This is a genomic window from Variovorax sp. 05N34, assembly GCF_056397405.1.
The window spans coordinates 113,983-167,962 of record NZ_JBFTNI010000002.1; the positions used below are offsets into that span (position 1 = coordinate 113,983).

Annotated in this window: 62 protein-coding genes and 1 pseudogene (1 of these 63 cut by a window edge); 33 read left to right on the top strand and 30 right to left on the bottom strand. The window is 62.7% G+C overall.

All coding sequences use genetic code 11. The annotated features are described in order from the left end of the window. Nucleotides 1-579, bottom strand: partial view of a LysR family transcriptional regulator gene (locus tag AC1DMA_RS04845; RefSeq protein WP_478143960.1) — the 5' portion only. Its footprint begins 336 nt before the window's first position; the window shows 579 of its 915 coding nt (coding positions 1-579); it begins with the start codon at nt 577-579; the stop codon falls past the left edge of the window. Nucleotides 580-706: 127 nt separating this feature from the next. On the opposite strand from AC1DMA_RS04845, the gene AC1DMA_RS04850 reads away from it, so the two are divergent. The 6 genes from AC1DMA_RS04850 to AC1DMA_RS04875 are packed head-to-tail and all read left to right on the top strand — an operon-like array spanning nt 707 to nt 5,391. Then, on the top strand, nt 707-1,972 hold the full coding sequence (locus AC1DMA_RS04850; RefSeq protein WP_478143439.1) for an aromatic ring-hydroxylating dioxygenase subunit alpha: 1,266 nt from the start codon (nt 707-709) through the stop codon (nt 1,970-1,972). A gap of 1 nt (nt 1,973) precedes the next feature. Next, nucleotides 1,974-2,444, top strand: coding sequence for an aromatic-ring-hydroxylating dioxygenase subunit beta (locus tag AC1DMA_RS04855; protein ID WP_478143440.1), 471 nt, complete (start codon nt 1,974-1,976; stop codon nt 2,442-2,444). A gap of 19 nt (nt 2,445-2,463) precedes the next feature. Continuing rightward, nucleotides 2,464-2,781 (top strand): non-heme iron oxygenase ferredoxin subunit, encoded by a 318-nt coding sequence (locus AC1DMA_RS04860; protein WP_478143441.1) that lies wholly within the window; start codon nt 2,464-2,466, stop codon nt 2,779-2,781. Further along, entirely contained in the window at nt 2,778-4,028 is a 1,251-nt protein-coding gene (locus AC1DMA_RS04865; RefSeq protein ID WP_478143442.1) for an NAD(P)/FAD-dependent oxidoreductase, read from the top strand. The genes AC1DMA_RS04860 and AC1DMA_RS04865 overlap by 4 nt, the downstream gene beginning before the upstream one ends. Before the next feature lie 57 nt (nt 4,029-4,085). Next, nucleotides 4,086-4,793, top strand: a complete 708-nt coding sequence (locus AC1DMA_RS04870; protein WP_478127745.1) for a DUF899 family protein — start codon at nt 4,086-4,088, stop codon at nt 4,791-4,793. Between the two features lie 43 nt (nt 4,794-4,836). Then, nucleotides 4,837-5,391: a hypothetical protein gene (locus AC1DMA_RS04875; RefSeq protein WP_478143443.1), complete on the top strand. Its 555-nt coding sequence runs from the start codon at nt 4,837-4,839 to the stop codon at nt 5,389-5,391. 239 nt (nt 5,392-5,630) lie between these two features. On the opposite strand, the gene AC1DMA_RS04880 is transcribed toward AC1DMA_RS04875, so the two are convergent. Next, entirely contained in the window at nt 5,631-6,002 is a 372-nt protein-coding gene (locus AC1DMA_RS04880; protein WP_478143979.1) for a hypothetical protein, read from the bottom strand. Between the two features lie 484 nt (nt 6,003-6,486). Here AC1DMA_RS04880 and AC1DMA_RS04885 point away from each other — a divergent pair, with 484 nt between their 5' ends. The 9 genes from AC1DMA_RS04885 (at nt 6,487) to AC1DMA_RS04925 (ending at nt 14,780) form a co-directional block, all read left to right on the top strand. Beyond that, the gene (locus AC1DMA_RS04885) at nt 6,487-6,780 is read left to right on the top strand and encodes a DUF1330 domain-containing protein (RefSeq protein WP_478143444.1); all 294 of its coding nucleotides are present in this window, start codon (nt 6,487-6,489) and stop codon (nt 6,778-6,780) included. 57 nt (nt 6,781-6,837) lie between these two features. Continuing rightward, nucleotides 6,838-8,484, top strand: a complete 1,647-nt coding sequence (locus AC1DMA_RS04890) for an acyl-CoA synthetase (RefSeq protein WP_478143445.1) — start codon at nt 6,838-6,840, stop codon at nt 8,482-8,484. Nucleotides 8,485-8,629: 145 nt separating this feature from the next. Beyond that, nucleotides 8,630-9,601, top strand: coding sequence for a LysR family transcriptional regulator (locus AC1DMA_RS04895; RefSeq protein WP_478143446.1), 972 nt, complete (start codon nt 8,630-8,632; stop codon nt 9,599-9,601). A gap of 104 nt (nt 9,602-9,705) precedes the next feature. Beyond that, complete coding sequence (locus AC1DMA_RS04900; RefSeq protein ID WP_478143447.1) at nt 9,706-10,674, top strand: Bug family tripartite tricarboxylate transporter substrate binding protein; 969 nt, start codon at nt 9,706-9,708, stop codon at nt 10,672-10,674. Between the two features lie 43 nt (nt 10,675-10,717). Continuing rightward, entirely contained in the window at nt 10,718-12,466 is a 1,749-nt protein-coding gene (locus tag AC1DMA_RS04905; RefSeq protein WP_478143448.1) for a CocE/NonD family hydrolase, read from the top strand. 25 nt (nt 12,467-12,491) lie between these two features. Further along, nucleotides 12,492-13,421: a 3,5-dioxohexanoate:acetyl-CoA acetone transferase gene (gene kce / locus AC1DMA_RS04910; protein ID WP_478143449.1), complete on the top strand. Its 930-nt coding sequence runs from the start codon at nt 12,492-12,494 to the stop codon at nt 13,419-13,421. A 10-nt stretch (nt 13,422-13,431) separates the two neighbouring features. Further along, entirely contained in the window at nt 13,432-14,178 is a 747-nt protein-coding gene (locus tag AC1DMA_RS04915) for an SDR family oxidoreductase (protein ID WP_478143450.1), read from the top strand. 1 nt (nt 14,179) lies between these two features. Next, entirely contained in the window at nt 14,180-14,491 is a 312-nt protein-coding gene (locus AC1DMA_RS04920; protein WP_478127753.1) for an NIPSNAP family protein, read from the top strand. 79 nt (nt 14,492-14,570) lie between these two features. Then, nucleotides 14,571-14,780, top strand: coding sequence for a hypothetical protein (locus AC1DMA_RS04925; protein ID WP_478143451.1), 210 nt, complete (start codon nt 14,571-14,573; stop codon nt 14,778-14,780). A gap of 147 nt (nt 14,781-14,927) precedes the next feature. On the opposite strand, the gene AC1DMA_RS04930 is transcribed toward AC1DMA_RS04925, so the two are convergent. The 5 genes from AC1DMA_RS04930 to AC1DMA_RS04950 all read right to left on the bottom strand — a co-directional run bounded on the left by AC1DMA_RS04930 (nt 14,928) and on the right by AC1DMA_RS04950 (nt 17,703). Further along, nucleotides 14,928-15,524, bottom strand: a complete 597-nt coding sequence (locus tag AC1DMA_RS04930; RefSeq protein WP_478143980.1) for a hypothetical protein — start codon at nt 15,522-15,524, stop codon at nt 14,928-14,930. Continuing rightward, nucleotides 15,448-15,753: a DUF7661 family protein gene (locus AC1DMA_RS04935; protein ID WP_478143452.1), complete on the bottom strand. Its 306-nt coding sequence runs from the start codon at nt 15,751-15,753 to the stop codon at nt 15,448-15,450. The genes AC1DMA_RS04930 and AC1DMA_RS04935 overlap by 77 nt, the downstream gene beginning before the upstream one ends. 126 nt (nt 15,754-15,879) lie before the next feature. Beyond that, a complete protein-coding gene (locus tag AC1DMA_RS04940) occupies nt 15,880-16,371 on the bottom strand; it encodes a GNAT family N-acetyltransferase (RefSeq protein WP_478143453.1) in 492 nt (163 codons plus the stop codon). A gap of 44 nt (nt 16,372-16,415) precedes the next feature. Beyond that, nucleotides 16,416-17,450, bottom strand: a complete 1,035-nt coding sequence (locus tag AC1DMA_RS04945) for a LysR family transcriptional regulator (RefSeq protein ID WP_478124682.1) — start codon at nt 17,448-17,450, stop codon at nt 16,416-16,418. Nucleotides 17,451-17,505: 55 nt separating this feature from the next. Further along, nucleotides 17,506-17,703, bottom strand: a complete 198-nt coding sequence (locus AC1DMA_RS04950) for a hypothetical protein (RefSeq protein WP_478143454.1) — start codon at nt 17,701-17,703, stop codon at nt 17,506-17,508. On the opposite strand from AC1DMA_RS04950, the gene AC1DMA_RS04955 reads away from it, so the two are divergent. Further along, nucleotides 17,702-20,380, top strand: coding sequence for an endo-1,4-beta-xylanase (locus tag AC1DMA_RS04955; protein WP_478143455.1), 2,679 nt, complete (start codon nt 17,702-17,704; stop codon nt 20,378-20,380). The two genes, AC1DMA_RS04950 and AC1DMA_RS04955, sit on opposite strands and share 2 nt — an antisense overlap. A gap of 75 nt (nt 20,381-20,455) precedes the next feature. Here the strand turns inward: AC1DMA_RS04955 and AC1DMA_RS04960 are convergent, their stop codons facing one another. From AC1DMA_RS04960 to AC1DMA_RS04970, 3 genes are all read right to left on the bottom strand, one after another. Then, nucleotides 20,456-22,366 (bottom strand): IPT/TIG domain-containing protein, encoded by a 1,911-nt coding sequence (locus AC1DMA_RS04960; protein ID WP_478143456.1) that lies wholly within the window; start codon nt 22,364-22,366, stop codon nt 20,456-20,458. A gap of 38 nt (nt 22,367-22,404) precedes the next feature. Further along, nucleotides 22,405-22,794: a hypothetical protein gene (locus AC1DMA_RS04965; RefSeq protein WP_478143457.1), complete on the bottom strand. Its 390-nt coding sequence runs from the start codon at nt 22,792-22,794 to the stop codon at nt 22,405-22,407. Between the two features lie 132 nt (nt 22,795-22,926). Next, nucleotides 22,927-23,058 carry a hypothetical protein gene (locus tag AC1DMA_RS04970; protein ID WP_478143458.1) on the bottom strand — a complete coding sequence of 44 codons (132 nt, stop codon included), beginning with the start codon at nt 23,056-23,058 and terminating at the stop codon, nt 22,927-22,929. Between the two features lie 231 nt (nt 23,059-23,289). Here AC1DMA_RS04970 and AC1DMA_RS04975 point away from each other — a divergent pair, with 231 nt between their 5' ends. The 5 genes from AC1DMA_RS04975 to AC1DMA_RS04995 all read left to right on the top strand — a co-directional run bounded on the left by AC1DMA_RS04975 (nt 23,290) and on the right by AC1DMA_RS04995 (nt 26,630). Continuing rightward, nucleotides 23,290-23,643: a YciI family protein gene (locus tag AC1DMA_RS04975; RefSeq protein WP_478124010.1), complete on the top strand. Its 354-nt coding sequence runs from the start codon at nt 23,290-23,292 to the stop codon at nt 23,641-23,643. 174 nt (nt 23,644-23,817) lie between these two features. Continuing rightward, entirely contained in the window at nt 23,818-24,246 is a 429-nt protein-coding gene (locus AC1DMA_RS04980) for a YciI family protein (protein ID WP_478143459.1), read from the top strand. 23 nt (nt 24,247-24,269) lie between these two features. After that, complete coding sequence (locus AC1DMA_RS04985; protein ID WP_478143460.1) at nt 24,270-25,535, top strand: RNA polymerase sigma factor; 1,266 nt, start codon at nt 24,270-24,272, stop codon at nt 25,533-25,535. A 114-nt stretch (nt 25,536-25,649) separates the two neighbouring features. Then, nucleotides 25,650-26,189 (top strand): SRPBCC family protein, encoded by a 540-nt coding sequence (locus AC1DMA_RS04990; RefSeq protein WP_478143461.1) that lies wholly within the window; start codon nt 25,650-25,652, stop codon nt 26,187-26,189. A gap of 33 nt (nt 26,190-26,222) precedes the next feature. Further along, on the top strand, nt 26,223-26,630 hold the full coding sequence (locus tag AC1DMA_RS04995; RefSeq protein WP_478124014.1) for a VOC family protein: 408 nt from the start codon (nt 26,223-26,225) through the stop codon (nt 26,628-26,630). An 86-nt stretch (nt 26,631-26,716) separates the two neighbouring features. Here AC1DMA_RS04995 and AC1DMA_RS05000 read toward each other — a convergent pair whose 3' ends face one another. From AC1DMA_RS05000 to AC1DMA_RS05015, 4 genes are all read right to left on the bottom strand, one after another. Then, entirely contained in the window at nt 26,717-26,953 is a 237-nt protein-coding gene (locus AC1DMA_RS05000) for a hypothetical protein (RefSeq protein WP_478124015.1), read from the bottom strand. Between the two features lie 102 nt (nt 26,954-27,055). Further along, nucleotides 27,056-27,379, bottom strand: a complete 324-nt coding sequence (locus tag AC1DMA_RS05005; RefSeq protein WP_478143462.1) for a hypothetical protein — start codon at nt 27,377-27,379, stop codon at nt 27,056-27,058. A gap of 258 nt (nt 27,380-27,637) precedes the next feature. Beyond that, nucleotides 27,638-28,135, bottom strand: a complete 498-nt coding sequence (locus AC1DMA_RS05010) for an N-acetyltransferase family protein (RefSeq protein ID WP_478143463.1) — start codon at nt 28,133-28,135, stop codon at nt 27,638-27,640. Between the two features lie 594 nt (nt 28,136-28,729). Next, the gene (locus AC1DMA_RS05015) at nt 28,730-29,515 is read right to left on the bottom strand and encodes a hypothetical protein (protein WP_478143981.1); all 786 of its coding nucleotides are present in this window, start codon (nt 29,513-29,515) and stop codon (nt 28,730-28,732) included. A 41-nt stretch (nt 29,516-29,556) separates the two neighbouring features. Here AC1DMA_RS05015 and AC1DMA_RS05020 point away from each other — a divergent pair. Next, a pseudogene (locus AC1DMA_RS05020) lies at nt 29,557-30,519 on the top strand (autotransporter domain-containing protein); the annotation flags it as partial. A gap of 230 nt (nt 30,520-30,749) precedes the next feature. On the opposite strand, the gene AC1DMA_RS05025 reads toward AC1DMA_RS05020, so the two are convergent. Continuing rightward, nucleotides 30,750-31,259: a dienelactone hydrolase family protein gene (locus tag AC1DMA_RS05025; RefSeq protein WP_478143464.1), complete on the bottom strand. Its 510-nt coding sequence runs from the start codon at nt 31,257-31,259 to the stop codon at nt 30,750-30,752. Nucleotides 31,260-31,546: 287 nt separating this feature from the next. Here AC1DMA_RS05025 and AC1DMA_RS05030 point away from each other — a divergent pair, with 287 nt between their 5' ends. Continuing rightward, a complete protein-coding gene (locus AC1DMA_RS05030) occupies nt 31,547-32,041 on the top strand; it encodes a BON domain-containing protein (protein WP_478124019.1) in 495 nt (164 codons plus the stop codon). A gap of 13 nt (nt 32,042-32,054) precedes the next feature. Beyond that, on the top strand, nt 32,055-32,261 hold the full coding sequence (locus tag AC1DMA_RS05035; protein ID WP_478124020.1) for a hypothetical protein: 207 nt from the start codon (nt 32,055-32,057) through the stop codon (nt 32,259-32,261). A 62-nt stretch (nt 32,262-32,323) separates the two neighbouring features. On the opposite strand, the gene AC1DMA_RS05040 is transcribed toward AC1DMA_RS05035, so the two are convergent. Further along, complete coding sequence (locus AC1DMA_RS05040; protein ID WP_478143465.1) at nt 32,324-33,130, bottom strand: IclR family transcriptional regulator domain-containing protein; 807 nt, start codon at nt 33,128-33,130, stop codon at nt 32,324-32,326. Nucleotides 33,131-33,308: 178 nt separating this feature from the next. Between AC1DMA_RS05040 and AC1DMA_RS05045 the strand changes: the two genes are divergently transcribed. Together AC1DMA_RS05045 and AC1DMA_RS05050 are read left to right on the top strand one after the other, a co-directional pair. Then, entirely contained in the window at nt 33,309-34,265 is a 957-nt protein-coding gene (locus tag AC1DMA_RS05045) for a Bug family tripartite tricarboxylate transporter substrate binding protein (protein WP_478143466.1), read from the top strand. Between the two features lie 41 nt (nt 34,266-34,306). Further along, complete coding sequence (locus tag AC1DMA_RS05050) at nt 34,307-35,482, top strand: FAD-dependent monooxygenase (RefSeq protein ID WP_478143467.1); 1,176 nt, start codon at nt 34,307-34,309, stop codon at nt 35,480-35,482. 14 nt (nt 35,483-35,496) lie between these two features. Here AC1DMA_RS05050 and AC1DMA_RS05055 read toward each other — a convergent pair whose 3' ends face one another. Together AC1DMA_RS05055 and AC1DMA_RS05060 are read right to left on the bottom strand one after the other, a co-directional pair. After that, entirely contained in the window at nt 35,497-36,924 is a 1,428-nt protein-coding gene (locus AC1DMA_RS05055) for a sensor histidine kinase (protein WP_478143468.1), read from the bottom strand. A gap of 1 nt (nt 36,925) precedes the next feature. After that, complete coding sequence (locus AC1DMA_RS05060) at nt 36,926-37,600, bottom strand: response regulator (protein ID WP_478124025.1); 675 nt, start codon at nt 37,598-37,600, stop codon at nt 36,926-36,928. A 181-nt stretch (nt 37,601-37,781) separates the two neighbouring features. On the opposite strand from AC1DMA_RS05060, the gene AC1DMA_RS05065 reads away from it, so the two are divergent. The 3 genes from AC1DMA_RS05065 to AC1DMA_RS05075 are packed head-to-tail and all read left to right on the top strand — an operon-like array spanning nt 37,782 to nt 40,480. Continuing rightward, complete coding sequence (locus AC1DMA_RS05065) at nt 37,782-38,792, top strand: ABC transporter substrate-binding protein (RefSeq protein WP_478124026.1); 1,011 nt, start codon at nt 37,782-37,784, stop codon at nt 38,790-38,792. After that, the gene (locus AC1DMA_RS05070; RefSeq protein ID WP_478143469.1) at nt 38,789-39,586 is read left to right on the top strand and encodes an ABC transporter ATP-binding protein; all 798 of its coding nucleotides are present in this window, start codon (nt 38,789-38,791) and stop codon (nt 39,584-39,586) included. The genes AC1DMA_RS05065 and AC1DMA_RS05070 overlap by 4 nt, the downstream gene beginning before the upstream one ends. 39 nt (nt 39,587-39,625) lie before the next feature. After that, nucleotides 39,626-40,480, top strand: coding sequence for an ABC transporter permease (locus tag AC1DMA_RS05075; protein ID WP_478124028.1), 855 nt, complete (start codon nt 39,626-39,628; stop codon nt 40,478-40,480). On the opposite strand, the gene AC1DMA_RS05080 is transcribed toward AC1DMA_RS05075, so the two are convergent. The 12 genes from AC1DMA_RS05080 to AC1DMA_RS05135 all read right to left on the bottom strand — a co-directional run bounded on the left by AC1DMA_RS05080 (nt 40,455) and on the right by AC1DMA_RS05135 (nt 50,627). Continuing rightward, the gene (locus AC1DMA_RS05080) at nt 40,455-41,060 is read right to left on the bottom strand and encodes a hemerythrin domain-containing protein (RefSeq protein WP_478124029.1); all 606 of its coding nucleotides are present in this window, start codon (nt 41,058-41,060) and stop codon (nt 40,455-40,457) included. The genes AC1DMA_RS05075 and AC1DMA_RS05080 overlap by 26 nt on opposite strands. A gap of 87 nt (nt 41,061-41,147) precedes the next feature. After that, nucleotides 41,148-41,594, bottom strand: a complete 447-nt coding sequence (gene azu / locus AC1DMA_RS05085; protein ID WP_478143961.1) for an azurin — start codon at nt 41,592-41,594, stop codon at nt 41,148-41,150. Nucleotides 41,595-41,655: 61 nt separating this feature from the next. Beyond that, nucleotides 41,656-42,378 (bottom strand): Crp/Fnr family transcriptional regulator, encoded by a 723-nt coding sequence (locus AC1DMA_RS05090; protein ID WP_478124030.1) that lies wholly within the window; start codon nt 42,376-42,378, stop codon nt 41,656-41,658. 132 nt (nt 42,379-42,510) lie between these two features. Further along, nucleotides 42,511-43,233, bottom strand: coding sequence for a sulfite exporter TauE/SafE family protein (locus AC1DMA_RS05095; protein WP_478143470.1), 723 nt, complete (start codon nt 43,231-43,233; stop codon nt 42,511-42,513). After that, nucleotides 43,233-43,511, bottom strand: coding sequence for a FixH family protein (locus AC1DMA_RS05100; protein ID WP_478124032.1), 279 nt, complete (start codon nt 43,509-43,511; stop codon nt 43,233-43,235). The genes AC1DMA_RS05095 and AC1DMA_RS05100 overlap by 1 nt, the downstream gene beginning before the upstream one ends. A 17-nt stretch (nt 43,512-43,528) precedes the next feature. Then, nucleotides 43,529-44,968, bottom strand: coding sequence for a cytochrome c oxidase accessory protein CcoG (gene ccoG / locus AC1DMA_RS05105; RefSeq protein ID WP_478143471.1), 1,440 nt, complete (start codon nt 44,966-44,968; stop codon nt 43,529-43,531). 9 nt (nt 44,969-44,977) lie between these two features. After that, the gene (ccoP, locus tag AC1DMA_RS05110; protein WP_478143472.1) at nt 44,978-45,916 is read right to left on the bottom strand and encodes a cytochrome-c oxidase, cbb3-type subunit III; all 939 of its coding nucleotides are present in this window, start codon (nt 45,914-45,916) and stop codon (nt 44,978-44,980) included. A gap of 4 nt (nt 45,917-45,920) precedes the next feature. Further along, on the bottom strand, nt 45,921-46,058 hold the full coding sequence (locus AC1DMA_RS05115) for a cbb3-type cytochrome oxidase subunit 3 (RefSeq protein ID WP_478124035.1): 138 nt from the start codon (nt 46,056-46,058) through the stop codon (nt 45,921-45,923). Between the two features lie 10 nt (nt 46,059-46,068). Beyond that, nucleotides 46,069-46,695 carry a cytochrome-c oxidase, cbb3-type subunit II gene (ccoO, locus tag AC1DMA_RS05120; protein WP_478143473.1) on the bottom strand — a complete coding sequence of 209 codons (627 nt, stop codon included), beginning with the start codon at nt 46,693-46,695 and terminating at the stop codon, nt 46,069-46,071. A gap of 9 nt (nt 46,696-46,704) precedes the next feature. Continuing rightward, on the bottom strand, nt 46,705-48,144 hold the full coding sequence (gene ccoN / locus AC1DMA_RS05125) for a cytochrome-c oxidase, cbb3-type subunit I (RefSeq protein WP_478143474.1): 1,440 nt from the start codon (nt 48,142-48,144) through the stop codon (nt 46,705-46,707). Between the two features lie 65 nt (nt 48,145-48,209). Then, nucleotides 48,210-48,347, bottom strand: a complete 138-nt coding sequence (ccoS, locus tag AC1DMA_RS05130; RefSeq protein ID WP_478143475.1) for a cbb3-type cytochrome oxidase assembly protein CcoS — start codon at nt 48,345-48,347, stop codon at nt 48,210-48,212. Nucleotides 48,348-48,353: 6 nt separating this feature from the next. Then, complete coding sequence (locus AC1DMA_RS05135; protein WP_478143476.1) at nt 48,354-50,627, bottom strand: heavy metal translocating P-type ATPase; 2,274 nt, start codon at nt 50,625-50,627, stop codon at nt 48,354-48,356. A gap of 382 nt (nt 50,628-51,009) precedes the next feature. Here AC1DMA_RS05135 and AC1DMA_RS05140 point away from each other — a divergent pair, with 382 nt between their 5' ends. From AC1DMA_RS05140 to AC1DMA_RS05155, 4 genes are all read left to right on the top strand, one after another. Further along, nucleotides 51,010-51,534, top strand: a complete 525-nt coding sequence (locus AC1DMA_RS05140) for a universal stress protein (protein ID WP_478143477.1) — start codon at nt 51,010-51,012, stop codon at nt 51,532-51,534. Nucleotides 51,535-51,872: 338 nt separating this feature from the next. Next, nucleotides 51,873-52,049: a hypothetical protein gene (locus AC1DMA_RS05145; protein ID WP_478143478.1), complete on the top strand. Its 177-nt coding sequence runs from the start codon at nt 51,873-51,875 to the stop codon at nt 52,047-52,049. A 27-nt stretch (nt 52,050-52,076) separates the two neighbouring features. Continuing rightward, the gene (locus AC1DMA_RS05150; RefSeq protein WP_478143479.1) at nt 52,077-52,646 is read left to right on the top strand and encodes a universal stress protein; all 570 of its coding nucleotides are present in this window, start codon (nt 52,077-52,079) and stop codon (nt 52,644-52,646) included. A gap of 46 nt (nt 52,647-52,692) precedes the next feature. Then, nucleotides 52,693-53,931, top strand: coding sequence for a potassium channel family protein (locus AC1DMA_RS05155; protein WP_478143480.1), 1,239 nt, complete (start codon nt 52,693-52,695; stop codon nt 53,929-53,931). Nucleotides 53,932-53,980 lie beyond the last annotated feature (49 nt).

The following is a 53,980-nucleotide window of genomic DNA, read 5'->3' on the forward strand; positions in this document are numbered from 1 at the left end:
CGCTGAAAATTCGCCGAGGGAAATGGAGCGCTTGTCGAGCGCGTGACCCCGCCGGAACATGCAGACATAGTGCTGCTTGAACAGCCGACGCTGGAAGTAGCCGGCCTTGAGTTGCGGCAGCAATCCGATCGCGAGGCTGACGTGCCCTGCTTCCATCTCGTCCTGCAAGTTCACTGCCGTGTTGCGCACGGTGCTCAGCGAGACGCCCGGCGCCACGCGGGACAGCTCCTTCATCAGCTTGGGGAGAAAGTAGATCTCTCCGATGTCGGTCATGCCGACCGTGAAAGCGCGCGTCGAAGTGGCGGGGTCGAAGTTCGCGCGCTGATTGATGGCCGCGTGAATCACCTGCAGCGCACGCGCCGTGGGCTCCGCGAGCTGTTGGGCAAAAGGCGTGGGCTCCATGCCCTTGGGCGTGCGCAGAAAAAGCGGGTCGTCGGTGAGCTTGCGCAGCCGCGCCAGCGCATTGCTCACTCCGGGCTGCGAAAGCCCGAGGCTGGTCGCAACCTTGGAGACGCGGCGGTCAATGAGCAATTGATTGAAAACCACCAGGAGGTTGAGATCGATGTCCTTGAGCTCCATGATCATTCACATCCACATTCACATTCGCCAAATCAATAAAGACTATTCGCCGTATTCTATTGAACGATGACGATGGCTTGACGATCATTGAACCGGGCGACAAGCCGCACGACACAAGGAGACACGCATGGACGACACATCGGCCGTCTTCCCCCAGAAGATCCACTGGGAAGACCAAGGCACGAGCCGCATCCCCTTCATGGCCTACACCGAGTCCGACCAGCATCGGCGCGAACTCGAACGGTTCTTCTATCGGGGCCACTGGTGCTACGTGGGCCTGGAAGCGGAGATCCCGAACGCGGGTGACTTCACGCGCACGGTGATCGGCGAGCGCTCCGTCATCATGGTCCGCGACGCCGAAGGCGCCATCAATGTGATCGAGAACGTGTGCGCGCATCGCGGCATGCAGTTTTGCCGCGAGCGGCACGGCAACAAGAAGGATGGGGGGTTCACCTGCCCCTACCACCAATGGAACTACACGCTCAATGGCGACTTGCAGGGCGTGCCTTTCCGGCGCGGGGTCAAGCAGGACGGTAAGGTCAACGGCGGCATGCCGGCCGACTTCAAGCCCGCGGAACACGGGCTCAACAAGCTGAAAGTCGCAACCCGTGGCGGTGTCGTCTTCGCTTCTTTCGATCACGATGTCGAATCGCTCGAAGACTTCATGGGTCCGGCAATCCTCGGCTACTTCGACCGGCTGTTCAATGGCCGCAAGCTGAAGCTGCTCGGCTACAACCGCCAGCGCATTCCAGGCAACTGGAAGTTGATGCAGGAGAACATCAAGGACCCCTACCACCCGGGACTGCTCCACACCTGGTTCGTGACTTTCGGGCTCTGGCGCGCGGACAACAAGTCGGAGCTGAAGATGGACGCGCACCACCGGCACGCTGCGATGATCTCCACGCGCGGCGCGAGCGGCAAGGCGGACCAGGTCACGCAGGTATCGAGCTTCAAGGAAAGCATGCAGCTCAACGACGACCGCTTTCTCGACATCGTGCCCGAGCCCTGGTGGGGCGGCCCCACGGCGGTGATGATGACGCTGTTCCCGAGCGTGATCCTGCAGCAGCAGGTCAACAGTGTCTCGACGCGGCACATCCAGCCGAACGGGCCCGGCAGCTTCGATTTCGTCTGGACGCACTTCGGGTTCGAGGACGACGACCAAGTCATGACGAAGCGCCGCCTTCGCCAGGCCAATCTTTTCGGGCCCGCGGGATTCGTCTCGGCGGATGACGGCGAAGTGATCGAGCTTTCGCAAAAGGGCTTCGAGCAGAAGCCATTTCATCGAACCCTGGCCGAACTGGGCGGGCGTGAGGTCGGCGATACCGACCACATGGTCACCGAGACATTGATTCGCGGCATGTACGAGTACTGGCGCAAAGTCATGGAGGCATGAGATGGAGTTCAGAGACTACTTCGAGCTGAACCAGCTCTATGCCGACTACGCTAGCGCCGTCAGTTCCGGCCATTGGGAACTCTGGCCCGAGTTCTTTACTGAAGACTGCACCTATCGACTGCAGCCGCGGGAGAACTTCGAGAGAGGCTTTCCGCTTGCGACGCTGTCTTTCGAGAGCAAGGGAATGCTCAAGGACCGCGTCTATGGCATTCGGGAGACGCTGTTCCACGACCCTTACTACCAGCGCCACGTTGTTGGTGCGCCGGTCGTGCGCAAGTCGGAGCCCGGCCGGTTCGAATGCGAGGCCAACTACGCAGTGTTTCGCACCAAGCTTTCGGAGCTATCGTCGGTCTTCAATGTCGGGCGATATGTCGACATCGTCGTGCGCACCGAACAGGGCCTCAAGTTCGAGTCGCGACTCGTCATCTACGACAGCGAGATGATCCCGAACTCCGTCATCTATCCACTCTAAGAACATAACGAGAGCAGACATGAACGAGCAGCTTTGGACCGATGCCGCACCCGTGGACGATGTGCCGGTCGACGATGTCATTGGCATGGTGGTGGACGGGCGTGACATCGCGCTCTACAGCGTGGATGGCCAGATCTTCGCGACCGACAACATCTGCACCCACGGCCATGCACGGCTGTGCGAAGGCTTCCTCGAGGGGCATGAGATCGAATGCCCCTTGCACCAGGGCAAGTTCGACGTGCGCAATGGGCAACCCACCTGCGCGCCCGTCACCGAGGCGATCCGTTCGTACCCGGTCAGGATCGAAGCCGGCCGGGTGTTCCTTTCGCTGACATGACCGCCGAGACTGTCGCGGAGACCATCGCCATCGTCGGCGCCGGACAGGCTGGCGGATGGGCTGCGCGGACCTTGCGTGCCGAGGGCTTCAAAGGCCGCGTGGTCCTGATCGGCGACGAGCCGCATCGGCCGTACGAGCGTCCACCTTTGTCCAAGGCCGTGCTCTCGGGCGAAGCAGCCGCGGAGAGCACCTGTCTGATGAAGACGGAGGCATTCGACGCATTGGACATCGACTGGCGGCCGAACGTCAGCGCGACATTCATCGACAAGGCCGCCAAGCGGCTTCACCTGTCGCGGGGAGATTCCATCCCATATTCCGTCGGATACGACAAGCTCATCTTGTGCAATGGCGGTCGCGCGCGACGACTGAGCATTCCCGGCGCGGATCTGCCCGGCGTCTTCACTCTGCGCAGCATCGAGGATGCAAAGGCGTTGGGTGCCGCTCTGTCTCCAGGCAAGCGCTTGCTCGTCGTTGGCGGTGGCTGGATCGGTCTCGAAGTCGCCGCGACTTCGAAGAACAAAGGCATGCATGTGACGGTGGTTGAAGCGATGGGCCGCCTGTGCGAACGCACGGTCCCGCCGGAGATGTCGGGCTATCTGCACCAACTGCATGCTTCGCACGGTGTCCACATCGAGCTCGGCACCGGCGTCGAGCAGTTGATTCCCGCGCCGCAAGGTGGCTTGATGGCCGCTTTGGTCGATGGTCGCCGGCTCGCATGCGATGCCGTGCTGATTGGCGTGGGCTTGATCGCCAACGACGAATTCGCGCGCGAAGCAGGACTGGACTGCGACGGCGGCATCGTGGTCGACGCGCAGTGCCGCTCGTCGCATGCCGACATCTTCGCCGCGGGCGACGTAGCGAACTGGCACTGCGATTGGGCCGGGCGACGGATGCGGCTCGAGTCTTGGCAAAACGCGCAGGAGCAAGGGATTGCTGCCGCGAGGTCAGCGCTGGGCATTGAAGTGAATCACCAGCCCTTGCCCTGGTTCTGGTCCGATCAGTACGACATCAATCTGCAGATCTTTGGTGTGCCCTCGCCCGCTCACGAGGTCGTGGTGAGAGGCGACCGGGACTCCAAAAGCTTCGTCATGTTCTTTCTCGATGGAGACAGGGTCGTTGCGGCGATGGGCCCCAATTCGGCAAAGGACTTGCGGTTTGCGCGACGCCTGATCGAGCTTCGCACAAGTGTCGATGCGAGCCTACTGGCGAACCCCGGCGTGCCACTCACAAAGGTCCAGGCACACTGACTTGTTGGAATCAGCGTTCTTTTCCATACTCCTGTTTTGCAGACAAGGAGCAAGGGCATGCAAGAGACGCAGACACTGATCCCCGCCGCCGTTCTGGCGAAGAAGGCAAAGAGACCGTTCCCGGGCTCGTCCGCCGAATACGATGCTGCGCGAGAAGCGCTGCTGGCCGAAGAGATCGAGTTTCGTCGTCACATGACGCGCATGGTCGAGCAGCGCCAGGCGTTGCCGCCGGGGCCGGTCATCGACAAGGACTACCGCTTCAAGGACGAACAGGGATTCGAGGCGGGGCTGATCGATCTCTTCGGCGACAAGGACACGCTCGTCACCTACTTCTGGATGTATGGACCGCAGCGCGAGCGGCCGTGCCCGATGTGTACCAACCTGCTCGGGGCACTGAACGGCAACGCAGCCGACATCAAGCAGCGTGTCGCGCTCAAGGTGCTCGGGCGTTCGCCCGTCGGGCGGCAGTACGCTTTCGCACAGGAGAGGGGCTGGCGTGACCTGAATTTCGTGCAGACGGTCGGCGACGACTATGCCAAGGACATCGGCGTGCTGCAGCCGGACGGAAGCGAATACCCGGCGTTGATCGTGTTCAAGCGCGACGGCGACAAGGTCCGGCTGTTCTGGGCGTCTGAAATGACGGGCGAGATGTCCGACCCCGGCCAGGATCCGCGCGGCGCGCCAGACATTGCCCCGCTCTGGTTGATCCTGGACCTGACGCCCGGCGGACGCGGCACCGACTGGTATCCGAAGCTCCAGTATTGAGCTCCTGTATTGACAGGGCCAAATAAGGGCAAGCTTCGGCTTCATGGCATCTCAGCTGATACAGATCATCGGACCCGGCGGCGCTCCCTATCAACTGGGCCAGCCGATGCTGATGTTCGCCGGCCGCCTGTTTCTGGGCCGCGTGGATCCGGTGCGCCTCGGCAATGGCGGCACGGAGGTGTACTTCGGAAGCTTCGCACCCACCTCCGTGACGCAGGGAGAGCCGCGAAACGTCGGCGCGTTGCTGTTCTACGAAGCCTGCGCCTATATCACTCGCCATTACCCGCAGGTCCAGGTCATCCGTTTCGCGTCTTCGCGCCCGATGCCGGGCGTTGGAGATCCGGCGTTTCAGGCGGCGTCCCGCGTGGCGGCCGTCGAGCGCATCGGTGCGACGAATGTCCAGGTGACGCCGGCGCAATCGGGGCTCATCGTCGTCTCCGGCACCTGGGCCTACAACGAGCGCAACCTGCACGCACTCAACATGGTCCTGGAAGAGCATCGCGCCATCTTTCGGGCGGTCGCCATTGGCCGCACCGACGATTGGCCGGCCTGGCTCCGGCAAGTCCGGCGCATCGTTTCGCGGCATCGGCGCGCATAGCCGGGGCGTGAGCAGCCCGGCGCAGGCGGATGGCATGTGCCTTGCTGGCGGACGCAAGATGAGCCGGCCGAGTGTCTTGCGCGTCGGGTCTTGGCGCTTGCGTCTGTCGAAATGCTCGCGCCGCGGCCCTGTCGACGGCTCCTTCTTTCTCGTGTCGCTGCGGCTTACCTCCTCGAACACCTCGCTGCCGTCTGCTTGCCTGAGCGGGATCGAATAGCCGGGGGCGCCAAAGCGCGTCTTTATGTCTTCGTCGTCTTTTTCGGCGCTCTACTCGCGGCCTGCAGCGCCGCCGCCTGCGCGGCGTGCTTCTCGCCCCGCGAGGGCCTGTGCGCCTTGCCAGCCTTGGAATTCTTGGCTTCCTTAGGCTCCTTTCTTTCCTTCGGCTTCTCTTTGGCCTCCGGGTGATGCGTTCTCACCAACTTGTCGATGGCCTTCGCCCTCGGCAGCAGCGCCTGCGCTTGGCGCTTCGCACGCTCCTCCTTGAGCAGGCGGCGCTCCTCGGTCAGCTTTTGTTCGGCTTCGGACGGCTCGTGGTCCGCCCCCAGCGAGTGGACACGGTCCATCGTGGCCTTGTGAAGCATCGCGCCGTTCTTCGCGATGCGGTGAGTCATCGATGCGATGCGAATGGGCATGTTGCGATCTCCTTGGTGAGTGGAAGACCAATGTAGGCCGGCCTCAGCGTCTTGCCAATCGATTAATGCGGCCTCGCGCGCCACTGGCTGCGCACCGCTTGCTGCTCTGGCGATGAAGGCGATGAGATTGATGGGGGCGTGAGCGCCCTCAAGTGGCCTTTGCCGAGTTCCGTGGGCTGCGACCTTCTTGCCGTCGAGCAGCCCCGCTGCGGCCGGCAGGAATGCGCCGCTGCAAACCGATGCGATACGACGCACCTGCAGCGATCCCCAGGCGCATGATGCTGGTTTAGGTGGTTGCCAGCGAACTGAGCATAGAAAGGACCTCGCAGTCCAGGAAATGCAGTCGCGGGATGACGGACATGCCGCGGTTGGCAAACGAGACGGCATCCCCGTCATGCCGAGGCGGCATTTCCGCGCCGACGTCAACGGCTTTTATGCTCCCGGGCATTTGCACCGAGACACCATGCCCGCCTACTGCATCGCGAATATCGAAGTCCACACGCCTGACATTTACGAGTCCTATCGACGTCATACGGCCGGGACGTTGCCGAAGTTCGGCGGACGGTTCCTTGTCCGTGGCGGCGCCACCGAGGTCGTCGAAGGGTCCTGGCAGCCCGCGAGGCTCGTCGTCATCGAATTCCCTTCGATGGACGATTTGCAAGCCTGGTATCGGTCTCCGGAGTATCAGGCGATCGTCCGAGGTCGACACGGGGGCGCGCGCTCGGAACTCGTGTTCGTGGAAGGCTTTACTCCTTGAAGCGCAGGACTACGCTACAGCCACACGGGGAAACCGGATCGCACTAGGAGACAAGACATGACCAGCATCTTCGACCAGGACCTGCCGCGCAACGAAGCCAATCACGCGCCGTTGTCGCCGCTGTCGTTCATTGAACGGGCAGCCGAGGTGTACCCGGACCGGCCCGCGGTCATCCATGGCGACTTGCGGCGCACATGGAGCGAGCTATACACACGCTGCCGCCAGCTGGCCGGTAAGCTGGCCAATAGCGGCATTGGCAAGGGCGACACCGTGGCCGTGATGCTGCCCAATACGCCGCCCATGGTCGAGGCGCACTTCGGCATCCCGATGGCAGGCGCGGTGCTCAATGCGCTGAACACGCGGCTGGATGCGGAGACCGTCGCCTTCATGCTGGACCACGGCGAGGCCAAGGCGCTGATCGTCGATGCCGAGTTCGCGGGCGTGGTGAAGAAGGCGCTGGCGCTGCGCAAGGAACAGCGGCCGCTGCTGGTGGTCGATGCGGAAGACACGCTCTTCACGGGCGCGGCGGAGCGCATCGGCAGCACCAGTTATGAGGCGTTCGTGGCGCAGGGCGACCCGCAGTTCGCCTGGCAGCTGCCCGGAGACGAGTGGGACGCCATCGCGCTGAACTACACCAGCGGCACCACGGGCAATCCCAAGGGCGTGGTCTACCACCACCGCGGCGCGGCCATCAACGCCATCAGCAACATCCTGGAGTGGGACCTTCCAAAGCATGCGGTGTACCTGTGGACGCTGCCTATGTTCCATTGCAACGGCTGGTGCTTTCCGTGGACCATCGCCGCGCGCGCGGGCGTCAACGTCTGCCTGCGCAAGGTGGAGGCCGGCGCGATCATCGACGCGATCAAGCGCCATGGCGTGACCCATTACTGCGGCGCGCCGATCGTGCACGGCATGCTGGTGAATGCGCCTGACGAGATGAAGAAGGGCCTGCCTCAGGGCGTGAAGGCCATGGTCGCCGGCGCGGCGCCGCCTGCTTCGATGATCGAAGGCATGGAGCGGCTGGGCTTCGACCTGACCCACGTGTACGGGCTCACCGAGGTCTATGGACCGGCCACTGTCTGCGCCAAGCACGCGGCCTGGGACGCGCTGGACATTGGCGAACGCGCGCGCCTGAACGCCCGCCAGGGCGTGCGCTACCACCTGCAGCGCTCGGCCCGCGTGCTGGACCCGCAGACCATGAAGCCGGTGCCGATGGATGGCGAGACCATGGGCGAAATCATGTTCCAGGGCAACATCACCATGAAGGGCTACCTGAAGAACCAACGGGCCACGGCTGAAACGTTTGCCGGCGGTTGGTACCACACGGGCGACCTGGCCGTGCAGTATCCGGACGGCTACATCAAGATCAAGGACCGCAGCAAAGACGTGATCATCTCGGGCGGCGAAAACATCTCCTCCATCGAGGTGGAGGACGTGCTGTACCGCCACCAGGACGTACTGGCCGCCGCCGTTGTCGGCAAGCCGGACGCCAAGTGGGGCGAAACCCCCTGCGCCTTTGTTGAACTGAAGGGCGGTGCCCAGGTGACGGCGGCCGATATCGTGGCGCATTGCAAGAAGCACCTGGCGGGCTTCAAGGTGCCCAGGGCGGTGGTGTTCGGCGAGCTGCCCAAGACCTCGACCGGCAAGATCCAGAAGTTCGAGCTGCGCAAGCGGGCCGGTTCGGCTGCGGCAATCGACATCTGAGCCTGTAACGTCAGTCGACGGTGGCGCCTACCCCGGTACGCCATAGCTGCTGCAGAGTAGACTGCTGCTGGCCCCGTCTCAGGTCGCGCCATCGGAGCGCAATGTCGCCACTTCGGCGCCACCGAGGCACGGCTTTTGGGAAGCCATGAACGTTAGGCAGCTGCGCTACTTTCTCCAAATCGCCGAACTCGGCAGCGTGACGCGCGCGGCGGAGGTCCTGCACATCGCCCAGCCGGCGCTGTCGCGCCAGATGCGCTCGCTCGAAGAAGACCTCGACGCGACTCTGTTGCACCGTTCCGAACGCGGCATCACGCTCACGGAGGCCGGCGAATGCCTTCGCGAGAGCGCCGTCGAACTGCTGCGGCACTTCGATCGGGTGCGCTCGGAGGTTCGAGATCGGTCTGGCGATCCTAGCGGTGTGCTAACGATCGCGTTGCCTCCGTCCATGTCGGAGCTGCTCGCATTTCCGGTCATACAGCGGTTCAGGACCACCTACCCCAATGTCTTGCTGAGGGTGTTCGAAGGTTCAAGCGGAGTCCTCGACGCGTGGTCGATGGTTGCACAGGGCAAGGCCGACATGGCGGTGGTCTCCTCCCGCGAACCGCTCGCCAGTCTCGAGGCCTACCCGTTCATCGAAGAGCCGATGTGTCTGCTCGGCCCACCCGAATCAGGTCTTGCCATGGACAAGCCATTGACCCTGGAAGATCTCGTCAATCGGCCGATGGTCGCGATGAGCCGCCCCAATGTGGGACGCATGATCGTTGAACGTGCGATGGCCGAGCGCAATTTGCGCCTCAACGTCGCGATGGAGGTCAACACTCGACAACTGGTGCTGAAGGCCGTGGAATCAGGGTTGGGCTTCACAACCCTGCCCCTGTGTTCCGGGAGCGACTTGCTCGAGCGGGGCGCCATCTCCATGGCACCCATCGAGGGCGTGGTGATCTCCTGGCTCTTGATCAAAGGTCGCGAACAGGGATTGTCCGTTGCAGGCCAGCGCATGCAACTCATGCTTCGTCAAGTTGCACACGAGCAGATGTCCACCGGTCGCTGGCCACTTGCCAGGCTGAAGGGGTTCATGCCGTCAGAGGACGGGCGCGGTCCGCCGCCTTTGACGTGACACCCGCTTCGGCATGGGCTCCATGCCGAGAAAGCATTTCCGCCGCTATCGCCCCGGTTGCTAACCTCTCCTCGAGTCACATTACTACTAGAGGAGACAGTCGTATGAACAGGCGAAACATGATCGCCGGGTCGATCGCGTCGATGCTGGGAACCCAACTGCATGCGCAGGGTAGCAACGACTATCCACGCCGCCCGGTAACGCTCATCTTTCCGTTCCCAGCCGGATCGCCGGGCGATGCGGAAGTGCGAGAAATTGGCAGCTCGATGCAAAAGGCCACGGGTCAGCCGCTCGTCATTGACTATCGCCCCGGCGCAAGCGGCACCATCGGCACGCAACTCGCCCAGCGTGCCGCACCGGACGGTTACACGCTGCTGTACGGCTCCACGACCTCGATCGTGACAGGACCCGCCGTCACCATGAAGTCCCCCTACAGCGGCACAACCGACTTCGAGCCAGTCACAGGCATTGGGCGGATGGACGGGGTGCTGATCGTGCCGGCCGATTCCAAGTACCGCACCGCGCAGGAGCTTGCCGAGGCGCTCAAGGCCAATCCGGGCAAGTTGAATTACGGCACGATCGGTCCTGGCTCGATGTCGCACCTCATTGGCGAACTCTACCTGCGGACCGTTGGCGCGACAGCGACGCCTGTCGCATACAAGGGAACGCCGCAGGCCGTGCAGGCGCTGGTCGCCGGAGAGATCGACTTCCTCGCCGACAGTGTGGCGTCATCCGGCGGCCTCATCAAGGCCGGAAAGGTCCGACCGCTCGCAGTGGCATCCAACGAACGCCTGTCCCAATTGCCTGATGTCCCGACATTGACCGAGACTGGCCTCAAGTTGGTACTCGGAGTGTGGCTCGGGTTGTTTGCGCCGAAAGGGACGCCTCGTCCGGTGCTGGATCAGTGGGCGCTGTACGCGAGCGACTATCTCCGCGGCGCGGACGTGCGTTCGAAGTTGCTTGCGAGGGGCATAGAACCGACCCCGAGCACGCCGCAGGAATTTGCGCGCCAGGTTGCAGCGGACGAGGCGCAGTGGCGGCCGCTTATCAAGTCGTTGAACGTCCAGATTTGAAAGTCGCGACATGACAAGCCAAAGGGACAACGCAATGAAACCAATGAACGAGTCTGAAGTTGCCGCGATCGCTGACGCCGTCGTTGTGGACTGGGACGTCCCCATCACGATGGATGACGGAACGATTCTGCGTGCCGACGTGTTTCGTCCGGTGGAGAAGGGGCGCTACCCCGTGATCCTCAGCTATGGCCCCTACGGCAAGGGATTGGCCTTCCAGGAGGGCTATCCGGCTGCTTGGGAAGGCATGATCCGCAGCCATCCCGATGTGGCGGAGGGATCCAGCGGTCGCTACCAGAACTGGGAAACGGTGGATCCTGAGAAATGGGTGTGCGATGGTTATGTGTGCATCCGCGTCGACAGCCGAGGCGCCGGCCGCTCGCCCGGACTGCTGGATCCCTGGTCGGAGCGAGAGATCAGCGACATCTGCGAGGCGATTGCCTGGGCCGCAGCACAGCCGTGGAGCAACGGCAAAGTCGGCATGAACGGGATTTCCTACTACGGCATAAACCAGTGGTTTACTGCATCGCGCCGTCCTCCGGCGCTGTCGGCGATCTGTGTCTGGGAAGGCGCCGCCGACATCTATCGGGACGCCGTGCGCCATGGTGGCATCCCTTGCACGTCGTTGTGGAAGGCCTGGTTCGGACCCCAAGTCGTGACCGTCCAGCACGGCGCTGGTGACCGCGGTGCGCGCAGCCGCGTGACGGGTGAGCTGGTTGCGGGCCCTGAGACCCTGGGTGACGAGGCTCTCCGGTCCAACCGGGTGGACCTTGAACACGAGCTGACGAGCCGGCCCCTCCCGGACCCGTATTTCGAGGCTCGGGCGGCACGATGGGACGCCATCGACGTGCCGCTTCTCTCGGCGGGCAATTGGGGCGGGCTCGGCCTGCATCTGCGGGGCAACACCGAAGGGTTCATGGAGGCGAGTTCCAAACAGAAGTGGCTCGAGATGCATGGCGGCGACCACTGGTCTTCGTTCTACATCGCCAGTTCGGTCGCCCTGCAGAAAAGGTTTTTCGATCACTTCCTGAAGGGCGCGAACAACGGCTGGGACGCCGAACCTCCGGTGAACCTGCAGATCCGGCACGTGGACAGGTTCGTTGCGCGCAAGGAGCAGGCATGGCCCATTCCGGACACGCGCTGGACCCATTACTACCTGGAGCCAGGGCATGCGGGCCTCGACAGTTCCGTCCCGGTGGACAACGCATCGGTCACCTACGAGGCCCTCGGGCCGGGCCTGGTGTTCATGCTGCCGCCCTCGAGCAGCGAACTCGAGGTGACGGGGCCCTTGGCAGCCCGTCTCTACGTTTCTTCCGAGACCACCGACGCGGATCTCTTTCTTACCGTTCGCCTGTTCACGCCCGACATGAAGGAAGTCACCTTCCAAGGCGCCAACGACCCGAACACGCCGATCGCGCAAGGGTGGCTGCGTGCATCGCACCGGAAGCTGGACGCAGGGCGCTCGAAGCCCTGGCGGCCCTGGCATGCGCACGACGAGATCATCCCGCTCGTGCCCGGCGAGGTCTATCCAGTCGACGTGGAGATCTGGCCGACGAGCATCGTGGTGCCGCCTGGCTACCGACTGGCCCTGAGCATCCGTGGCAAGGACTTCGAATACGCCGGCCCACCCGTGATGGCGTTGCACCCCACACACGAGATGCGAGGCTGTGGGGCGTTCGTTCATGACGACGAGCGGGACCGTCCGCGGTCGGTGTTCGGTGGGCGGGTCACGATCCATACCGGTCCGGCGCATCCGTCTTCCATCCTTCTTCCCGTGATCCCGCCCCGAGCGTGATTCATCCCTCCAGGAGACCATTTTCGTGAAGCAACACCGAGTGATCATCAGCTGCGCCGTGACCGGCAGTGTCCATACGCCCTCGATGACGCCCCACCTGCCGATCACCCCCCAAGAGATTGCCGACGCAGCCGTGGGTGCGGCCGAGGCTGGCGCCGCCATCATCCACTTGCACGCGCGAGACCCCGTCACCGGGCGCCCGGACCAGTCGCCGGAAGCATTCGGCAAGTTCTTGCCGAAGATCAAGGAGCGATGCGATGCGGTGATCAACATCACCACGGGCGGTGCGCCCGGCATGACGGTAAGCGAGCGCATTCAACCTGTGATCGCCTTCAAGCCGGAAGTCGCCTCGCTCAACATGGGATCGATGAACTTCGGCATGTACCCCATGCTGGAGCGCTTCAGCAATTTCAAGTTCGATTGGGAGGCTCCGTTCCTGAAGAGCACCCGCGACCTCGTGTTCAGGAACACTTTCAAAGACATCGAACACGTCTTGCGGGTCGGGTACGAGACGGGCACCCGCTTCGAGTTCGAGTGCTACGACACTGCGCACCTCTACAACCTGCGGCATTTCCTGGACCGCGGAATGTTGAAGGCTCCTCTCTTCATCCAGTCTGTCCTCGGCATCCTCGGAGGAGCGGGAACGCATCCGGAGGATGTGGTGCACATGAAGCGGACGGCCGACCGGCTGTTCGGGGACCAGTACCACTGGTCAGTGATCGGGGCAGGCGCCGCGCAGCTGCGAGTGGCGACGCAGGCGGCAACGATGGGCGGAAACGTGCGCGTCGGACTGGAAGACTCCATTTGGCTCCGCCCCGGCAAGCTGGCTGAGTCGAATGCGGACCAGGTCCGGGCCGTGCGAAAGCTGATTGAAGGATTGGGGCTGGAGATCGCGTCTGCCGAGGAGGCGCGCGAGCGCCTGCAGCTAAAGGGCGCCACAGGCGTCAACTTCTGAAGGAACGAACGTGTCGAAAGTGCTTGTTGTGACCGGCGCTAGCCGGGGTATTGGTGCCGCGATTGCGCTCCTTGGTGCGAAGGAGGGTTACGGCGTCGCAGTGAACTACCGGAGTGATCGCGATGCCGCGGAAGCGCTCGTGCGAGATATCGCTCGTCAAGGAGGCAGGGCCGTGGCCATCTGCGCTGATGTGTCGACCAGCGCGGGAGCCGCGAAGCTCTTCACCGAAGTCGACCAGGAATTGGGCCCTGTCTCCGCGCTGGTGAACAACGCCGGCATCTCCGGTAGCCGGTGCCCGATCACCGAAATCGACGAGGACAGGCTGCGGCGGATCTTCGAGACGAATGTGTTTTCCGCGTTTTACTGTTCCCGCGAAGCTGTCAGGCGCATGAGCCGCACCAGCGGCGGCGAAGGCGGCTCGATCGTGAACGTCTCGTCGGCCGCGGCACGTCATGGCGGCATGCCCGAGCTTGTGCACTATGCGTCCACGAAAGCCGCGTTGGACGGCATGACCATCGCGCTCGCCAAGGAGCTCGGGCCGCTCGGCGTTCGGGTGAACAGCCTTCGACCCGGTGTCATCGTCACCGAAATGCACAATGAGTTCGGAGGCGCAAAGCTCATCGAAAGCATTGCGCCGACGATCCCGATGCGGCGTCCGGGCACTGCGGCCGAAGTCGCTGACGCTGTGCTCTGGCTAGTGTCGGAACGCTCGTCGTACGTACATGGTGCTGTCATCGACATTTCGGGCGGAAGATAAGATGCTCTTCGAGATGCGGACCTACCAGTTGCCGCCCTCACGCCTGAAGGACTACCTCGCCATCTACGCAGAGAAAGGCAAGTCGCTTCAGTGTGACGTGCTCGGGCACTTGGCCGGGTGCTACACGACCGAAGTCGGGGACCTCAACCAAGTGATCTTCATTTGGGGATTCAGTTCGTTCGAGGACCGGATGCGTCGGCGCGCCGCGCTCGCCAACCTCCCTGCGTGGCAAGCGTATGTCGCGGAGGTCGCTCCTCTATTCATCCGGCAGGAGAGCAGACTTCTGATGCCGGCTCCTTTCATCGAGGCCTAGCCGATGCAGGACGCGATGCGGCGCCCCCTCGTCGCCGCGCTGGTGTGCGGCAGCCCCCACCGCAACCACGACTTCGATTTTGCGCGGCTGCGGCTCGCTGCTGCTCCACACGCGCTGGGGCGGCGAAGCGTTCGGCGGCATCCAGTTCGAGGAAGCCGATCGCCCGATGCTCTATCGCCGCCCGGCCGGCGACGGCGGCGTGCTCTATCTCGCGCTCGGCCACGCCAATCGGCCCTATGACAAGCCCTTCCCGCACGTGCCCGATCAGCCCGACTATCGCGGTCCCTGACGGGTTTCAAAGTTCCGCCGGCGCAGGTGCAGTGAGCTCCCAACGGCCGCTTCTGGGCTCCATTGCCGGCTGCTGTAAGCCCGGTTTGGGCCCTCTCCGGACTTTCGACTTGCTCTGAAGCGGTCATTGAGAGCGGGGCAAAAACGCTCAGAAGATGACCAAGCGGCCTGCCGGAAATGCTCCGGCCCACCCACAAGGAAATCGGCCGTTGACATACCAAAATGCCTGCGCGGCGTAGAACGAAGGGGCAACGGTGTCGGAGTACTCCGCCTCCATGAGCAGGTGCAGCACGTCCCATTGCACCGTCTCCTCAAAGACTTTCGGCAGTGCATGCTCAGAGACCACCTGCGCCACCTTCGCTCGCACCAGCGGGACCGAGACCGCCTTCATTCGCTCCACGATGGGGTTCCACTGCTGCAGCCTTTCGGGCGCGGCTTCAGCAACGCGTGAGCGCAGCTGGTTCGCCGCATTCAAGCACAGGTTTTCCCATTTAGTGGATGCACATTGCTCGATGGCTTCGGCCCAACTGGACACTGTCGAGACGTTATCGCTGGCCGGGCTGCCGACGGCCGAGAACCACTCAGCGTTGGCTAGTTGCTCAAAGGTGGCGTTTGTGGCGCTGGCGTGACCTTGCATCAGAGGGCGGCGGTTGGTTTCGTTGCTGAGGCTAATGTCCGTGCCTGGCCGACTGTAGCCGGTCGGCACCGTGCCGCGGTCCGCCATGTGGATGGCTGGCCGTAGCATGGACCTGCTTGGAAACGACTTCGAAGACATCGCCATTCGTCGGCGTCGCGCTCTCGTGGTAGATGTCATACAGGTACTGCGAGAGTTCTTCATGGGCGACGTCAGACGGAATCGCGAGCTCCGCCTTCCGTCGTTTCCCGTCTATCCCCGTCCAGTAGTTGTTCCAGCGGCCTTCAACTCTTTCGATGGCCAAGATTCGGCCGAAAACAGTGAACACGTACTGAGTCATCTCGACTCCCGGCGGTCTGTAGCCCGAGCGGGCGGCGCCCCACGGGGCGCTGTCTGGAAAAACTGAAGGGGCATGAGGAACTTCCGGTCTTGGCCGACTGCAGCCGGTGGGCACCTTCTCGCGCCTCTATGGCGTTGCCGTTGAGAGCTCATATCGCGCATACGAGGAGGCTCCTATCTCGACGACGCTGTGCAGTGCGAAGCCGAAGCCTTCGTAAAGGTCTCGCAGCCCTTTGCGGTCCGCGACGCAATCCAGGCGTAGGTGGGCACGTCCGAGCTCCCGGGTTCGAGATCGGGCATAGGACAGCAGCTCGGTCGAGACGCCCCTTTTCGCCCACGCTCGGCGTATGGCGAGCTTGTGAACGAAGGCCGACGTGCCCGGAAGGACCTCGGGCCAAAAATAGGCATCCTCCAACTCGAACTTCATGACACCAGCCAAGCTGTCGCCTTGACGGGCAACATGAAAGAGCCCTTTGCTCACGTCCCGAAAAACGCGTTCTTGACCAACTTCGCCTGCTGACCAAAGAGCTCTACCGTCGCCGGCGAGCCACTCGGCTGCCTCTCGCAGGACGGACGCAATCATTGGCGCGTCGGAGAGCAGAGCTTCCTGGATGTTCATGGGCAAGCGTTCATTGAGCAACCCGCTGGGCCTCGACCGTCTCGTCAACAGCGAGAAGACGCGCGACCCCGTGGCTCAGACCTGGCACCGGGCGTCGCTCTGTCTGCCAGTGCCGCTTCAGCCTTGTGGTCAGCCATGTTGCGGATCACGTCCATGAACGCCAGCACAGCCGTGCTGGGGGGCTCGCCTTGCGGCGTAATCAGGCCGAAGTCGGGCATGCGGTTGGGGAGCTCGACCGCGATGCGCGTCAGCAGCCCGCGCCGTACATACTTGTCCACCAGCGCGGCAGGTTGCAGCGACAGCATGGTCGTGCTCTGCATCAGCTCCAGCGCGAACAGAAACGACGGCGTCTCGATGATGCCCGAGGTGAGCGACAGGCCTGTGCCACTGAAGATGTCATCCGACACCTTGCGCAGCGCAGTGGATGTCGGATAAAGAATCCACGGCCAGTTCGACAGTTCCCTCAGCCCGGGGGCATGCTGTCCGCACAGCGGATGGTGCACGCCTGCGGTGACCTGCAATCTTTCACCGCTCAGGTTTTCGTAGTGGAACTGGTCGCGCTGAGATTCGTCGATGAAACGGCCGATCATCACATCGATCTTGCGCTCGGCCAGCCACACGATCAGCTGGTCGCTGCTCTGTTCCAGCACCTTCACCACCAGCAGCGGCCGCAGGCGCTGTAGCTCGGCCACCGCGGCAATCAGCAGATGGGCCGCCGCACCCGAGATGGCGCCGATCGACAAATGGCCGTGCCCACCCTGTTTCAAGGTGCTGAACTCGTCCAGGAACTTGCGGTGGCCGTCCAGTGCCGAGTGCGCATAACGCAAGGTGAAGAGTCCCAGCTCATTCGGTTGCATGCCGCGCGGCAGGCGATCGAACAAGCGCGCTTCCAGCATTTCCTCGATGTCCATCAACACCTTGGTGGCTGCCGGCTGCGTGATGTACATCTGCTCGGCAGTCAGGCGCAAATTGCGCGTCTTTCCCAGGATGTCGAGGAACTGCAGATGCCGGAAACGCAGGCGCGAGACCTGCGCCAGGATGAGGGATCTCCCCGAGGTTTTGCCTGAAGTCATCAGCATTTGGAATGGATGCTAGCGAAAAAGTCAGTGGACCGGCAGGGGGCCGTCACCTAGCCTACGGGTCCATCAAGTACGGCTCCGCAGAGAGCCGGCGCGTCGCGCCAAGGTCGCTGCACCCTGCATATTTCCATTCCGGAGACATCATGAAAATCAGATCATTAGGCTTGGCGACTGCGCTGCCGGCCGCATTGGCCCGCCCCGCTTCCGCTTCGGAATCATTGAAAGGATTGGGCCATGTCAGCAGACTTGGCATGAAGAGCATCTTGATTGCTCTGCCAATCGGACTTCTGATTGCGAATGGCGCCTTGGCAGCTGATCGGCCTGCCAACCCTGCCGATTGGCCGGCGCTGAAAGACGTATACAAGAACTACTTCCTGATCGGCAGCACCAATCTCAGCGCACGCAACTTTGGCGTCGACGTGGTTCCGGGTGAAAACTCGGTCGCCGCCATGACCGTGAAACATTTCAACTCGGTGACGCCCGGCAACGCGATGAAGCCGGAATTCTGGAACGGCGGGATCAGCAATCCAAACCCGGATTTCCTCACCAATTTGACTTCGGGCATCAACGCTGACATCGCCGCGGCCAATTCGCGGGACGTGAAGGTCAATGGGCACGTGCTGCTCTGGCACAACCAGTCGGCCCAATGGCCCGCCGCCAATGTCCTGACCTCGACTGGCGGATGGGAAACTCCCTGGGACTACGCAACGGCAAAGACGAGCCTGGAGTACTACGTCCGGACCGTGGCCGGCCATTTCGATCGGGAACCCTTCAAGGTCTACGCCTGGGACGTCGTCAACGAAGCGTTCAAAGACAACCCGGACAACCCTGCCGACTGGAGGAACGCCCTCCGAACCGGTTACAGCCCCGAGGAGCGGCCATCTCGATGGGCCCAGGCCTACTCCAAAGGTGGAAAAAGCTGGGACTACCTGTATGACGCCTTCTACTACGCGCGCCAAAACACGACGGCGATCCTGAACTACAACGACTTCAACGACAACGAGCGAGCCTCCAAGGCCACCGCGATCGCCGCGATGGTCAAGGAATTCAATGAACGGTACGCGGCTGAATCGGCCGTACGCAAGGGCCGAATACTTCTGGATGCCAAGGGAAACCCCAGGCCGCTGGTCGATGTCATCGGTACACAGGGGCACTGGGACATGAGGCTCAATCTGGACGCCTTCGAGAGGACCCTCAAGACCTATCTGGAAACCGGAGCGAATGTCGATCTGACCGAACTGGATCTCGCGCCAGCTCTGGGTCTGGACAAAGGCGAACGGATTCAGAATGGCCCTGAAATGGACGCCCTGTTCATGGAGCAAGGCATCCAGTACGCGAAACTTTTCAGCCTGCTCAAGGAGTACGCCGCCGGACCGGGAGGAAGTCACCCCGAGTACAAAGGGGGCGTGCACCGGGTTACCTGGTGGGGGATGACGGACCCGGGCTATCACACCAACGGGTATCCGTGGTCGGCCGTCGGTAAACCAAAGGAGGCGTACTGGGCCACGACAAACCCGGAGCAGTACCTTATCGATGCGGGCTTGCCGGCGCACGGGGTAACCGCGACCTTCAGCTATGGCGGAGAAACTTTCAAAGCCAGGACATGGGGCGGCAAGAACGCTCACGCGATGCTTGACATCAACGTGCCAGTCGAAACGAAGAACGTCGTCTTCACCGCTGGCAACGTCTCCCTGCCCGCGGGGTTTGCCGTTGAGAGCATGAAATTCAACCCGCCCGACTGCGCCGTGATTCCCGGGAGCCCCTGCCATGTGACGGTGACCGCGAGGGGTCCCGCACCGGCAACTTCCCCTGTGGAGAACACGGCGACGTTCGTACTGTCCTTTGGCAAGATGACCGTCGGATGGATGGACGCCGCCAATGCGCTGGGAGCACCCCTGTCCTATGCGGAAGTTCGCTTCAGTGACGGCGTGACCCATTTCAAACAGTACAAGACCTCCTATGGGAGCGACGGCATGGCGAGAGCGTCCGGCGTCACGGAAACGAAGGCTGTGCCCAAACATGGCCACAGTACGCTCATCCTGTCACCACGAGACCCGGTTGCCAACCCATTTGGATTGCGGTTGCAAAAGCATGCGGGGACGGAGAAAGCCTGGCGACTCGTCACGAGATTGGAGCCCGGGAGGACGTACATGGTCGTGTCTGGGGAGTCGACTCTCAACGGACAGACCCAGGCCGCTGCTTTGACCAACAGAAGCAAGCCCGCGACGACGGCTTCACCGGAATCGCTATCGCGCACGCCTGTCATCGTCCGTGGCAACACCCTTGTGCCATTGCGCAATTTGAATGCGCCCGCGAGTGAACCCGCTCTGGCTCAGGACAACCTCAAATTCGTCTTCGAGGAGGCGAAGAGCCCTGCCGCAGGACCGTACGCGGCTCAGGAAGGGCACACGATGCAGAGCTTCATCCATGGCACCAATGCCTACCCGCATGTCGTGTTCAGAGGCAACGGAGCGAATGGCACCGTCGTGGCGGGTAAGCATTCGCTGATCACGCGGCAGACGAATGGCCAAGAGGGTTCGCAGATCGCTGATAGAGCGCTTGATCAGGCGGTATGGTTCAACACGCCCATCGACCCGAAGACCGGCGAGATGAAGATGTTCCTGTATACCGACAAGGGCGGAGTCAAGCAACGCTATGTTCTGAAGGAAGTGGCCGATGGCGAGACGCCGAACAGGGACGCCGGGAACGCCATCAGTCAGCGGCAGGCGTCCGTTGGCGGGTTCGTCGCCATGCAGGCGGAGAGTCCCAAGGAGGGGACGAGTGTCAAGCTCTACGCCTACGACATCGAGCCCTACGCGCCGGGCAATGCGACGCTGCCGACGATGACGGAGCCCCCCCTGCCCCCGACGACGGAGCCGCCGCAGCCGGCGATGTCGATTGCCTTCCCATTCAGCAGAAGCGTGCCTTAGCGAGTTGACTCGCGCCGGTGGTGTCCCTCTGGCACTCCGGCGACGGGTCCCGTCCCCGCGAAGGTGGCGCCGGCGTCAATGCTGCTTCTTGTAAGTGAACCCGCTGCGAAGCGTGGCACTCTGTCCGTCTGCATTGGTTACCACGACATCCACGTCGCCGGCCGCGTGCGCCGGGACAGCTGCACTCACCCTCGTGCTACTAGAGACGACGACATTGGTTGCGGCGACCCCTCCAAAGGCAACGGATGCGCCGGTCGCGAATCCGGTTCCCTGCAGTGTCACCGTCGTTCCCGCTGATCCATTGCCAGGAGCGACATTCTTGAGGCTCGGCGACGCGCTTTTTATCCCGTAGACGGCCACCTGGCTTGACCAAGTCGCCAGATACACCTTCCCATTGGCGACGAGCGGGGGAACGAACTTCGCAAGGTTCCCGAAGCCGTCGCTAGCCGCGTTCATGGTCGTATTCCATAACTCGTTGGCTACATTTCCAGCGTCAAAGGCATGCAGCACACCGGGAACAGGAGGATTGTTTTCTGCATCACCGCCTCCGGCGGTCGTCGCCCAGATCACACCGCTGCCCGGCGTGTCGCCATTCGCGGACAGTGCGAGGATGCCCCCGGGGAAAATCTGGTTGGTGGCGCTGCCCTGCGCGCTGGGATTCGCCGCGAACATGCGTCCATCAAAAGGGTACGCCTTGAGTCGGTCGTTCACGCCCCAGTTATAGAGAAGCGGACCACCGTTTGCCGCCGAGCGTTGCCAGTACACGGGCCCACCCCGGAACTCGGAAGCGGAGATGCGTTCCTTCTGGACAACCTGGCTGTCCGTTGCGTTGTATTTGCCAAGATTGTTCGTGTCGAGCGCGTACAGGTCGCCTGTCTTACCGCCCCCCACAAGAAGACCCGTTCCAGGAATCAGCAGCGGACCGGAACTGGTGAAATCCAGATCCTGCTCGTCCAGTACGCCCCAATTGCCTGGGGTAAACCAGTCAACCAGCCTCAAGGCGCTTGTCGGATCGAGTTTCAGCACGCTTTCGCTGAAGTTATTGACGCCGTCATAACCGTTTCCGTAGCCGTTGCCCACAAAGGCATAAACGAAGCCAGCGCTGTCGACCACCGGTGGCCGCCCCGATTGCCAGACTCCGCCGCCCCTGTTGCCGGTCGTGACGGTCGCAAAGACTCCGCTCTGAGTCAGCGTCGTCTTGTCGTAAGCCATCATCCATCCGACATAGCCGCCGGCATATTCCTCTTCGACTGCGCCGAAACCGAAAACGACCTGGTTGCCGGAAAGCGCCAGCGAGACCCGCTGTGTCTGATAACGCCCATCGAACGTCGATCCACCATAGGTCGCGCTGATCTTCACGCCGGAACCTGGTCGCGTCGCGCCGCTCGTGATGTCGACGGCGTGGAGTCGGTACACCATCGTGTTGCCCTCCAGGGTGCACGCAATCAGGTACATCGTGTTGGTAGGCCGATCGATGACGGGCGTGCTCAAGATGCCCAGATTGCCGGTGATGTTGCGGTTCCCAGCAAACGCGAAGTTGGCGATCGGCACTGGCGTCGCGCCGACGGCATTCGCAAAATTGACTGTCCAAAGCGGTGCACCGGCGACGTCCGCGTCGAACGCGTAAAGCGTGTCGCTCATGGTCGCCACGTACAAGACGTTGTGCACCCCTCGATTGGAAATGGTGATGCCCGGCACATATAGCGGTTGTGCGAAGACGACATCGTCAACTGGCAACTTGAACAACATGCCGAACTTGCTTGAATTGACGTTCGACGTATTGAGCACGGTCTCCGAGAGAGTCGCACCCGTCACGCCCGGGTCGTATCCACGCTGGAGGACCGGAACTTGCGCGCTTGATGGCTCGACGAATAGGAACGCCAGCGGGATTGCGATCCACGCCAGTGCCCGACGGGCACACAAAGGCAGGTCTGTCCAAGGCGGCGAAGGATTCAGCAGCGAATTGCTGGGCAAGTGTGCGGTCACAGCATGTCCCCTTGTATGGATGAGAACCCCGTAGTCGGCTACGCAACGAGGAAGCGCACCAGCGCGGCCAACAAACCGACGGCAGCGAACGCTCCGACAGTTGTCGCCACCAGGCCCGCTGATCCAACGTCCGTTGGATTCCGTCCCGAAGCGGCGTGGGAGCCAGATTTGGCGGAAACCAGTTCGACAGCGGGTTCGACGGGGGTGCTAAACGGGCTGTAGATGGCGCCTGCGGAATCGTTGGCGCCCCACTGGTCGATTTGATCGACAGATGGTCGCAACGGGCTTGTCTCGACCGGCCGAACACGGACATTGCCGGCTTCGGCTTCGGCTTCGGCTTCGACTGCGAACAGAGGCGCGCCGTGCGTCGAAAGCAGTGCCGCAAGGCCCAGGCCTGCTTGAGCAAACAGGATTCGAGCTTTCTTCATGGTCACGCAGTGCCCTCTGCTGGCGGAACCCGCCTCGCTCAGCGGCCTAAAGTTCTACGCCTCGCGCGAAGGCATCTCAATATCACCAACGGCCTACGCCAAAGTCAAACCAAAAGTCGCGCCTTCGGCCCGTCACTTGACCTTTGGCTTCATCGTGGTGACCTTGTACACCGCACCGTGCTTGTCGTAGGTCGTCCAGATTCCGACTTGCACCCCAAGCTCGAAGTGCCCCGAGCGCATGCGAACGCCGTCCTGCGGAACCATTCCCAATAGCCGTTCAGCAACCCATCGAGCATCTGACCGCGCGCACGGACCGCACCGTCCTTGAAGTATTCGATTCGCTCTTCCGGTACTGGCACTTGGTCTCCTATGTCCGCTGTTGGCCCGGGTTCCGACTCTAGTTCCCGAGGAGCAGTCGAACGGCTGCTGTAGCATCCTCGCACCCTATGCGGCTCTCCAACGGCCGTCCCGAGACCATCAGAACCCACAAACGCCATGCCGTACATGTTGCTCATTGTCGAACCGGTCGGCCAGCGGGAAGAGCGTGGACTTGAAAGCGGTCGCGCGGTCTACCAACGCATGCTCGACTTCAACGAAACACTGCGGGCCGACGGCGTGCTGATGACGACCAGTTCCCTGGGGACAGCGGCCACGCGCCTGCACAAGCCTCAGGCGGCGCGCCCCGCTCAGGTGATCGACGGCCCGTTCGCCGAGGCCAAGGAAATGATCGGCGGCTTTTTCCTGCTGAACTGCCAGACGCGGGAGCAGGCGTTGGCCTGGGCTGAGCGGTGCCCTGCGGCTGAGTGGGCGACAGTCGAAGTGCGCGAGACGGGTCCCTGCTACACCTGAGACCTCCCCACGGCCGCGCACCCTTGGCTGCCGAGGTCTTTTTTTCAGGCAATCGCAATCTCGTTGTCGATTTCAGGCCGTGCCGTTCGTCGTATTCGTATGAGGCCGCCAGAATCTGCAAGTCACACCACCCGCGGCCTCTGCAATGGAACCACCCAACCTGGAGATTCAATCATGCGAGTCATGGTCATGGTCAAGGCGACCAAGGATTCCGAAGCCGGCGTCATGCCGAGCGCCCAATTGCTGGCGGACATGGGCCGCTATAACGAAGATCTGGTCAAGGCCGGCGTTCTTCTCGCTGGCGAGGGGCTGCGCCCGAGTTCAGCCGGCGCTCGCGTCCGGTTCGCCGGCTCGTCGCGCGAGGTGATGGACGGGCCCTTCACCGAAACCAAAGAGCTGGTGGCCGGCTACTGGCTCTGGCAGGTGCGCTCGATGGACGAGGCCATCGAATGGGTCAGGCGCTGCCCCAACCCCATGCCGGGCGAATCCGAGATCGAAATTCGGCCGGTCTTCGAAGCCGCGGATTTCGGCGAGGCATTTACGCCGGAGCTGCGCGAGCAGGAAGAGCGCTGGCGCGCTGACGCGGGCAAGTCGGCGACCTGAGTCCGGCTACCGCACTATCGGACATGGCGAATGACCTGCACCGCGCCATCGATGCGGTCTGGCGTATCGAGTCGGCCAAGATCGTCGCCGGCGTTGCGCGCGTGGTGCGCGATGTCGCGCTGGCCGAGGAACTGGCCCAGGACGCGCTGGTGGCTGCGCTGGAGCATTGGCCGCGATCGGGCCTGCCCGACAACCCGGGCGCCTGGCTGATGGCAACCGCCAAGAACCGGGCGCTCGACCGGCTGCGCCAGGACGCCTTGCATTTGCGCAAGCAGCAGGAACTGGGCGCCGACGCTGACGCGCGCGGCGACCACCTCGTCCCCGATTTCAGCGATGCGCTCGATGCCGCCACGGACATCGACGACGATCTGCTGCGCCTGATCTTCGTTTCGTGTCACCCCGTGCTGAACCAGGAGGCGCAGGTCGCATTGACGCTCAAGCTCCTGGCCGGCCTGACCACCGCCGAAATCGCTCGTGCCTTCCTGCAGTCAGAGGCGACTATCGCCCAGCGCATCGTGCGCGCCAAACGCACCCTGTCCGTCGCGAAAGTGCCTTTCGAGGTGCCACGCGGTGATGCGTTGAGCGAACGCCTGACGGCCGTCCTGGCTGTGATCTATCTCATCTTCAACGAAGGCTATGCGGCCAGCGCCGGCGACGACTGGATGCGCCCGACCTTGTGCGAAGAAGCCCTTCGCCTCGGCCGTGTGCTCGCGGGTCTGATGCCGCACAACAGCGAAGTGCTGGGCCTCGTCGCGCTGATGGAAATCCAGGCTTCGCGCTTGGGCGCCCGCGTGGACGGGTCGGGCCAGCCGGTGTTGTTGCTCGACCAGGATCGCAGCCGCTGGGACCGCCTGCTGATCAACCGCGGCCTGGCGGCATTGGCGGCGGCAACTAGTTTCGGTGCCGAACCCGGCTTCTATGCGCTGCAAGCGGCCATCGCCGCCTGCCATGCACGCGCGCCGACCGGGCAAGACACCGATTGGCCCCGTATCGTGGCGCTATACGACGCGCTGAGCCGTCTCAGGCCTTCGCCGGTAATCGAGCTCAACCGCGCCGTGGCCGTCGGCATGGCCTTCGGGCCGGCAGCGGCGCTGCCGCTGGTGGACGCACTGGCGGCGGAGCCCGCGCTCGCCCGCTACCACCTGCTGGGTGCCGTGCGCGGCGACCTGCTCGCCAAGCTAGGCCGGCTGGATGAAGCCCGGCTCGAGTTCGCCCGCGCCAGCGCGTTGGCCAGCAACCAGCGCGAACGGCAACTGCTTCTCGATCGGTCGCGCGCCACCGCGCACTGAGGCCGAAGATCGCGGCATCCGAAAAAGATCTGTCCTTTCTGTCAAAATCGGATCGGCTCAGTCGTCGTGAAGGTAGCGCCACAACGCTTTCAACCTCAACTTCCGGAGATAGCCATGCGATTGCCGATCCTCAAGACCACAGTGCTCGTCCTCCTCGCCGGCGCTGCAGTGCTGCTGGTGTACGCCGCCACAAGGCCCGACACGTTTCGGGTGGAGCGCAGCGTCAGTGTCAAGGCTTCCCCTGAGCGGGTCTTCGCGCTGATCAACGACATGCGCGCCTTCAACACCTGGAACCCCTACGTCAAGAAGGACCCGGCGATCCAGGGCGTCTACACCGGACCGGCTGCTGGCAAGGGCGCCGGCTATGCCTGGCAGAGCAGCGAGGTCGGCGTCGGCAGCATGGAGGTCACCGAAGCCGCCGCGCCGTCACTGGTGGCGATGAAGCTCGATTTCGTCGAACCCTTCGAGGCGCACAACCAGGCCGAATTCACCGTGCGGCCGGCTGCCGGCGAGACCCACGTCACCTGGGCCATGTTCGGCCCCGTGCACTACACCTCGAAGGTCATGCACGTGCTGTTCGACATGGACAAGATGGTCGGCGGCGATTTCGAGCGCGGTCTGCACGACCTGAAGCGCCTGGCCGAGGCCGGCTGAGCGCGATCTTCACAACTGACTACTGGAGTCTTCATGCACAAGGAAATCTTCGTCAACCTCGCGGTCGCCGACCTGCCCCGTTCACGGGCCTTTTTCGAAAGCCTCGGCTTGTCGTTCAACCCGCAGTTCAGCAACGACAAAGGCGCTTGCCTGGTCCTCGGCGAAAACATCTACGGAATGCTGCTCGTGAAGGATTTCTTCAAGACCTTCACCGACAAGGCGATCGCCGACTCAGCGACCACCGCCGAGGCATTGATTTGCCTGTCGTGCGCGAGCCGCGCCGAGGTCGATGCATTGGTCGCCAAGGCGGTCAAGGCAGGCGGCAAGGCCCACCGCACGCCGCAAGACCACGGCTTCATGTACGGGCACGGCTTCGAAGACCCGGACGGCCATATCTGGGAGCTGGCCTACATGGACATGAGCGCGGTGCCGGAGCAGTGACGTGCTGACCCGTGTGCCGACGCTATCGAATAGCCGCATCGGGAACGCTGCCGCATAACTGGATATCGGCCGACTACTCTTTGCCATCACGGGAAGGTCAAGTCCAAACCGAGCATCCTGCTAAGGCCGAAGGTGAGGAGCGAGAGGCCCAGGAGCGATAGCACGAAGACTGCGGCGAGCTTGCCGCCCGCGCGTAGCACCGCACTCTGCTTCTCATTCCCCTTCTTCGCTCGCTCATAGTGCCACTTGATGGCGAAGAACATGCCCGTGCCGAACACGAGAACCTTGAACGTAACGAAGACTATAGGGACCCAATCCATCATTTAGAGTATTTCCAGGCTATTACTTCAGTCGATGCGGAACCGTGTGTGTCCGCTCCTGACCGACATGCGCTTCACGAAGGTCCCCTGACGTGATGTCCCGCGTCAGCCGCCGGTGCACGCAACCGGCATGGCGCGCCCCATGGCCCATGACGTGCGGCCCTGGTCGATGATCAGCGTTTGGCGTCCGTTGGAAAACGTGCTGCCCGACTGCCCGATCGCCGGAAGATCAACGGCTGCCGCCCCATCAACGGAAACCGAGGCGCGTTCTCCCATCAAGCGCACGGCCAAGCGTGTCCCGTCGCAGACGTAGCTGCTGACTGGATATGGATTGCCGACGCCTATTGAGGGACTCGGCGTCGGATGGTGGCATGCCGCCAGCGTCAAGATGGCAAACGCGCCGGCCATTGAAGAAAGGAAAGTTCGCATTCATCCCCACAATCTGCTCGCTTGGCCACGAGCTTTCAAATATCACAGTACGGCATCGAATAGGGCGTCGTCCAGTGAGCGTGCCCAAGCGGCAATGCTACGCCGCTCGCGAAAGCACCCTGGCGGGGATTGTGAGGCCCCACAGCAGGATCAGTCGATCCCCGCAGCGTCAGCGCGGCTGCGCTGGTGTTGCTGCTTCTCGCATGGATACCTCTCAGCTTCACCCAGTCTTCCCTGTGGGTCCAGTGCGTGCGCTCGCTAGGTTTGCCGCAGCAGTGCCATTGCGTAACTGTCGGCGTACTCGCCGTCGACTCGGAACGAGCGTCGCTGGAGGCCTTCGATACTGAAGCCGAGGCGTTCGTATAAAGCCTTGGCGTTCTCGTTGTCGATGCGAACCGTAAGCTCGATGCGCGTCAAACCCGTCGCCCACGCAGCCTCGATGGCCGACTTCATCAACTTCTCGCCAATTCCGAGATGTCGTGCCGACGGGATGAGCCCGATGCCGAGCGTGCCAATGTGTGATCTCGCTTGACCGTGAGTCGGCAACACGTCGCACCATCCAACCACGACGTCGTCCAGAAGGGCGACCATCTGGCACCATCCATTCGCAATGATGGACGAATAGAAGGCCCAACAATCTTGCTCCGGCGGCGCCTCTGTGAAGGCGAGAAATCGCTTTTCCCGTGCCACCGTGTCGAGGGCGCGTCGCAACCCCTCGAAGTGCTCCTTCGCAACCGATTCAATGGACAGTTTCATCTGTTGGCGCTGCGCATGGTCGACTCCGGGCGATTGTGACCGGGCTCGTGGGTATGGGCCCGGTATGGGCCCACACGAGTGACTCGAGGCTCATGCTTGCGCGGCACAAAGCCGACCCGACGTCCAGCACAGTTTTTTCGCATTGAAGCTGCGCCGGCACGTCGCAGCCCCTCTGCTGTTCGAGTGCGCTGACTCCAAAGCAATTGCGGCCCGCCCATGCTCGCCTGGAGCAGCTGGCGCGCATATCGCGCGCTCACGGGTTCGCGCTCGGCTTTGGCTCGGATGGCGACCAGGCCGCCTGCCTCCTCCTCCTCGAGCCTGAGCAGCAGACAGCGCGTGTGCGGTGTCTGAAGCAAAGCCTTGAGGGACCTTCAGTTCGGGCTTGAGCAAGCCATGCCCCGACATGAGCTCCAGATTCAAGATGTGAATTTCGTTACTAAAGAATTCATTTCTCAACCAGGAACCCTTGGCGCGGCTTATTGCGTGAATTTCTTCCTCTGAAATTGAGTACCTACGTCTTAACGTCAAAAGTATTCAAACCCCGCTGCTGCATGCCTTCAGCGAACCCTGGAAAAGAAATCATGAACCGCATTTTCAGAGCGTCTGAATCGACGACCGCCGTCGCGAGGCCGGCAGCAACGGGCGCATCCAAACCGAATTCCGCGTGCAACCCGCCCGGCCGTGCTTGCGCGAAAGGTCTTCAGGCATCCATTGCCCTGGCAGTCCTCGCCTTTGCAGGAGTCGCCTCAGCCGCGAACTGTGGCAACGACAAGGACGTAGGCAACGCAGAACATTGCAGCTCACCTGCACCAGCACCTGCACCTGCACCAGCACCAGCACCAGCACCTGCACCCGCACCCGCACCCGCACCTGCACCTGCACCTGCACCTGCACCTGCACCTGCACCTGCGCCTGCACCCGCACCTGCACCTGCACCCGCACCTGCACCCGCACCTGCACCTGCACCTGCACCCGCACCCGCACCCGCACCAGCACCAGCACCAGCACCCGCACCCGCACCCGCACCCGCACCCGCACCGGCACCGGCACCGGCACCGGCACCTGTACCTGCACCAGCACCCGCACCCGCACCCGCACCGGCACCGGCACCGGCACCGGCACCGGCACCTGCACCTGCACCTGCACCTGCACCTGCACCTGCACCTGTACCTGCACCTGCACCTGCACCGGCACCGGCACCGGCACCTGCACCTGCACCGGCACCAGCACCAGCACCAGCACCAGCACCAGCACCGGCACCGGCACCTGCACCTGCACCTGCACCTGCGCCTGCATCCGCACCCGCAACGAAAGCAGCAGCACCGGCGGCAGCGGCAACAGCCGCGGCCGCCGCAGAAGAACCGACCAAGAACGCAGCACCCGCAGCCGCCGCCGAGGAAGCGACTCCAAAGTCGCAGGCGAACGTGGCAGCGACTGCCCCGCCGACACCTGCATCTCAGCAGGAGACGCTTCTGTTTGCTGCCCTTCCCGCGCAGGTGCGCCAGAGTGATCTCACGATGGTGGGCAACTTGCATCGCCGCGTCGGCGATAGCGGTCCCGCGCGTGGCGCCTGGGCTCGTGCCATTTACAGCGATCTGGACATCCGCCGGAACGGCAACGCTTCGCCAAGCAGTCAGGGCCAGTCGAGCGGCTTGCAAGCCGGCAGCGACTTCCTGACCGTGGACAACTGGCGTGTCGGGGCCTACGTCGGCTCGCTCGACGGCAGCGCCGAAGTGAGCGGCAAGGCGGGTGGCGCCTTCGACAGAGTCGGCAGCGACGATCTGCGGTCGAACTTCCTCGGAGGCTATGCGACCTGGACGGGTGCGAACGGCTGGTATGCCGATACAGTGTTGCAAGCGGGTAGCCACCGCTACAGCGTGCGGCCCGATGCCAGCTTGTCGGCGTCAGGCAAGGCGCGGAGCTACTCGGCATCCCTCGAAGCGGGCAAGTCCTTTGCCATGACAGAAGCATGGAGCATCGAGCCCCAGGCACAGCTGATTTATCTCAGCAGTCGGTTCGACGAAGTGCGAATCGTCGGCGCGAGCGTCCAGCAAGACTCTGACGCAGGCTGGATCGGTCGCATCGGCGTACGCATCAAGGGCGACATCCCTACTGCGGCCGGCCGCCTGCAGCCTTATGCACGCGCCAACGTGTACCGGGCGAATGCGGGCACCGACATGGTGATGTTCGTCGGTCCCGTCAGCGCCATCCAGAGTTCGAGCGCAAGCGGCTACACCTCCACAGAAGTCGCGGGTGGTTTTACGTTGGTGCTGACGCCTATCACGATGGTGTACGGCGAGGTGGGGCGATTGTTCAGCAGCGGGGGCAATGCGCAGGTGAAGTCATCGTTGCAAGGTTCGTTGGGCGTGCGAGTGAGCTGGTGATGCCGGTCTGCTCGGCATCGCGTCACTGTGCGCGAATGTCCGTGCACCTTAGGCGCACGAACGTTTTCCCCACTTACCTCCAACTGCGCCGCGAGGGGCATTGGCGCGTACAGAACCAGAAGCAGACGTACCGGAGGTTGCGCTCTCCTACATCGTGATCAACGAAGTCCGACTTTGGCGCCAGCGCACAAGAATCTGACGCAGGTTCGTTCCTCCGGCCGTCAAAGCGATCAGGGATGAGCTTGGTTGGCACTGCGCCTGCAAGCTTCGAAATGGCGCAGGAACCAGTCGCGAGCCAGTGAGGAAACGGTCTCGAGCGCGCCGGGCTCTTCAAACAGGTGCGTGGCGCCGGGCACGATCTCCATGTGCTTCTCGCTGCGCAGCGATGCGAATGCCTGCCGGTTCAGGTCGATCACGACCTTGTCGTTGCCGCCGACGATGAGCAGCGTCGGCGCGGTCACGCGCTCCAGCGCCGGCCCGGCCAAGTCCGGCCGGCCGCCGCGGGAAACAAGGGCGCGCACCGCTTCAGGCCGCTGGGCGGCGGCCACCAGCGCGGCACCGGCACCCGTGCTCGCACCGAAATAGCCGATGTCGAGATGCGTCGGCCCCGAAGTTCGCAGCCAGTCGGTAAGGCCGGCAAGCCGCAGCGCGAGCAATCCGATGTCGAAGCGCAACTGACGTGTGCGCTCATCGACTCTTTCCTCGTCGGGCGTCAGCAGGTCGGCGAGCACCGTTGCCAACCCGGCCGCGTTGAGCGCGCGGGCGACCCGGCGGTTGCGCGGGCTGAAGCGGCTGCTTGCTGCTCGACGGATTGCTCGACGTGCTCGACGGATCGCATGAGTGCCGTCTTATTTTTCTCCTCATCGCAGTGTTGTAGGGCGATGCTCACATCGGCGTAGGTGACGCAACTGCGTCCATTCCGGGGTCGATGTCCGACAGACCGGTATCGCGATCAGCGCAAAGTCAATTTCGACCACTCAACCAGCTAGTCAGCTGGTCATTGCAACCATCATTCGGGAGCACCAACATGCGCGATCTCGCTTCTTTTGCAACCGGTGTGGCTGTCGGCACCGTTGCCATGTACTTCCTCGACAAAGACAGCGGCCGGCGGCGCCGGGCGCTGGTGCACGACAAGTTTGTTGCGGCCGAAAACGACGTGGTCGATATGGCCGAATCCACCGGAAAACTGGTAGCGGACCATCTGAAAGGCATCGTCGCCACTCGTCGTTTCGACCGTGCTGGAGGCGATGAACCAAAGACAGACTCCCAGCTTCACGAACGCATCCGCGCGCGGCTGGGGCGACTTGTGAGCCATCCAAGGTCGATTCAGATTGAAGTCGATCAGGGCAACATTCGGCTGCGAGGTCATATCCTCACCGGGGAACTTGACGACCTGCTCTACGAGATCAAGCAGATGCGAGGGATAAAGACCGTGAGGAACGAACTCACGTGCCACGATACGGCACAGGGGATCTCCGAACTGCAAGGCGCGGCCGAACCCGTTGCGCACGCGCAGCACTGACAAAGGAGAAACCATGCAGAGCGAGAACTCAAACCCGCGGCACCACGTCCAGAACATGCGGCAGCGGCTCGACGAGCTGACAACTCACCTGCGAGCGGATATCGTCAAAGTGAGCGAGCCGCAACTGAAAGCGATGTTCGAGACTTCGGCCGAAGTGCTTCTGGGTCTCGGAAAGGCGTTCGAGGACTATGAGCGCAAGAACGAGCCCGCGTGGAAATAGATGCTGTCGGATGTCGTGTCGAGGAGACGCACTCACCAGTGGTGTGCCGTGGTCGGGCTTCTTCAATCGAACGCTATGGCCGCGCCGAGATGTCTTCTTGCCTCCTGGATCGCGGCAAGATGAGCCTCCTGAAACGCCTGCATCGTCATCCGCTCGGCCCGCACCGACAGGCTGACGGCCGCGAGCGCCTTGCCTGACCCGTTTTGAATGGGCACGGCGATCGAGCGGACGCCCATTTCCAGCTCTTCGTCGCATTCCGCCCAGCCTGTGGAGCGGCAGCGCGCCACGCAGTCTGCCGCCGATTCGATGTCCTGGACGGTTCGCGGGGTCCACGGCTCGAAAGATGCTTTGGCGAGATAGCCCATGACATCCTCCCGCGGGAGCGTGGACAACAACGCTCGCCCAAGCGAAGAGCAGTAGATCGGTAGACGGGAGCCGATCGCCAAGCCGGTGGAAAGAGTGCGCCTTCCGGTGGACCTGGCGATGATCAGCACTTCGTTGTCGAGCAGTATTCCAAGCGAAGCCGACTGTCGCGTGCGCTCGGCGAGGGTATCCAGTATGGGTTGGGCCAGTTGCGGCGCAGGCCGTGACACCAGGTATGGCCTTGCAAGCAGCAGCGTACGGGGCGCCACCCAAAAACGCTTGCCGTCGCTATGCAGGTAGTCAAGCGCTTCGAGGGTCATGAGAAACCTGCGCGCCGTCGCGGGGGAATAGCCTGTCAGGCGGGCAACTTCCGCGAGGGTCAGCTTGGAGTGCTTGCGTTCAAAGCACAGCAAGACCTTCAGTCCCTTGTCGAGGGAAGCAACGAAGTCTCGAGAGTGCAATCGGTGCTCATCTGACATTTCCGCATTATGGATCGTCCGCCGCACAGCCCTTTCTGGCGGGGGGAAGGCCTTTTATTGCGCAATGCGAAGTATCGTGTTGCCTCGGCAATTGATCGTCTTCAGAATTCGCGGTTTCGATTTTTGATTTGTCGGCGGCCTCTGGAAGGTTGGCGAATTAACGCCGCCTCCGATAGGGTTTATTAGCTCACTTGAAGAAAACATGATGAAGAGACGAGAAATTCTGGCCCTTGCGGGTCTTTTGGCCACCCCGCTTGTTTCACTTGCGAATGACTATCCACGAATGCCGATCAACCTGGTGACCCCTCTAGCCTCAGGCGACGCCGCTGACACGGCCGCGCGTTTGATGGGGCAGGAGTTATCGAAATTGCTGGGTTCAGCAGTCGTGGTCGTGAATCGCCCCGGGGCGGGCGGATCATTGGGCACACAATCCGTGATTAACGCGCCAAAGAACGGCTACACGATGTTGTACGCGCAAAACAGTCCATTGACGATTCGGCGCGTGACCGATCCTGACAGCGCAAACTACGACCCGCTGAAAGACCTGATTCCCCTTGGCATGGCGACGCGGAGCCCGTCTGTACTTGTCGTGCGCAAAGACGCTCCATTCCATACCTTCAAGGAGATGGCCGAATACGCGCGCAAAAATCCCGACGCCGTTCGCATCGGCAATGCGGGGCCCGGGTCCGTGGGCGACATCAGCGTCCAGTTGATGAGCGCAGCGACCGGCGCTCAAATGATTTCGGTGTCTTACAAGGGAGCTGCCCCGGCCATCAATGACCTGCTGGGCGGCCACATCGACGCCATCGTTCTTGCGCTGGGTGCCGTGAGCGCGCACATGCGCAGCGGTTCATTGCGCGGTCTGGCTATCTCATCGAAATTCCCAGAGTTTGCAGATATACCGACGCTCGGGCAGCTGGGATACAAGCAGGAGATCCAAGGCGTCTGGTTTGGTTTCTTCATGCCCGCAGGCGTACCGAAAAACGTGGTGGACACCATGCTACCGGCGCTGGAAAAAGTGGTTCGCAATCCTGAAATTACGGCGCGACTTCAGCCGATGGGAATCCTGCAGGAATGGGCCTCTGCGGAGAAAATGTCAGAAGAAATTTCCGGCGAATATAGCTCCGTGAAGAAATTACTCGGAGCTGCCCAAAAAAGATAACCTTGATTCAAAAATCCAGTTAAAGATCTAGGAAAGTTTTCATGGCTCAGAATATTCATGTGGCAATCGTGGGAGGTGGCATCGGAGGCCTGGCCGCCGCGAATGCCTTGCTGCATCGCGGTCTCAGCGTAGCGGTGTACGAGCAGGCCGGCGCGCTTGGCGAGGTCGGCGCAGGCGTCTTTATCTATCCCAACAGCCTGAGACAGCTTGAGCGAATCGGCTTGGGCGAGCCGCTGGCCAGAGTGGGCGCAAAAGTCGGTACTGGCTCGGAGTACTACCGCATGGACGGTTCGACCGTCGGCAAGATCCTGACCGCCGACTCCAGCGGGTGGAACGGGATGTACGGCATGCATCGCGCCGATCTCTTGAACGCGCTGGCGGACGCCCTGCCGTCCTCCTCGATCCACACCGGCCACCGCTGCGTCGGGTTCAGCCAAGACGAAAACGGCGCCAGCCTGACATTCGGGAACGGGAATGTGGCCAAGGCCGATGTCGTGATCGCCGCAGATGGAATCAATTCCGTCCTGCAGAAATACGTCGTGGAGCCATCGGCACCCGAATACTCCGGTGTTCGCGCCTATCGAGGGTTGATTTCCGCCGACAAGCTTCCGCAATGGAGGCCCCAAGCGCACCAGGTCTGGATGGGCGACGGCAAGCACTTCATGGTGTTCCCGGTCCGGCGCGGCGAGTTGCTGAACTATGTGGGCTTCGTGCCCACGAACACCGAGACGGTGGAGTCCTGGTCTGCAATCGGCGACAGGGACGAACTGGCAGCTTCTTTCGGTGGCTGGGACTCTCGTGTTACCGAGCTTCTGGGCAAAGTGGAAAGCTGCTTCTGGTGGGGGCTTTATGACCGCAAGCCGCTCAGGGAATGGATCAATGGCCGGCTGGTACTGCTCGGTGATGCCGCACATCCGATGCTTCCGCATCTGGGCCAAGGCGCCAATCAGGCCATTGAAGACGGGACCGCACTTGCCGTGCTTTTGCAAAAATGCAGCAAGAGCGGTGATATCAGGGAGGCGCTGCAAAAATATGAAGCACTCCGGCGCCCGCGGACGTCACTCGTCCAGGCCGAGGCCAGGAAAAATGGCTTGCGGTATGACTCGAAGTACGAAGATCTGGCGCAGCGTGACAGAGAAATTGCAAACTCCGCGCAATTTCGCAAATCACTCTACGACTACGACATAGAGAAAGAAGCGGCGGATTTTCGGGGCTGAACCGCCGAGCCGCTTCAGTCGGCAGCGCTAAACATCACCGACGCGCGCAGACCGGTCCGGCCGTTCGCGCCTGCATTTGCGTTGGACGCCAGGGAAACCGTCGCCCCGAATGCGCGCGCAATCTCTCTCACGATGGCAAGGCCGAGGCCGGTGCCTTCCGTGTCGTGCGACGCGCGATAGAAGCGCTCGAACACGCGCTCCATCGCTTCAGCCGGGATGCCGGGGCCGTTGTCGTCAACCGAGAGCTCGACGCGATCTCCGATGCGCTGCACCTTCACCGTCACCCGGCCTTCTTCGTGCGTGTAGCGCAGGGCGTTGTCCACAAGATTGCTCACCAGCGCGCCTAGCAATGCCGGCTGCGCCACAACCCAGCCGGTGTGGCCCGTCTCCGGCAGCTCCAAACCCAGGTCGATGTGGCGCCGATCGGCGAGCGCGGCCAGCTCCTCGATGCTGTGCAAGGCCACTGCAGCGAGATCGACCCGTTCAAGGCCGGCGGACGCATCGTGGTGTTCGGCTTGCGCGAGCAGCAGCAGCTTGTTGGTGACTTCGACCAGCCGCCGGTTGCTGTCCTGCATGGCGCCCCACATGGTGTCCATGTCGGCGCGGCGCGTGTCCCATTGCTGGCGATGCTGCCGCGTATAGCGCGCGTATTCAATCTGCGATGCCTGCAAGGCAAGCGGCGTGCGCAACTGGTGCGCCGCATCGGCAATGAAGCGCCGCTGCGCTTCGGAGTGCGCGCGCAACTGGCGCACGAAACCGTTGATCGTGTCGGCGACTGGCCGCAGCTCGGTGTGCAATGAGCGCGGCTCGATCGCGAAATCAAGGCGCATCGGGTCGTGCTGCGCGAGTTGCCGGCTCAGCCGCAGGACGGGGCGGAGCTCCCACGTCAGCGCGAATGTCGTCAGCACGATCGCGAGCAACAGGGCGATCAGCAGATAGCCAACCGTCGGCAACCAGAGCGCACGCAGCATGTGGTCGCGGCTGCGCGTGGTCTTGCCCACCGCAATGGTGACTTCGGCACCGCCGCCCACTTCGAACATGGCGCGCTGCGTGACGACGGCGCGCAGGCGAAGCCCGTCGAGTTCGGCGTCATACCACTGGGCGCGGTCCACGCCTTCCAGTTTGCGCTTGGGCGGTAGCGGGAATCCCGGCGTCCCGGCCAGCACCGTACCGGCGGCGTCGGTCACGCTGAGAAAGACCTGGTCGCGGTCGGGCGAGGCAAAGAGGCTCAGGGCCGAAGGCGGCACGCTGGCTTGCACGTTGTCGCCTTCCCAGATCAGCCGTTCGGACAGTACCTTGGCGGAGGCCAGAAGGTCATGGTCCTGCACGTAGTCGGCCACAGCCGCCGCGTTGCGCCAACTGAGATAGCCGCACACGCCGACGAACACCGACAGCGGCAGCAGCAGCCAGGCCGCCAGTCGCACGCGCAGGCTGGAAAGCAACTCAGCCTTCATCGCGCGTGCGCAGCAGATAGCCGACGCCGCGCAAGGTGATGATGGTGGCCTGCGCCTTCTCCAGTTTGCGCCGCAGACGATGCACGTAGAGGTCGATGGCATCGGCGCTGGGTTCGTCCTCCAGGCCGAAAATGGCGTCGACCAGCGTTTGCTTGGAGACCGTGCTGCCCATCCTGAGCATCAGCGTCTCGAGCAGCGTGCGCTCGCGGGGCGGCAGCGCCAGCTCGGCGCCCGCGAGCGTGAACTGGCGCGTGCGCAGGTCATAGTGCAGGTCGCCGCAAAGGATGTCATTGGCCTTGCCCGGCATTTGCCGCCGCACCAGCGCCTTGATGCGCGCGACCAGTTCGCGCACCTCGACAGGCTTGACGAGGTAGTCGTCCGCGCCGATCTCCAGGCACATCACCTTCTGGTCCAGCGACGCGCTCGCGGTCAGGACCAATACCGGCACGTCGTCGCGCCGCGCGCGCAATCGCCGCAGCACACCTTTGCCCGTGAGCCCGGGAATGTTGAGGTCGAGCAGGACGACGTCATAGCGTGCCTGCTGCAGCAGGCGGTCGGCGGCATCGCCGTCTTCGACGTGGTCGATGACGAAGTCCTGTTCGCGCAAGAGGTTGGCCAGCCACAGGGCGAGCTGCGGGCTGTCTTCGACAAGCAGGAGTTTCATGGGGAGTGGGATTCTAGAAAACCTTCCGGCAGGCCGCACGTCCGAGGGTTGTCCGAGGGTTTACCAGCAGCAATCGCCGCCTGTACCGAAAGCCGGCTGAAAGATGCGCATCCCTAGACTTTGCCCGTACCTGCGACGTCTTGTCGCGCGTCATTCCTTTCAGCCCTCAGGAGACATTCCAATGCGTGCTTTCCATCGCAACCTGCTCGCCACCGCCCTGTGTACCGCCTTCGCGGCAGCGGCGCCCTTTGCCCAGGCTGCCGAGCCGATCACCATCATGGTCGGCGGCATCAACAAGATCATCTACCTGCCGGCCAAGCTCACCGAGGCGCTGGGCTACTTCAAGGACGAGGGCCTGACGGTGGAGCTGCAGTCGCAGCCTGCGGGCGTCGACGCCGAGAACCAGTTGATCGCAGGCGCGGTGCAAGGCGTGGTGGGCTTCTACGATCACACGATCGACCTGCAGAGCAAGGGCAAGGAAATCCAGGCGATCGCCGTGTTCTGCAAGGTGCCCGGTGAAGTCGAGCTGGTGTCGACCAAGGCGGCGCCCACGTTCAAGAGCATGGCCGATGCCAAGGGCAAGACGCTTGGCGTGACCGGCCTGGGCTCGTCGACTGAATTCCTCACGCGCTATCTCGCCGATCGCCAGGGTGTCGCGACCAAGGAATACTCGCTGCTGCCTGTCGGTGCCGGCAACACTTTCGTGGCGGCCATGAAGCAGGACCGCATCCAGGCCGGCATGACGACCGAGCCGACCGTCTCGGAGATGCTCAAGACGGGCGACGCCAAGGTGCTGGTCGACTTACGCACCGAGAAGGACACGGCGGCAGCGCTCGGCGGCCTCTATCCGGCTGCGAGCTTCTACGTGCAGAACGCATGGGCCGAGTCGCACAAGGACCAGGCGGCCAAGCTGGCCCACGCCTTCGCGCGCACCATGGAATACATCCACACGCACAGCGCCGAGGAAATCGCCGAGAAGGTGCCGCGCGACTACTACGGCAGCGACAAGGCCCTGTACGTCCAGGCATTGAATGCGTCCCTTCCGATGTTCACCGCCGACGCGAAGATGCCTGCTGGCGGACCGGAGACGGTGCTGAAGGTGCTGTCCACGTATAAGCCGCTCATCAAGAGCAAGAACATCGACTTGTCGAAGACCTACACCAACACCTATCTCGCAGCGAGCGCCAAGTGACGAGCACGACCGAGACGCAGACGCCTGCCATCCAGTTCCGCGACGTTTCGCTGCGCTTCATCTCGGCGGACGGGAACGCCACGGTTGCGCTGCGCAACTTCAGCATGTCCGTGGCGCGCGGCGAGTTCGTCGCCATCGTCGGACCGACGGGCTGCGGCAAGTCGACGACGCTGAACATGGTCACCGGCCTGCTTCGCCCCACGGTGGGCGAAGTGCGGGTGATGGGCCAGCCGGTTCAGGGGATCGATCCGCGCATCGGCTTCGTCTTCCAGGCGGATGCGGTTTTCCCATGGCGCAACGTGACCGAGAACGTCGCTGCGGGACCGCTGTTCCGGGGCAAGCCGAAGAAGGAAGCGCACGAGATGGCGGCGGAATGGATCCACCGCGTCGGGCTGGGCAAATTCGGCGGGCACTACCCGCACCAGCTATCGGGCGGCATGCGCAAGCGCGTCGCGCTGGCGCAGACCTTCATCAACAGTCCCGAGATCCTGCTCATGGACGAGCCCTTCTCCGCACTCGACATGCAGACCCGCACGTTGATGCAGGACGAACTGCTCAGGCTCTGGTCTGGCACGGGCGGCTCTGTCGTCTTCGTTACGCATGACCTCGAAGAGGCCATCGCGCTGGCCGATCGGGTGTTCGTGCTGTCGGCGCGCCCCGGCACGCTCAAGCGCGTCTACGACATCGACCTGCCGCGCCCTCGCATCATGTCGCAGGTGCGCTACGAGCCGCAATTCATCGAGCTTTCAAAGCACATCTGGGACGACCTGCGCCAGGAAGTCGTCCTTGCCTGAGTCTTTTGCCCAAGTCTGTTTTCCGGAGTGTTTTCAACAATGACTGAACTAGTCCTGCCCGCCGTCCTCAGCGACGAGGCACTGGCCCGCGAGTCCGAACGTGCACAAGCGCGCATTCGCCGTCGACGCTCCATGATCATTTCGCTGCGTGTGCTGGTGCTGCTGGTGGTGCTCGGCGGCTGGGAGGTTGCCGCGCGCCACAAGTGGATCGACCCGTTTTTCTACTCGATGCCTTCGATGATCTGGGACCAGCTCGTCGAGTGGATGCGGGAAGGCACCGCGCAAGGTTCGCTGTGGATGCAGGTTGCCGTGACGCTCGAGGAAACGGTCATCGGATTCCTCATCGGGTCGATCGCCGGCGTCATATGCGGCATTCTGCTGGGCCGCAACAAGCTGCTGTCGGATGTCTTCAGCCTCTACATCCAGATCGCCAACTCGATACCGCGCGTGGTGCTGGGTTCGATTTTCGTCATCGCACTCGGCCTCGGGATGGCGTCCAAGGTGGCGCTCGCCGTGGTGATGGTGTTCTTCGTGGTCTTCGGCAATGCCTTCCAGGGTGTGCGTGAAGCAGACAAGTACATGATCGCCAATGCGCAAATCCTCGGCGCGTCACCGCGGCAGGTGACGATGTCCGTTGTCATCCCCTCTGCCATGTCCTGGATCCTCGCAAGCCTGCACGTGAGCTTCGGCTTTGCACTGGTCGGCGCGGTGGTCGGCGAATTCCTCGGCGCCAAGGAAGGCATCGGCCTGTTGATCTCGACGGCGCAGGGCGCTTTCAACGCGAGTGGCGTGTTCGCCGCCATGATCGTGCTCGCCGTGGTCGCGCTGGCTGCCGATTTCCTGCTGACTTCGCTGGAGAAGCGCCTTCTCAAATGGCGGCCTGCGGCCTTCTGAACGGGTAACCCAGGCCGATGGGTGCGGGCACTGCGTTGACGATGCGGGTGAAAAGCGCGGCGTAATCGGGCTCCGGTTCGCAACCCGCCAAGGCATCCCTGTTGGCGCTGAACGCCTCGTCGAGGTCGGCCCAGTCCTCGCGCGTCAGCACTTTTTCCGCCAGCGGAAGAATCTCCCGCTCCTCCAGGGCCATGTGGCCAAGATAGAAGTCGACATAGCGCTCGACCGCCTGTTCAAAGGCCTTCCGGCGTGGCTCGCCGAGCATTTCGAACGAGAGGAGCGCGTGTTCCACTTCGCGGATCTTCCGTTCTCCGCGTGCATGGTCGTCATCCAGCCGATCGAGCAGTTCGCGCGAGATCGGCGTTCGCGCGCGCAACTTGGGAAACAGCAATTCCGATTCCTTGCGGTGGTGCCGCTTCTCGGGAAACTCGTCAACATAGAAGAGCATCGCGCGGAGGGCAGCAAAATCAGGAAGCGTGCCCTGCCGCCGATGGTCCGCCAACAGCAGCAGGATGGAACGAAGCATGGCCGACAAGGCCGAGTGTTCGTCACGGATGATTCGAGTCGTCGTGTGCGTCATGCGGTTCTCCACTAGGTGTCGGAAGGTTGACATTGCGCGGACGTTTCGACCTTGCCGTAGATCAAACGGCGACGCTTTGCAGAGCGATCATTTGGTGAGCTTGAGCGTGCCCTTCATCATTGCCGAGTGCCCCGGAAATGAACAGAAGAACGCGTAGGCCTGGTCAGGCTTGAGCTTGCTGGTATCGAAGGTGACGGAACCAGACTCTCCACCACCGACCACTGCCGTGTGCGCAATCACGCGTGCGTCGCCCGGCTTGACGTAGTTCTTGTCCAGGCCGGCGCCGATGCCGTCGGTTGCCACGCCCTGCGCATCTGCGGCCGTGGTCAGCACCCAGTTGTGCCCCATTGCCGCTTTTGGCAGCTTGCCTGCGTGCTTGAGCTTGACGGTGAACTGCTTGCAGCTTTGGGGCACCTCGATGCTGCTCTTGTTGAACTGCATTGCGTCGTTGCCTTCGATCTCCACGTCGCAAGCGGCCGCCGAGGCTCCGCCGGTCAAGGCCAGGAAAACCGCCGCGGCGCAGATGTTCCTCATCTTCTTCATGTTGTTCATGTTGTTCATGTCAATGGAAATCACGTTCAAGGTCCTTTTCTTTCTACATTGCCAACGGAATGGCGGAACGCTGCATGAAGGCGGTCAGCGCCTCCACCTTGGGGATCTGGATGTCGCGGCGACCCCGCTCGGTGAAGCGAATCACATCGCCCCGCGCCATCCGCGACAGCGCCCGGCTCACGCTCTCCAGGGTCATGCCAAGGTAGTTGCCGATTTCGGCACGCGTCATCCGCAGGGTGATCTGGTCCGTCCGAAGACCCCGCTGCGCGAGAGCCTCTGCCCAGTAGCGAAGGAAGCCGGCAACACGCGCATCGGCCGGCAGAGTGCACAGCGACAGCAGTGAATCGTGGTCGCGGGCGAGTTCCCGGCTCATGGCTTCGTGCAGCAGGGTGAGCAGTGCGGGTGTTTGCACGGCCGCCTTGAGCAGCGCGTCATAGCGCACTGCCCAGACTTCGCCGGTGTCCATGGCCACGGCGTCACAGCGATAGTGCGACGTCGCGATGCCATCGAAGCCCAGCCAATCGCCCTTGAAATGAAGTCCGACGACCTGCTCCCGCCCTTCGCCGGACAGATTGACCGACTTGAACATGCCCGAATTCACGATGTAGAGACACCCGAATGATTGGCCGACTCCGCATACGATTTCGCCGGAACGAACCACTCGCCTTTGGAAGTGCACGTTGTCCTGGATCAGCTGGAGCATGTCGGCGATTCGGCTCACTGCCGACTGGGCACCTTGGGAAAGGCTGATTGTCGTTTCGCTCATCGCGCACTCCGTTGTCTGTTGGATGAGTGCAGCTTAAAAAGCTGGCGCAACGCGACCGTGAACAGGCCGGATGCTTCCGTAACAGTGCGTGAACTCCTTGTATCGATCCGGTGTCCTGCTCTCGCAGATGCTTCAGCGACACCAGCCGTCCAGTTGGTGGCTGAGATCGATCCAAAGGCCCTGGAGCGCCGCGGCCGCAAGCAAAGCCCCGGCGATCCGGCTGCCCCACTCCTTGCGGACGACACCCGCGCCCGTTCGCAGCCACTGCCACAGCCAAGGCGCAAGGACCAGCGAAATGCCGCTGCCCAGCGCGAACGCGGCCATCAGGGCTGCGCCCTGCAGCGCCCCGTTTGCCAAAGCAGCAAGCATCAAAGCGGAGTAGAGCAACCCGCACGGCATGAAGACCCAGAGCGCGCCGGTTGCAAGAGCACCAGCGCTCGACCTTGTCAGCGGCCTCAATCGACGTGCCAGCGCGCGTCCGGCCTGAAGCGCCAATCGGGGTTGACGCCCCAGCGCCGCCAGCGAGAGACCCCAAATCAATACGAACACATGAAGAAGCATCCAAAGCGGCCGCAATGCCACGACCTGTTCGCTCGCGAAAGCCAGGCCCTGCGCCGCCACTTCCGCGATGGCGCCGGCCGCCGCATAGCCGGCCACTCGGCCCGCGTGCAGCGCCAAGGCCGCGCCGAAGCCGCTCGTGCCACCGGACAGCGAGGCAACGCCGCCTTCCGGTGCCCGAACAATCCGGATCACGCCCGAACACGCCGCGCCGCACATTGCCACGCAATGCGGCCCGCCCGCCAACCCCATGAGGAGTGCCGTGCCGATGAGTGCCGCTTGTCCTCCCACGGCCATCAGCGCCTCGAACGAGGAACGTCCGCAGCGGGCGTTGCCGAATGATTCCGCGCGGTAAGAGCAGGAAGGTGCTTCTTTTCAGCAAGCGCGCGGTTGATCTCGATACCCTCCCTGTAATAGTCCTCCGAGACCACCGGATCAGGCGTGCGAACCGCCAGCCAAAGTGTGACGAAGCTGGCGACCACCACCACGGCCGGGCCACCCAGCACCATCCACAGCAGCGGAAAGCGCCACCACGGCGCGCATGTCAAGGAGGTAGTGGCAGTGTTCCCGGTCATGGGGTGTCCTTTGGTTGTCAGCGTGGCACCACGAAGGTGGCCTTCTCCGAGACCCGGGCGCCGTCGTCCGCCGAGCGCACGTCGAAGTAGACCGGATGTGAGCCGGGCGCCGCACCGCCGTATGGCAGTTGCAGACGCACGGCGACCCAACGCGATTGCGCAGGCCCGACTTCGACCGGCTCTTGCGGCACCAGCTGCAGGTTGTCGAGCCCTGTCGCCGTGATGCGATAGCGTTGTGGCCGCTCGGTCGCATTCATGATCTGCAGCCGATACACGTTTTCGAGTTGGCCGCCTTCGGCGATGCGAGCAAGCGTGCCGCGGTCGTGCACGACGTCGACTTTGAGCGGCGTTCTGAGCACGAGGCTTGCCAGCAAGCCAATGCACAAGGCTGCCAGCACGGCGCCATAGACCAGCACGCGCGGCCGGAGTATGCGGCCAAGGACCTGCTTCGGGGACCAGCGTCCGGTCATGCCATTCTGCGTGGCATACCGGATCAGGCCGCGGGCGGTGGTCATCTTGTCCATCACGGTGTTGCAGGCGTCCACGCACAGGCCGCAGCCGATGCATTCGTATTGCAGCCCCTGGCGGATGTCGATGCCCGTGGGGCAGACCTGCACGCACAATCCGCAGTCGATGCAATCCCCGAGACCCTGCGCGCGGGGGTCGCTGCCCTTGGCGTGCACACCGCGCGGCTCCCCGCGCTCTGCGTCATAGCTGACGATGAGCGTATCGCGGTCGAACATCGCACTCTGAAAGCGTGCATAGGGGCACATGTACTTGCAGACTTGCTCGCGCATGAAGCCGGCGTTGCCATAGGTTGCAAAGCCGTAGAAGAAAACCCAGAACACTTCCCACGAGTTCATTCGCGTCTGGAGAAACGCGAGCGCCAATTCGCGGATCGGGGAGAAATAGCCCACGAAAGTGAAGCCGGTCCACATCGCGATTCCGAGCCATACGACGTGCTTGAACCATTTCTTCACGACTTTCTCGGTCGAAAGGAGGTCCTTGTCCAGGCGCATTCGTGCGGCGCGGCTGCCTTCGATCTTCTGCTCGACCCACATGAAGATCTCGGCATAGACAGTCTGCGGACAGGCATAGCCACACCACAGGCGGCCCGCGACGGCCGTGAACAGAAAGAGCGACAGCGCCGAGATGACCAGCAGCCCGGTCAAATAGATCAAGTCCTGCGGATACAGGACGAGACCAAGGATGTAGAAGCGCCGTGCGCCGAGGTCGAAGAGCACCGCCTGCCGCTGGCCCCACTCGATCCACGGCAGCCCGTAGAAGAAGAGTTGCGTGGCGAACACCATCACCCAGCGCCAGCGTGCGAACAGCCCCTGCACGGAGCGGACATAGACCTTCTTGTGCGCCTCATAGAGGCCGACGCTTGTGTCGGCGACCGCGATCGGAATCACCCGACCTTTGGGCACGTTCGAGTCAGGCGCGGAATCTGGCATTGCTTGACCTCAAGGCGTGGCAGGCGCAGGCGCGGCGGCGGATGAACCGGGCTTGTTCGACAGGCCCCAGACGAACGATGTCAGCACGTGGAGCTGCGCTTCCGTCAAGCGCCCCTGCTGCGCCGGCATCTGGTTGGTCTTGCCGGTGTTGATGATTGAGATGATCGCCTCCTGTCCATAGCCATGCAGCCAGATCCTGTCCGACAGGTTTGGCGCGCCTACCGCTGTGTTTCCGATGCCACCGATGCCATGGCAGGCCGCGCAAGCCGTGAACTTGCTTTTGCCCAGGCCGGCCCGCACGGAATCATGTGGACTCCCGGACAAGCTCAGCACATAGTTGGCGACGTTCTTCACGTCCTCCGGCGTGCCCACCGCCTGCGCCATGGGCGGCATCACTCCGATGCGGCCGAGCGTGATCGTTTCCTTGATCTTCTCGGGCGTACCGCCGTGCAGCCAGTCGTTGTCGGTGAGGTTGGGAAAGCCCTTACCACCGCGCGCATCCGAGCCGTGGCATTGCGCGCAGTTGTTCAGGAACAGTCGCTCGCCGATGGCCATGGCTCCCGGATCCGCAGCCACTCGCTCCACGGGCATCGCCGTGTAAGAGGCATATATGGGCTCGAGTTCGCGGTTGGCAGCGGCGACGTCCCTTGCATATTCGGAATCTGTGCTCCACGCGAGGCGGCCTTGATAGGTGCCCAAGCCCGGGTAGGCGAAGAGATAGCCGAGAGCGAACACAATCGTGATGACGAACAGGCCCATCCACCAGCGCGGCAACGGGTTGTTCATTTCGCGCAAGTCTTCGTCCCAGACGTGCCCGGTCGTGTTGTCCGCACCGCCCGGCACCTTGGCTCGCGCCGTAAGCCAAAGCAGCAGTCCGCAGGCCAGGATACTCAAGAGAGTCGCAATGGCCACGTACTGTGACCAGAATTCATGGATGAAGTCGCTCATGGTGTCAGTCCTGCTCGAAGGGCAAGCGGCTCGCCTCATTGAAGCCCTCTGCGCGTCGGCGGGAGTAGGCCCAGACGAGTATTCCGATGAAGGTGGCGAAGGAAACCAGAGTCGCCAAGGTGCGCAAGGTGGTGATGTCCATCGAAGGCTCCCTACTTCAGTGCAAGTCCGAGGGACTGCAGATACGCGACGAGCGCGTCCATCTCTGTTTTGCCGCTGACTTCACTCGACGCACCGGCAATCTGCTCGTCGGTGAACGGCACGCCGACATGACGCAAGGCGCGCATGTGCGCGGGGGCTTCACCAGGATCGACCTGAGTCGTCTCCAGCCATGAATAGGCCGGCATGTTCGACTCCGGCACCACGTCGCGCGGATTGTTCAGGTGAATGCGATGCCATTCGTCGCTGTACTTGCCACCCACCCGGTGCAGATCGGGACCAGTGCGCTTGCTGCCCCACTGAAACGGGTGGTCGTAGACGAATTCGCCGGCCACGGAGTAGTGGCCATAGCGCATCGTCTCGGCCCGGAAGGGCCGGATCATTTGCGAATGGCAGTTGTAGCAACCCTCGCGCACGTAGATGTCGCGCCCCAGAACCTGCAGCGGCGTTGGCGGCTTCAGGCCCGTGATCGCCTCCGTGGTGGACTTCTGGAAGAACAGCGGCACGATCTCGACCAGCCCGCCGATGGCGACGACCAGCAGGACCAGCACGATCATGAGGAAATTGTTGGTCTCGATCTTCTCGTGCGAGAAGCCGGACTTCGGGGTACTGGTGCTCATCGAATCTCCTCAGGCATTTGCCAGCACTGGCGTCGGGATGACCATGCGAATCGAACGGCCCACGACGACCGTCATGGCCACGTTCCACGCCATCACCAGCATGCCGCCCAGGTAGAGCAGACCGCCGACGACGCGAACCATGTAGTAGGGATAAGTGGCCTTCACCCCTTCGACGAACGTGTAGGTGAGCGTGCCGTCGGGATTGATGGAGCGCCACATCAGCCCCTGCATCACACCCGCGATCCACATGGCCGCGATGTAGAGAACGATCCCGATCGTCGACATCCAGAAGTGCAGCTCGATGGCCTTGACGCTGTACATCTCGGTCCGGTTGTAGAGCCGCGGGATCAGGTAGTAGAGCGAACCCATCGTGATGAAGCCCACCCAGCCGAGGGCGCCCGAATGCACGTGGCCGATGGTCCAGTCCGTGTAATGCGAGAGGGCATTGACGGTCTTGACGGACATCATCGGGCCCTCGAAGGTCGACATGCCATAGAAGGACAGCGACACGATCAGGAAACGCAGGATCGGATCGGTGCGCAACTTGTGCCAGGCACCTGAGAGCGTCATCACCCCATTGATCATGCCGCCCCAACTGGGCGCAAGGAGGATCAGCGAAAACACCATGCCGATCGACTGCGTCCAGTCAGGCAAGGCCGTGTAGTGCAAATGGTGCGGCCCCGCCCACATGTACGTGAAGATCAGCGCCCAGAAGTGCACGATCGACAGGCGGTACGAATACACCGGCCTGCCTGCCTGCTTCGGAACGTAGTAGTACATCATTCCGAGAAAGCCCGCCGTCAGAAAGAAGCCCACGGCGTTGTGCCCGTACCACCACTGGACCATGGCGTCCTGCACACCGGCATACGCCGAATAGCTCTTCATCCAGCCTGCAGGGACTGCCGCGCTGTTGACGATGTGCAGCAGAGCCACAGCAATGATGAACGCCCCGAAGAACCAGTTGGCCACATAGATGTGGCGCACCTTGCGAGTGCCGATGGTGCCGAAGAAGACGATGGCGTAGGCCACCCACACCAATGCAATCAGGATGTCGATCGGCCATTCGAGCTCCGCGTATTCCTTGCCGCTGGTGTAGCCCATGGGTAAGCTGATGGCGGCAGCAACGATGACCGCCTGCCATCCCCAGAACACGAAAGACGCAAGGCCGGGCGCAAAGAGACGGGTCTGGCAAGTGCGCTGCACCACGTGGAAGCTGGTCGCCATCAAGGCGCATCCGCCGAAGGCGAAGATCACCGCATTGGTATGCAATGGCCGAAGCCGCCCGTAGCTGAGCCACGGAACTCCGAAGTTGAGTTGCGGCCAGGCCAACTGCGACGCGATGATCACGCCGACCAGCATTCCCACCACACCCCATACGACAGCCATGATGGCGAACTGCCGGACTGCGGTGTCGCTGTACACCGCAGCGGGAGAATTCGGAGATTGCATCATCAGGTCCTTCCTTGAACTCGGGCAAGTGTCCCGGGGGACCACCACCAAAGGCTTGATGCAGATCAATCGCTTCGCAGGATGCGCTCGCCCTCGGGCTCGATGTCCTCGAACTGCCCATCATCGACGGCCCACCAAAGCCCGCCGAGGATCACCAGCACGAGCACGACCGAGAACGGAATCAGCAAAAAGAGAATGTCCATTGGCGTTCAGCTTCCTGCCTGCCGCGCCAGGCGCGCGGCGTTGAGTACCACCACCAGAGAACTTGCCGCCATACCGAGGCCCGCCAGCCACGCCGGAAGCAAGCCCATGAAGGCCAGTGGCACACAAAGCGTGTTGTAGGCAGCGGCCCATCCCAGGTTCTGCCGCACTGTGCGAAGCGTGCGGCGGGCTTGTTCGATGGCCTGCGGAATCACGGCAAGCTGATCGCCAAGCACGATGAAGTCGGCCCTGGCTTTCGCCAGCGGAACTGCGCCGCCAAAGGCAAACGACACATTCGCCTGCGCGAGCACAGGGCCGTCGTTCAATCCGTCGCCGACCATCGCAACACGGCGTCCGCGCGCTTGCTGCTCTTGCACCGCGCGCAGCTTTTCCTCGGGCATGCAGTCGCCACGCGCGTCCGGGATTCCGACTCGCCCGGCGACCTCCTGTGCGGCGGCGCCGCGATCCCCGGAGAGCAACTGCACGGCCACTCCTTGCGCCATGAGCGCAGCGATCGCAGCTTTGGCGTCGGCACGAAGATCCTCCGCAAGAACGAAGGTCGCGGTCCATCCTTGCTCGTCGGCGAGATGCACGTGCATGGCGTCCGAAGGCAGAGTCGGCACGCGGCAGAACGAGGCCGATCCCAGATGCACGTGGCGTGCGAGGGGGTCGATGCTCCCCTTCCGCAGCAATCGACCTTCGATGCCGTTGCCGGGGTGCTCCGTTGTCTCCAAGGCCTCCCACGAAGGTGACGAGCGGAACTGCGCATTCCATGCATTCACGAGTGCGCGCGAAACGGGATGCAGCGACTGCGCAGCCAATGCGGCAGCGATCTCGAGCGCATCACCAGGCCGCAAGCCGTGACGGCAATAGACGCGCTCCAGCCGAGGTAGATCGCGCGTGAGGGTGCCGGTCTTGTCGAAGACCACCGTGTCGATCGACGCAAGGGCTTCCAATGCCTGAAGATTGCGGACGACCACGCCGCTGCGAGCCAATGCCCCTGCGCTCGCGAGCATTGCGGCCGGCGTGGCGAGCGACAGCGCACAGGGACATGTCACGATCAGCACGGCGACGGCCGCCATCAGCGCCTTGCCGGGATCGATGTTCCACCAGAACACAGCCGCCAGCGCAGCGGCGGCAAGCACGGCAAGCAGGAAGGGCTTTGCGGCGCGGTCGGCCATTTGCGCCAGGCGCGGCTTCTGCAGCGAAGCACTTTCCATCAATGCGACGATCTGCCCGAAACGCGTGTCTTGTCCCACTGAATCCACCCGCACACGTACCATCGACGCGACGTTGTGGCTTCCGGCGAGCACGCGCGCGCCTTGCGAGCGCTGCACAGGGCGCGATTCGCCGGTCAAGAGCGCCTCGTCGGCCATCGTGTTGCCGTCAATCACGATGCCGTCAGCCGGAAATGCTTCACCCGGCAGGACCCTGACGACGTCGCCTGCCGCCAACCGGCGCACCGAGACACGCAAGAACGTTCCGTCGCCACCGAGCCGCTCGACGCTGTCGGGGAGCCGGTTCATCAATGCCTCGAGTGCGCCGGCGGTGCGGTCCCGAAGTCGCGACTCCAGCCAACGACCGGTGAGCAGGAAGAAGACGAACATCGTGAGTGAATCGAAATACACCTGTTCGCCCAACCGCCCTTGAGGATCGAAGGTCGCCGCACTGCTGACGATGAATGTGATCGCGATGCCGAGCGCGACCGGAAGATCCATGCCGACGCGATGCACGTGCAGATCGCGCAGCGCGCTGCGGAAGAACGGCCCACATGAAAAGGCAATGGCAGGCAGCGTGAGAACCCAGGACGCCCAGCGAAGCAATTGGGCGGCATCCGCAGACATGTCGCCCGGACGCGCGATGTACGAGGGGTATGCGTACATCATCACTTGCATCATGCAGAAGCCCGCCACCAGCCAGCGCCAAAGCGCAAGGCGGCCCTCTCGCTTGCGCCGCGCCCGCGCAAACATGTCACCGGCCGGCACCAGCGGATAGCCCGCTGCTGCCGCCGCTTCGAACCATCGCGAAGGCCGAACTGTGGCCGCCGACCAGACGATGCGGGCGCGTCCGCTGGCGGCGCTCACGTCGATGCGTTCGACGCCCTGCACCCGGCCCACGGCCTCTTCAACGGCGAGCGCGCAGGCCGCGCAACGCATGCCGTCGACCACGACTTGCGATTCCCAGCGCCCCGTGGCCGGGTCTCCGTCGATGGCGCGGCCGAACCCCGCCCATTCGGCCGGATCGTCGAGCACTGCCTGACCAAACGAGAGCACAGCTTGCATCGGCCGAGGCTATTGCTTGTCTTGCACCCGAAGCTTGATCTGAATCAAGCCAATGGCAGTCTCGCCACCCCCGCTCCCCCCAACGGTGAAGAAGCCGGTTTCCGCATCTCTGGCCGCAGCGTCTCCTGCGAGATAGTGGCCGCGCAGTTCGGAAGGAAAGTAGCTTGTGACGTGACCTTCTGGAGTGCACTCGCGATGGCCGTGACCTATGCCGCGGGCACTTTCTTCGGGACGGTCGTTGCGTGATCCTGGCCTGGGGCTGCGATGCGCGGCTTGAGATTCAGCGTTGCGCACCCAACCGTGGCCTCGCTTGCGCCATATCAATGGGCGACGCTGGGACGATCCGATACTGGTCACATCTCCATTGCCAAAGGAACGCGCCATGTACCAACGAATTCTTGTTCCGGTTGACGGAAGTCCTACATCACGCCGCGGTTTGGACGAGGCCATCCATCTCGCCCAACTCACTAAAGGCCGCCTGCGTCTTATTCATGTGGTCGACGAACTCTCATTTGCGGTCGCGATGGACGCGTATTCAAGTTATTCCGGGGACTGGCTGGGCCTCTTGCGCAAGGCCGGCCAAGGTGTGCTCAACGAGGCCAAGGGGATTGCGACAAAGGCGGATGTGGAGGTCGAAGCCGTACTGAGCGAAAGCTTCCACGGCGCGGTTCATGAAATGGTCACGGCCGAGGCCATCAAATGGGCGGCGGATTTGATCGTCATCGGCACCCACGGCCGCCGCGGGGTGAGGCGGCTGGTGCTGGGCAGCAGTGCCGAACATATCCTGCGATACGCGCCGGTTCCTGTGCTTCTGGTGCGCGCGACGGGGTCTGAGTCGAAGGCCGACAACGGATCATCCGCGCCTTCGCAAGCAGACGCGCCGGAGATTGAAACTGGAACAAACTGAATTGCGGGCCGGGGCAACGACGCCACGGTCGCCAAGTCCAATCGGCTCGGTCAGGAAATGCACGGCGCCAGTTCGAGTCGCCGCGCATCAGTTGCGGATCTCGCGATCGGGCAGCGCGGGCAAGATATCCCAGGCCTTCGGGGCCCGAGTTCGACACGCCTGATTTTGATCGAGCGCAAGTAGCCTGTGGACGCCCTTACATAGACTGAGATTGCAGATTGACGACTGTCTCAGCGACGTCCGTGGCCAAGCTCGAAGACGGCGTGCTACGTCTCACCTTGCCCCAGCGCGAAGGCTCCGCCAGCCGAACGCTGAAGATTCAGTAGAGCCCAGTGCAAATGAGCACCAAGCAATCCACGGCGCTCAGGGCGATCGCTTTCGTCATGGCTACGCTCGGCGCGACGGGCCTGCTGATTGCCGCGGGCCTGACAGAAGCATGCGTCATCCTGGGTGCGGCACTCTGCGCTGGATTTGCGCCACATCAAGATCTCTCCAGGGTGGGGCTCCGATACTGAGGGACCTATCTACCTCCGGAGCACGCCATGTACCAACGCATTCTGGTTCCCGTCGACGGCAGTCCGACCTCTCAGCGCGGATTGAACGAGGCCATCGAACTCGCGAAGATCACCAAAGGCTGTCTGCGGATGCTGCATGTCATCGACGACCTTTCGTTCTCCCTGGCATTGGATGCCTACTCCGGCCATCCCGGCGAATGGATGAAGCAGTTGCGCGACGGCGGAGGGCGCATCCTCGATGCAGCGAAGGCAACCGCTGAAGCGGCGGGCGTAGAAGCCGATACCCTGTTGTGCGATCGTGTCATCGGGCCGGTCTACGAGCAGGTCACGACCGAGGCGAACAACTGGCACGCGGATCTGATTGTTCTGGGCACTCACGGCCGTCGTGGTATCGATCGATTCGTGATGGCAGCAGTGCAGAACACATCCTGCGTCATGCGCGCATTCCCGTGCTGCTGGTGCGCGCATCGGAGGCTGCCACGAAGGCTCAGTCCGTATCGGACAGCGTCAAGGTGCATCTGCCCTCGGCCGCGCTCTCGCTCGAATAGCCGCGCACAGAGTCGAAGCTCGACGCAGCGTCTCTACACCGGCGGTTGACACAGTGTTTCTCGAGCGATGATGGGCATGGAAGTGTCATGGCCAGATGTTCGCCGGAGCGCAACGCACTGAATTCCACCGGGCCGTCGAGCGGCTGAAAGGCTGGCGAAGACGGTTCGAGTTTCAGTCGCTCTCACTTGCCCTTGAACAACCGTTTTCTGGACGAACTACGATGCCAGCGATCGCCTTGCTCATAGGTGCAATCCTGGTTCTGGCGACCCTCGTCGACGCCTTTGAAGTGGTTCTGCTGCCGCGGCCAGTGCGTCGGCGAGTGCGGCTGAACCGGTATTTCTTTCAAACCACCTGGTACCTGTGGGCCCGATGCGCCAAGGTCTGGCCTTTAGGCCGCCGGCGCGAGGACTTTATTGGAGTCTACGGACCGCTGGCAATGGTGATGCTCTTCGCCCTGTGGGGCTGGAGCCTGATCATTGGGTTTGGACTGATTCACTGGGCCCTTCAACGCCTGGTGCACACCGCCGGGGCTGACGCACTGATTGACCTGATCATCATCAGCGGAGACTCCTTCTTCACGCTTGGCTACGGCGACAACGTGCCGCACCATCGCCTCGCGCGGCTGTTGGTGATCTTCGAAGCCGGCGTGGGCTTTGGCTTCATCGCGCTGACTGTTGGCTACTTGCCCGTGCTCTACCAACATTTCACCCGTCGAGATCTACAACTCATTGAATTCTCCGCGCGCTCGGGCTCGCCTCCCACCGCCGAGGCACTGCTCGCCTGGCACGCGCATGACAGCCCGGAGGCACTTGAGCGGTGGCTGAGGGGCTGGGAAATCTGGGCAAGCGATCTGATCGAGAGCCAAGCCGTCTATCCCATGCTGGCGTATTACCGTTCTCAGCACGAAGGCCATTCCTGGCTTGGCTCTCTCGCGGTGGTTCTGGATGTGTGCACGTTGCTGATCGCGGGTGCCGACGATTCACGCCGACACCAAGCGACCGCCACCTTCTGCGCTTTGAGGCGAGTCCTCGATGAAGCCAGCGAATCTCTGCGCGTGGCGCCTGCGCATCAACTTTCGGCTCGTTGTATAGATGCCGCGGCCCTGAAGCATCTCACGCGGGCAATGCGAGGGATCCTGCCAAGCTGGCGTAGCGACGAGGCCAGCTTGCGCGCGATTGAGCAGCTACGCAGAAGCTATGAACCCCGATTGGAAGGCTTAGCCGCCTACTTGCTGCTGAACGTGCCGAGCTGGACAAATACCGCTGCAACGGGAGCCGAGCGCTTCAGTCGCGACGCGATCGTGCAGCAACTCACGCAGGGGCGCCGGGAGTGATGCCGGTGTCCCACGAAGCACAAGCCCCTTCAGAACTCCGAGGCGGACC

Bases quoted from the DNA above. Each gene is read 5' to 3' on its own strand.
- AC1DMA_RS04935 (WP_478143452.1), bottom strand. From the start codon at position 15,753: ATGACTCAGTACGTGTTCACTGTTTTCGGCCGAATCTTGGCCATCGAA.
- AC1DMA_RS05060 (WP_478124025.1), bottom strand. From the start codon at position 37,600: ATGAAACTCCTGCTTGTCGAAGACAGCCCGCAGCTCGCCCTGTGGCTG.
- ccoS (WP_478143475.1), bottom strand. From the start codon at position 48,347: ATGGACATTCTCTTTTTGCTGATTCCGTTCTCGGTCGTGCTCGTGCTG.
- AC1DMA_RS05030 (WP_478124019.1), top strand. From the start codon at position 31,547: ATGCGCGATCTCGCTTCTTTTGCAACCGGTGTGGCTGTCGGCACCGTT.
- AC1DMA_RS05095 (WP_478143470.1), bottom strand. From the start codon at position 43,233: ATGGCCGTGGGAGGACAAGCGGCACTCATCGGCACGGCACTCCTCATG.
- AC1DMA_RS04930 (WP_478143980.1), bottom strand. From the start codon at position 15,524: ATGCTACGGCCAGCCATCCACATGGCGGACCGCGGCACGGTGCCGACC.
- AC1DMA_RS05035 (WP_478124020.1), top strand. From the start codon at position 32,055: ATGCAGAGCGAGAACTCAAACCCGCGGCACCACGTCCAGAACATGCGG.
- AC1DMA_RS05045 (WP_478143466.1), top strand. From the start codon at position 33,309: ATGAAGAGACGAGAAATTCTGGCCCTTGCGGGTCTTTTGGCCACCCCG.
- AC1DMA_RS04860 (WP_478143441.1), top strand. From the start codon at position 2,464: ATGAACGAGCAGCTTTGGACCGATGCCGCACCCGTGGACGATGTGCCG.
- AC1DMA_RS05090 (WP_478124030.1), bottom strand. From the start codon at position 42,378: ATGAGCGAAACGACAATCAGCCTTTCCCAAGGTGCCCAGTCGGCAGTG.
- AC1DMA_RS04970 (WP_478143458.1), bottom strand. From the start codon at position 23,058: ATGGTTCCGCAGGACGGCGTTCGCATGCGCTCGGGGCACTTCGAGCTT.
- AC1DMA_RS05150 (WP_478143479.1), top strand. From the start codon at position 52,077: ATGTACCAACGCATTCTGGTTCCCGTCGACGGCAGTCCGACCTCTCAG.
- AC1DMA_RS05140 (WP_478143477.1), top strand. From the start codon at position 51,010: ATGTACCAACGAATTCTTGTTCCGGTTGACGGAAGTCCTACATCACGC.
- AC1DMA_RS04990 (WP_478143461.1), top strand. From the start codon at position 25,650: ATGCGATTGCCGATCCTCAAGACCACAGTGCTCGTCCTCCTCGCCGGC.
- AC1DMA_RS04905 (WP_478143448.1), top strand. From the start codon at position 10,718: ATGAACGAGTCTGAAGTTGCCGCGATCGCTGACGCCGTCGTTGTGGAC.
- AC1DMA_RS04965 (WP_478143457.1), bottom strand. From the start codon at position 22,794: ATGAAGAAAGCTCGAATCCTGTTTGCTCAAGCAGGCCTGGGCCTTGCG.
- AC1DMA_RS05145 (WP_478143478.1), top strand. From the start codon at position 51,873: ATGAGCACCAAGCAATCCACGGCGCTCAGGGCGATCGCTTTCGTCATG.
- AC1DMA_RS05115 (WP_478124035.1), bottom strand. From the start codon at position 46,058: ATGGACATCACCACCTTGCGCACCTTGGCGACTCTGGTTTCCTTCGCC.
- AC1DMA_RS05000 (WP_478124015.1), bottom strand. From the start codon at position 26,953: ATGATGGATTGGGTCCCTATAGTCTTCGTTACGTTCAAGGTTCTCGTG.
- AC1DMA_RS05010 (WP_478143463.1), bottom strand. From the start codon at position 28,135: ATGAAACTGTCCATTGAATCGGTTGCGAAGGAGCACTTCGAGGGGTTG.
- AC1DMA_RS04945 (WP_478124682.1), bottom strand. From the start codon at position 17,450: ATGCTGATGACTTCAGGCAAAACCTCGGGGAGATCCCTCATCCTGGCG.
- AC1DMA_RS04995 (WP_478124014.1), top strand. From the start codon at position 26,223: ATGCACAAGGAAATCTTCGTCAACCTCGCGGTCGCCGACCTGCCCCGT.
- AC1DMA_RS05100 (WP_478124032.1), bottom strand. From the start codon at position 43,511: ATGACCGGGAACACTGCCACTACCTCCTTGACATGCGCGCCGTGGTGG.
- AC1DMA_RS04855 (WP_478143440.1), top strand. From the start codon at position 1,974: ATGGAGTTCAGAGACTACTTCGAGCTGAACCAGCTCTATGCCGACTAC.
- AC1DMA_RS05075 (WP_478124028.1), top strand. From the start codon at position 39,626: ATGACTGAACTAGTCCTGCCCGCCGTCCTCAGCGACGAGGCACTGGCC.
- AC1DMA_RS04890 (WP_478143445.1), top strand. From the start codon at position 6,838: ATGACCAGCATCTTCGACCAGGACCTGCCGCGCAACGAAGCCAATCAC.
- AC1DMA_RS04975 (WP_478124010.1), top strand. From the start codon at position 23,290: ATGCCGTACATGTTGCTCATTGTCGAACCGGTCGGCCAGCGGGAAGAG.
- AC1DMA_RS04940 (WP_478143453.1), bottom strand. From the start codon at position 16,371: ATGAACATCCAGGAAGCTCTGCTCTCCGACGCGCCAATGATTGCGTCC.
- azu (WP_478143961.1), bottom strand. From the start codon at position 41,594: ATGAGGAACATCTGCGCCGCGGCGGTTTTCCTGGCCTTGACCGGCGGA.
- AC1DMA_RS05155 (WP_478143480.1), top strand. From the start codon at position 52,693: ATGTTCGCCGGAGCGCAACGCACTGAATTCCACCGGGCCGTCGAGCGG.
- AC1DMA_RS04955 (WP_478143455.1), top strand. From the start codon at position 17,702: ATGAAGAGCATCTTGATTGCTCTGCCAATCGGACTTCTGATTGCGAAT.
- ccoG (WP_478143471.1), bottom strand. From the start codon at position 44,968: ATGCCAGATTCCGCGCCTGACTCGAACGTGCCCAAAGGTCGGGTGATT.
- ccoO (WP_478143473.1), bottom strand. From the start codon at position 46,695: ATGAGCACCAGTACCCCGAAGTCCGGCTTCTCGCACGAGAAGATCGAG.
- AC1DMA_RS05135 (WP_478143476.1), bottom strand. From the start codon at position 50,627: ATGCAAGCTGTGCTCTCGTTTGGTCAGGCAGTGCTCGACGATCCGGCC.
- AC1DMA_RS04880 (WP_478143979.1), bottom strand. From the start codon at position 6,002: ATGACTCACCGCATCGCGAAGAACGGCGCGATGCTTCACAAGGCCACG.
- ccoN (WP_478143474.1), bottom strand. From the start codon at position 48,144: ATGCAATCTCCGAATTCTCCCGCTGCGGTGTACAGCGACACCGCAGTC.
- AC1DMA_RS05050 (WP_478143467.1), top strand. From the start codon at position 34,307: ATGGCTCAGAATATTCATGTGGCAATCGTGGGAGGTGGCATCGGAGGC.
- AC1DMA_RS05005 (WP_478143462.1), bottom strand. From the start codon at position 27,379: ATGCGAACTTTCCTTTCTTCAATGGCCGGCGCGTTTGCCATCTTGACG.
- AC1DMA_RS04850 (WP_478143439.1), top strand. From the start codon at position 707: ATGGACGACACATCGGCCGTCTTCCCCCAGAAGATCCACTGGGAAGAC.
- ccoP (WP_478143472.1), bottom strand. From the start codon at position 45,916: ATGAGCGACTTCATCCATGAATTCTGGTCACAGTACGTGGCCATTGCG.
- AC1DMA_RS05080 (WP_478124029.1), bottom strand. From the start codon at position 41,060: ATGACGCACACGACGACTCGAATCATCCGTGACGAACACTCGGCCTTG.
- AC1DMA_RS04885 (WP_478143444.1), top strand. From the start codon at position 6,487: ATGCCCGCCTACTGCATCGCGAATATCGAAGTCCACACGCCTGACATT.
- AC1DMA_RS04895 (WP_478143446.1), top strand. From the start codon at position 8,630: ATGAACGTTAGGCAGCTGCGCTACTTTCTCCAAATCGCCGAACTCGGC.
- AC1DMA_RS04980 (WP_478143459.1), top strand. From the start codon at position 23,818: ATGCGAGTCATGGTCATGGTCAAGGCGACCAAGGATTCCGAAGCCGGC.
- AC1DMA_RS04950 (WP_478143454.1), bottom strand. From the start codon at position 17,703: ATGCCAAGTCTGCTGACATGGCCCAATCCTTTCAATGATTCCGAAGCG.
- AC1DMA_RS04900 (WP_478143447.1), top strand. From the start codon at position 9,706: ATGAACAGGCGAAACATGATCGCCGGGTCGATCGCGTCGATGCTGGGA.
- AC1DMA_RS04920 (WP_478127753.1), top strand. From the start codon at position 14,180: ATGCTCTTCGAGATGCGGACCTACCAGTTGCCGCCCTCACGCCTGAAG.
- AC1DMA_RS04870 (WP_478127745.1), top strand. From the start codon at position 4,086: ATGCAAGAGACGCAGACACTGATCCCCGCCGCCGTTCTGGCGAAGAAG.
- AC1DMA_RS04875 (WP_478143443.1), top strand. From the start codon at position 4,837: ATGGCATCTCAGCTGATACAGATCATCGGACCCGGCGGCGCTCCCTAT.
- AC1DMA_RS04985 (WP_478143460.1), top strand. From the start codon at position 24,270: ATGGCGAATGACCTGCACCGCGCCATCGATGCGGTCTGGCGTATCGAG.
- AC1DMA_RS05065 (WP_478124026.1), top strand. From the start codon at position 37,782: ATGCGTGCTTTCCATCGCAACCTGCTCGCCACCGCCCTGTGTACCGCC.
- AC1DMA_RS04865 (WP_478143442.1), top strand. From the start codon at position 2,778: ATGACCGCCGAGACTGTCGCGGAGACCATCGCCATCGTCGGCGCCGGA.